Origin of the sequence: Mesorhizobium sp. M0174 (genome assembly GCF_040322275.1) — a bacterium.
GTDB lineage: Bacteria > Pseudomonadota > Alphaproteobacteria > Rhizobiales > Rhizobiaceae > Mesorhizobium.
This window is the reverse complement of sequence record NZ_JAMYTB010000017.1, coordinates 1-57671: the sequence shown is the minus strand read 5'-3', so window position 1 is coordinate 57671 and position 57671 is coordinate 1. Positions and strand designations below refer to the sequence as shown.

Here is a 57671-nt window from a genome sequence, read left to right as displayed (position 1 = left end):
ATTGCCGCCCGCTTGGCCTCGTCCGTTTCGGCGCGCGCCTGGACAAGCAATTCGTTGAAGCGGGGATTCTTCCAGAACGACTCGTTCCAGCTGGAGTCTGCGGCAAAGGCTTGCGTGAACATCCAGTCGGCTGTCGCGCGACCGCTCCAATACGAAGCGCACCAAGGTTTCTTGAGCCAGACATTGTCCCAGTAGGCGTCCTCGGCCTCACGCACGACGTTTACGTCGATGCCGCACTGGGCTGCCGTCTCGCGGATGAGCGCAGCCGCATCCACCGCGCCTGCAAAAGCGGCATCGGCGACCGAGAGGTCCACCTTCAGTTTTTCCATTCCTGCCTTTTTCAGGTAATGCTTGGCTTTTTCCGGATCGAAACTGTGCTGCGGCTGCGGATTGGTGGCGAATTTGATCGCCGGCGCGATCGGGTTGTCGTTGGCCACGGTGGCGTGACCGAGAAAGATTTTGTCGACGATCTCCTGACGGTTGATCGCCCATTTCAAAGCCATTCGGACGTCCGGATTGTCGAACGGCGCCATCGTGACATTCATCGGTAAGGTATAGTGGCCATAGCCGGTGACCTCGACGATCTCCACCTTGGGGTTGCGTTTCAGCATGCCGAGTGTCTTGAGGTCGGCACGGCCAATATAGTCCACCTCCCCTGTCGATAGCGCGGCCATGCGGGCGGCGAGATCGGTGATGGCGATGAACTCCACCTCATCGAGGTAGGGTTTGCCGTTCTTGAAATAGTTCGGATTGCGCTTGAGTTTGGCCGAAACGCCGGGCTGGAAATTCTCGAGCACGAAAGCTCCGGTGCGAACGCCCGATCCCCAATCCGCCTTGCCGTCCTTGGACGGCATGATGACCAGATGGTAGTCACTCATGATGTAGGGGAAATCGGCGTTGCCGCTCTTCAACGTGAAGACAACCGTCTCCGGGCCATCCGCCTTGATGCTCGCCACAGGCTCAAGCAGTGGCTTCGCCGCCGACTTGGTTTCGTCGCCCATATGATAGCGCAGCGAAGCCACGACGTCGTCCGCCGTGACATTCTTGCCATTGTGGAAGGTTGCGCCCTTGCGTAGCTTGAAGACCCAGGTTTTGGCCCCGTCCGACGATTCAAAGCTCTCGGCAAGGTCCGGTTGGACGTTGCCTTTCGCGTCGACCTCGGTGAGGCTGTTGGACATCGAGCCCGAGAACGCGGTCTGTGTGAACGTATCCAGGTAGCCGGCTGGATCGATCGAATCTGTCGTTGCGCCATGTGCCATGCCCAGCTTGGCGAAGCCGCCCTGAAGCGGTTCGGCCCGCGCCGTGCTGACGAAGAGCTTGTCCGCAGCGGTGAGCGTCAGCCCAGCGGCCAGCCCAAGATGAATGAAGTCGCGACGGGAAATCTTGCCGCGACCAATCAGGCTTTGAGCGATACCAAGCTTATATTCAGATTCTGACATTTGACTCTCCCATTGCGGATTTTCCGCGTTATTGTTCGTCACGCACCTGTGTAGAAATCTGCTTGTTAGCTGCGATCACCCTTTCTTCTGACTGCTCAAATCCGCACCTCAATCAGGCCGTCACATAGATGCTTCCCGCCTCGACAGTGACTGGAAACGTGCGCGCGCGAACGGACGGATCGACTAGGGCCGCGCCTGATTTGATGTCGAATTCCCAGCCATGCCAGGCGCAGCGCACGATCTCGTTTTCGCGGTGATAGATGAATTGCGCCTCTTCGACCGGTGCAGTTGTTCCGCATTGCGGCCCCTCGCAAAGCGGAGCTCCACGGTGCGGACAAACATTCAGCAGCGCGTGGAATGAATCTCCGATGCGAAAAACGCCGACCGAAAGGCTGCGGATCTTGGCGATGAAGGGAGATCCGGTTTCGATCTCGTCGACTCTGCAGATGTATGTCTTCTCAGGCATCGTGTGCTTCCTCAGGCGGCATTCGCCGCTTGCGCGCGGGGGATGCGCTTGTAGACCTCCAGCGCGTTCAGCCCCATGATCTTGTTCTTCCAGGCAGGAGGGATTTGTAGCGTGTTGGCATCGTCGTAGTCCCAATGCGGATAATCAGAGGCAAACATCAGCGTGTTTTCACCGTCCATCGCCTCGAGAGTGGACCAGAGATGCTGAATATTTGCGGGCTGCTCCAGCGGCTGTGTGGAAAAGCGGATGTTGCGCCGGCAATATTCGGAAGGCAGCATCTTCAGCCATGGCGTCTCTTTGCGTAGGGCTTTGTAATCTGCGTCCAGGCGCCACAATACCGACGGCACCCAGGCCACGCCGCATTCGATGATGACGAAGTAGAGGTCCGGCCATTTTTCGAAGACGCCATGCGCAATCATGCTTGCGACGTGCGAAATTGCCGACATGTGCAGGATAGCATGGGTCTCCCAGAAGAATGTCGTCGGCGCAGGAGCAATCGCAGTCGAATTCACGCCGCCATGGCCGCCCAGATGTATGGCAAAGGGCAGCCCCACCTCGGCGCATGCTTCATAGATCGGATGGTAAAACGGATCGCCATAGGGCTTGACGGAGCCTTGCGAGGCAAGAACCTGAACCATGCGCGGATGATTGCCCAGGCGGCGTATCTCGGCGGCCGCGAGCTTCGGATCCTGTGGCGCGATGACGATCGAGCCCATGAAGCGGTCGTCCTTCGGCAGCCATTGGTCGATCTGGTAGTCATTATAGGCGCTGACGAGGGCGCTGGCATAATAGGGATTGGCGAGAGTGGAAGCCTCGATCGGCTCATCGCCAGTCAGGATCGCCACATCGACCTTGTACTTGTCGAGGTGCTTCTCCTTCATGATGAGATAGTTGTCGGCTTCCGTCTTCGGACGGACGTCCTTGCGGGAGAAGTCCTGCGGATGAAACCAGGGACGATGGCCATGCGGGAAGGCGCCAACGGGACCTGTCTTCTCGCCTTCAACGAACATGTCCTTCCATAGGCCGGAAAGGTAAGGCTCCAACACGGTCGCGCTTGACCAGTAATTGTGACAATCGCAGTCGACTATGAACACGTTGCTCAGCTCCGTAGCTTCAGCCTGGTCGATCTGCCGGCCGATTTCACCGAGTGCAGCTTCGGCCTTGAGTATTGTTTGATCAAGCTTATGATCCTGCGCAATATGATCGACTTTTTCGATCGGAGGTCGCGTGCAGCTAGATCACATCGAAACCTTTCTCGACATCATCGAGTCGCGAAACTTCAACCGCACCGCTGATCGGTTGGGATTGACCCAGTCGACGATCAGCACCCGCATCAAGAATCTGGAGAGTGCGATCGGGTCGGAGCTCTTTCAGCGCGGGCGCGCCGGTGCTGAGCCGACAGCCGCAGGGCGGCGGTTCGAGGTCTACGCCAGGTCCTTGCTGTCGACCTGGTCGCAAGCTCGACACGACGTACGAGCGTTCAACCGTTTCGAGGGCACCTTGCGCATCGCCGCACAGGTGGGCATGACCCGCTCGGTCCTGCCCGGATGGGTCGAGACATTGTGCCAGGCGCTTCCAAAATCCTCGATCCATGTCGAGTCGGATTATTCGAACCAGATGGTCAGCGACCTAAGCATGGGAAATCTGGATATCGCCGTCCTTTATGCGCCTCGCTACCTGCCTGAGATCGCCTACGAACATTTGATGGTGGAGGAATATGTGATGGTTTCGACGGCTGCCAGAACGCTGTCCGACGTCGACCCTGAAACCTACATTCGCCCGGGCTACACCGCCGTGCTGGAAAAGACGCACGCAGAACTCCTGGCCCAACTGGCGATCTGCCGGCTTTCGACGGGATCGGAAACTCTTGCTGAGATCATGCTGCGGCGAACGGGCGGCACCTGCTACATGCGCAGCGATGATGCGCGCAGGTTCACAGCTGAACTTCCATCGTTCCTCGTCGAGGGAGCGCCGACGCTGCACCAGCCAGTCCATACGGCGATACTTGCGCGCCGCAAACACGAACCCATTATTCGCAAAGGCATCCGAGCTCTCCAGGTGGCTGTCATGTCACTGGAAGTTTAATCGAAATTGCCGATCATAAAGGTAGGATTGCGCGGCTGTTCAGCGGGTTTTGAAATGGCATCTTGGCTCGACTTCAAACCCGAGTTGAACGATGAACGCACACGCCGCCTTTGGGCCTTCCGGCTTCGTCCCGACGAAGCGTCATCGGCAGTGGGCCCAGAGCACGCCGCAACTTGTGCTCTGCCGGCGCGTGATCGACGAAACGCACGATGTGAAAACATTCGTTCTCACACCCGCTTCAGATCGAATGTTCTGCTTCAGCGCCGGCCAGTATGTTCTGGTGCACCTGAGGATCAACGGTGCCGCCGTGACGCGCTCCTACTCTGTTTCGTCACCACCGACGCGACCGCTCGACCTTCAGATTACCGTGAAACGGACGCCGGGCGGGCTGGTTTCGAATTGGCTCCATGACAATTTGCTGCCGGGCGATGGGATCGAGATCGAAGGGCCGCTCGGCTCGTTCAATCTCGATGATCTGCCGCATGGAAAGTCCCTCTTCCTTTCAGGTGGCAGCGGGATAACTCCCGTCATGTCGATGCTGCGCGCATTTACCGACCGCGCAGCCGACCAGGATATCCGCTTCATTCATAGTGCGAGAACGCCGGACGACATCATCTTTCGGCTCGAACTGGACGCACTTGCCGCTCGCTTTCCCAATGTTCAAGTGACTTGCATTTGCGGTCAGGAAGACCCGGCATGGACGGGTCCAACGGGGCGAATTAATAGTGAGATACTTCTGACCTTGGTTCCCGATCTCCACAGCCGGACGGTTTTTGCCTGTGGGCCGGAATCCTACATGAAGGCGGCGCGCGACTGCGTCGGCGCAATCGGCCTCGCCCCTTCACAGTATCATGAGGAGAGCTTCGGAGGCGGGAACGTTTCGCGTTCGGTATCGGATTCAAAAGTTTCGTCTTCAGTCCGCTTCGCCCGCTCCGGCATTGCGCATCACTGCGCGCCCGGAGAGACCCTGCTGGAAGCGGCGCGCCAATGTGGCGTCTACGTCCCCACCGCCTGCCAGCAGGGAGTTTGCGGTACGTGCCGGATCGCCAAGCTGTCGGGCGAAGTCGTCATGGATGACCTAGGTGGGCTGACCTTGGAGGACAAATCGGCAGGCTACATCCTGGCGTGCTGCAGCCGCCCACAAGGCGACGTTTTGCTTGATCTCTAACTGTACCGCATCGCGGGACGAAATCGGATCACGCCTTTGCGTTCCACGACCAAGCCATCCTAATGCGACCGCAAGTGGTTAGCGTTTCGGAACCTGTTTTCCGCCTACCACTTTCACTAGCGAGATCGTCTCGTGCACAATCGCTAGGGAATGAGTGCCCAACGGGCTGTCTTTGCAACCAAGACAAAGGGCAAGTGGTGGTCAGCCCAGCCGGCTTCGCAGCTACTCGGATGCGGTGGCGAACTCGGTGACTTACAGCATCAAACGATGTCTGCCCGACTCGTAAAGTTGTCCGAGCCGAAAGGTGACGTCCCGCCAAACTAATAGGAAGCCGATCTGACAACAGAAGGCAAGAGCTCCTGGATCATCCTTTGCCGGCGCGGTCCGCCTGCGGCCACCCGATGCTTCGCAATTGAATAGTCGCTTCCCTCAACTCGCAGGGGACTCCCGGCGTCGGATTGAGGCAGGCCTAAGTGTTGGTAGCGGCCTTAGTATAGAGGCAATGACTACGCTCTCAACTTGGAGCGCCCAAACAGAGCCACGGAAAAGCCGTTCATTAGAACCCGGATCTCATGAGATCCGGAGCGTCCACTCTCCGCCACCGCAATTGAAATCCGCTGTTTGTGAATATCCAAACCAACAAATCAGGTACCTCCATGAGGCACGTCTCCTATGCAAGAGCCCTGTGCCGGCCAGCCGGCTTAACTACTTGCCTTTTTTAAGGGTTCGGCGCCTCGATGTTCCGGCATAGGCGGGGCGCTCGGCTCCCAGGTCTTTTGCTGACTTGTCGTCGCGCAAACCTTTGAACGCAGCCTGCCTAACATTGCCACCGCGTGTCCAGCCCGCCATTTCGATTTCTGCAACAAGTTCCGGTCTGGTCCAAAATATGGCCGGATCTTCTTTTGGGGCTCCATTGCCGGCGAAGGGCGACGTCTTAGCCTCGGCAGCCTTTAGACGTGGGAGAAGCTGCTTGACCTTCGCCTTACTGTAGCCCGTCCCTACCCGGCCAATGTAGGCGAAATGGTCACCGCGATTGACGCCAACCAACAACGACCGAAACTTGCCGTTGGTGGATGACCACCCCCCGATAATCACTTCATGGCCAGACCGACATTTTGATTTCGCCCAGCCATCGCTTCTGCCCGACACGTACACCGCATCGATCTTCTTCGAGATGATGCCCGCAACTCGCAGGGCCGCATGACCGCTATTTGCGAAGTGTTCCACATAACGGACGAGCTCACTGCCCTCCCCATGATGAACATTGCTTAGCATCTGTTTCAGGCGCTCCTTCCGGGCGCAGAGCGGCATTTGCCGCAACTCGCCAGCGTCATCGAACAATATGTCAAAGGCAAAGAAGACAAGGTCATTGGTTCTCCTCAGCGACAAAGCGGCCTGTAGGGCGGAAAAATCCGGCGCTCCGTTTTCGCCATGCGCCACGATCTCGCCATCGATGATGACATCGGGAAGGCTTGACGCCTCTTTTGCAATTGCCGCAAACTTGTAGGTCCAATCCAGGCCTTTGCGCGTCTTCAGCGTGACGGCGCCGGCTTGAACACGCAGCTGGATTCGATAGCCGTCGAGCTTAATCTCGTGGACCCACTCGCGCCCACCAGGGGGTCGGGACAGGGTCTCGCACATTTGAGGGGCGATGAACTCCGGCATTCTTGCCTCGGCAGTGCGCGAGGCAGCTTTCCGGTGGGGCTGGGACGGCTTTGCTTTTTTGGTAGCACGCTTGTCCCTGGGGGCGCCCGGGTTACTGTCCCACACGACGCCGCCATTGCCTGCTGCGAAGCCGCTCATCGCAAAAGGTTTTGTGCCTGCACGCTTTCCGGCGCCCATCGTCGCCACAGTTCGGCCGGAGGCCTCCGCCAAGACCGCTTCGCCATCACCGTCGCGAGCTTGTTGATCGCTATGCTTGATCAGTAGCCAGTTTGATCGTTTTACTGCCATGGTGCGCCGAGCATGCGTCCTCGTGGCGGCAACGACGGCAAATGCGGTGAAGAAGAGAATGCCTGGATCGGCGCCGCCACCTGACACTGAGCCGGCAACTATGCTGGCGAGGGAAGCGTTTCTGACGCTCGTCACGACTGCATCGGTCTCCGGGTCCACCCATTTGCGTACCCGGCCCATTCCGCGGACGACGACACCGAGCATGATGGTCATCAGGAGCGATCCGAAGACGCCAAGCTGGGACAGAACTGCGATCGGCCAGCTCGATGCCCTCGAACTGCCGAAACCGACGCCAAGGCCACTGGTGTCCAGGAAGGATTGCAGGCTCTTGATGTTCCAGTAGGTGCGCTCCTCGCCGGAGGCAGAATCCGCCTTGTTGATAATGGTGGCGTTTATTAGCTTGACGAACGGTTCTAGGACCTCGGCATTGTAGAGGCTGATGCCTATTATGGCCACCACGCCTGTGGCCATTAGCGCGGTTATCAGTATCTCCTCGCGCTGAACCTTCCCCCTGAGGACCGAAAGCAACGTCGAGAAGGCGACCGGAATGCACAGGAGAATCAGACCAGCGTAGGCGGTCGATGATGTCGACAGAATGGTCAGGAAGAGCAGGACGCCTGCCAGCCACTGGGCAAGGCGTGATTTAGTCTTTCTCCAGTACGTGTAGCAGAATGCCAAGCAGGCGAGGGAAACGCCAGCGAAGGAAGAGGCCTCCGAAAAAGGTCCCGTGATCCGAACGAATCCTGCCTCGACCGCCTCCGTTATAAGGGCGTAGTTCGCGGTTCTGATCGGGGAGAGCAAATCTCCCGCCCCAGCGTTCTTGCCAATGAAATCGACCAGCCCCATGCCTGTGTGCAGACCGCACCACAGAAAGAAGCCGCGGCGGACCTGATCGATCCTGTTGGAGTGCAGCAGCAGCGCACAAAGCGCGATGGCGGTGAGCCCGCCAAGAATGAAGTAGCCCGTCTGGGAAACGTTGCCCGAAACCGGCGCGAGAGAAGCTTCGACGACGGCGCCGCGGGTTTTCGACTGTACGAAGACGGCGGTCTGTCCTGCGAAGAATCTTGGAAACAGCCATGCTCCGATGATTGCGTACGCTATGAGGCTCGTGAGAACCCAAACAGGGCGGATGCTTCCGAATACGCTGCCAAGGTCGAACCAGATGCGACGCCTTGCAGTAACCGCCATGACGAGCAGGGCCGCAAACATGGTGTAGATCAGTGGAGATGATCCACCTAAAAAGGTCAGGGTCATGAGGGCCGTCGCGCCGAACGCCTGGGAAGCTATCAGGCCTATGATCAGCATTCCCCTGGAATAGTAGGCAACGACCAAAATAGCCGCGCACACCAGCAAGCCCGGTAAAGAGACCTGCATTGTTGATCGGCCCTCCCGCTTGGTTTGGCCCTGGTGTGCGCACGCAGGACGCTGTCCGACGGCTCATCTTTCGGCAGGTGGGTATTCCGGGCAAGAGAGCCAAAGGGCGTAGCCTAAGATCCCGCAACTGCAGGACGCGGCAGGCACTCCTCCTTACGGTGGATACTCGGAGGCTTAACCGCCCTTGCAGCACCCCTAGCTAGACGCAGTTTACCTCATTCAAACAGACGAGGACAGTGGGCCAGCCTGCCCCTAGGGTAAGAGGTCGTTCTGTCGAAATTATCCGGGAGATAATGGAGATTACATTGAAGGTGATGGGAAATAGAAGCAACCTCGTGATACTCCATGCAAACATTATTGCAGTTCATAAGCTCTCATCCCATAGGGGGGACATTGTCAAAGAACGAGTGGGGGAACGACGATTTTCTCGGTGTTACCGCAAAAATCTACAAACCCCATTCGGTGATATGCCGCCAGGATGACGACAACAGCGAGATATTCATCGTAAAATCGGGTTGGGCCATCCTTTACCAGGGATTACTGGACGGAGAACGGCAGATCATCGACACTCCTCTTAGGGGGGACATTGTCGGTTTCCGTGGTGCGGACGGACCCCGTCTAGCGTCACTGGCGGCCATAACCGAACTAGCCGTTTATGAAATTTCCAGTAAGGAACTGGTAGAGGCGATCTTGTCGGACGGCCGCCTCGGCAAGAAGATCGCCTACTCCCTGGCCCGCCTGAACGCCATCCTTGCCGAACATCTTATGAATACCGGGCGGCGGAACGCGATGAGGCGCACGGCCCATTTCCTGCTCGAGTTGGAGGAGAGGCTCTCCATGGTTGGGCTGTCGGCCCATGGAAGATATGATTGTCCCCTTACCCAAAATGAACTGGCCGACATTCTTGGAATGACCACCGTTCACGTCAACCGAACATTAAGGGAACTTCGCAAGGCCGATCTCGTCTCTTTCAAGTCAGGCCATGTAGAGGTGATCAACCGCAAGAAGCTGGTTGAAACAGCCGGATTCGATAAAGAGTATCTCAGGTAACGGGTATCTCTGTTCGAGCGGCAGCGCATCGGCCATCAGTAAATTTTCCGCTGGGAGACACGACGTTTGCGGACAACTGGTCGTGCGCCGCATACCTGGCAGGGCCGCGTATGTCTCGACGGCGGCAGCCGCGACGGCAACACGGTCTGTCGCGAGGACCGGCGCACTGCCGAAATATCTGCAAGTGCCCACATAGTACGGGTAGACCAAGCGTTCTCGAGCTAAAGCGTTGGGCCGCTTGGCCATCGCCAGCAGGCAGTCGAACGTCGATCGCTAGTGCCTGCGGCGGTCCATGCCTGCGTCTTCAGCCAGATTGCAGTCCAGCTCGGCATGGGATTGTCTGAAAATTATGAAAAGACAACCTATGTTAGAGACTGCTTAATAATAAACCTTACACTTCCCAAGCTGGTCTCGCTGAGGGCGGAGAACTGCAAAAGGGTTTAGTGGGGTAATCGAGCCTCGACCTTTCACAAGGCGTGGTATCAAACCTTCAATGCTAGGGAATGAGGATACTATATCGGCCGCCGCAAGGCGGCTTGTTCGGGAAAGAGTGGGTATTGATATGGATTCCACAGCAGAACTGCATAACTACACTTCGGCCAATCGGTCAGGAGTTCCGTCCGACGGAACGGAAAGCGTCCGCGGGCAAGCAGGCAGGGAATGTCTCCTCATCCTAGACGGAAGAGCCTTAGACCGCGAGTGTCTCGCATCGGCTCTCGTGGACCACGATCTCGGCATGCAGGTCGTCGCCATGGGTTCGATCGGCGAATGGCGCGTGAAGAAGGGTTCGGCCCTTCCCCTTGCAGCCATACTCTTCAACCTTGGCGGCCGGAAGGTCACCGATCATGGCATCGCAGACGAGATCAGTCATATTTCGTCCGAGTTCAAATCAGTTCCTGTGGTCATCCTGGCCGACACCGAAGAGCTTGCACAGATACTGACCGCTCTCGAATGCGGCGCACGCGGCTACATTCCGACCTCAGTCGGTATCGACGTCTGTGTCGAGGCTATCAACCTTGCGGCAGCGGGCGGCATCTTCGTGCCAGCGAGCAGTGTCCTTTCCATGCGGCACCTGATAGATTCGGGCAGTCGCGACACGCAGCCTTTGACAGGCATGTTCACGCTCAGGCAGGCCGAGGTTGCCCAAGCGCTTCGGCGCGGCAAGGCGAACAAGATCATCGCCTACGAACTGAATCTGCGCGAAAGCACCGTGAAGGTCCACATCCGAAATATCATGAAGAAGCTGAAGGCGACCAACCGCACGGAAGTCGCCTACAAGGTCAACGATCTCCTCGCGGAAGGAACTCTGGCTCAAGAGTGACCCAGGCATAATGCTGCCTGCCTTGGGTCCCGGAAGTCGAAGGGCCTCCGTCATGGGTCTTCGGCACGATCGTCAGTTTGCCCAGTTGAGCGTAAGTCGGGTTAATTGCTGCCGCGGAATCGGCCGCTCAATCTGCAGTCTAAGCAGGCTCGGGATAGGTGTGTCTGCCAACCCATCGTATGGCCTCCTCGATCGTGTCGAAATTCTTGTGCTGCCCACTCAGCAGCCCGAATCCCGTCTCGAGAAACCATTTGCCTTTCGTGGAGTAGACTTCCTCGTCGATCTGGGTAAGGACCGCCACCAGTTGGTCGCGTTTCCACACCAGAACTCCGGCTTCTCCGCCCTCGACCGTTCCGATCCGGACTTCGCTGAACGACAATCCAGAAGCTATTTTTGCTTTGCCCATTTTGATGTGAACCCCTCAAATTCAAAATGGTAGTAAAAATTCGTTATATTTAATGTATGTATTCTTTTTCTTATCAACTCAGGCGGTGAATACAAGCTGTTTCACTCGATCAATTCGTGGATCCACCCTTATTCACAGGAGAATATGGGCCAACTGCTAAAGAATTTTGATCTTCCGGAGCGTGAAGGCCTCGGCGAAATGCTCTGGTGCTCGGCATTCCATTCCGCGCAACCTCGCAAGCCCGGCGAATGTCTCGCGGTCGAACCAGTCCTTGGAGCGCTGCGTCCCGAAATGTTCGTAGAGGAGCTCGATCTTGCGCTTCAGCACGTCGGCCGTGAGCGGCACGTAGGCATTGGGCTGGCAAAGGTCGCCATCCCATTTCGGGATCTCGTACTCGAGCACTAGATGATCGCGGAAGACGTTCCAGGTCAGTTGGTTAACCTCCCGGTGGTCCTGATGGGCGTCGAACCTGGCGTGGGTTAACACTACGTCGGGATCAACCCGTGATCTTACATCCGTCAGCCACTGCTTGATCGATCGGCTATGGGCAGGGAAGTAGCTGTCTTCGAAATCCGCAACGTCGACAGTGGACGAGCTCGATCCTTCGAGGAACGCTTCGGCCGAAGCCCTGGCTTCCGCGACCCGTCGACCGCCTGCGCTCAGCACGCACCAGCGGACGTCCAGTTTGACGCCCGACGCGATCAGGCCGAGTATCGTGCCTCCCGCACCGATTTCGATGTCGTCGGAATGGGCACCAAGGCAGAGGATCGAGAGTTCCTCCCCGCGACGTGCGAGGCCAAGCCCCCTCATGATACGGCCAGCAGCACATTGCGCCTGTTTTTCTCGGCGGTGACCTTCATATTCCAGGGCATGTCGCCCTTTTCGACCATGTCTTCGAGTGATTGCCAATCGCGCAGCGTGTCCATCGAACGCCAGAACCCTTCGTGCTTGTACGCCATCAGCTTGTTGTCAGCGATGAGTCGTCCGAAGGGTTCGAGAACGAGTTCCTCGCCGTCGCGTATGTAGTCGAAGATTTCGGGGCGGAATACGAAGTAGCCGCCATTGATCCAGATCTCCGACGTTTCCGTCGTGCGGAACTCGCGCACGCGGCCGTCTTCCGCGATGTCGGCCAAGTGGTATGTCAGCGGCGCGTGCACGGCAAGGAAGCAGCCGATCTTGCCGCTGGCCTCGAACTTCGCGATCATATCGTCGAGGTCGACATCGGTCAGGCCGTCGGAGTAGTTGGCCAGGAACATCCTCTCGTTCCTGACGTGATCCCGCGCGGCCCAGAGGCGCTCTCCGATGTTGCGCCAGATGCCTGTGTCGAGCAGGGTAATGCTCCAGTCCTTGACGATGTCGCCAAGCAGCTTCACGTCTTGGCCACCATGGGTGACCACGCAATCGGAAAAGGTCTGTGGCCGGGTGTTCAGAAAGAAATCCTTAATGACGGTTGCCTTGTAGCCCAGGCACAAGACGAATTCGTCGTGTCCGTAATCGCTGTACCACTGCATGACGTGGCGCAGGATCGGCTGCTGGCCGAGCGGAATCATCGGCTTCGGTATGCTTTCGGAATAGTCCCGGATCCGGGTCCCGCGGCCTCCGCAGAAAAGGATGACTTTCATCTTGGTAACTCCGATGAATCGATCACTGTCACGAAAGGAATTGGCACCACGAATTTCGCGCCCCAAGCGGCGACATGGTGCATCTGCTGGACGATCTCGTCCTTCAGGTTCCACGGAAGGATTAGGATGTAATCTGGCTTGGCCTGGTCGATCGCGTCGATGGGCTTGATTGGGATGTGCATGCCCGGCGTGAAGCGGCCGTGCTTATATGGATTGCGGTCCACCGTGAAATCGAGGAAGTCGGTGCCGATAGCGCAGTAGTTGAGCAGCGTGTTGCCCTTGCCAGGCGCGCCGTACCCGCAGATCTTCTTGCCTTCGTTTTTAGCCGAAATCAGGAACGCTAGGAGATCTCGCTTCGCGCGCTGCGCCTTGTAGCCGAAGGAGGTGTAGGTCGTCATTACAGTCAGCCCGTGCCTCTTTTCACGGTCGAGGAGTTCGCCGACATTGTGATCCACGGCCCAGCTGCTGCCCTCGTTGGCGAGATAAACACGCAGCGAGCCGCCATGGGTGGGCAGTTCCTCGACATCAATGAGCCGCAACCGGTGGCGGGCCGCCATCAGATCGATCGTCAGCAGCGAGAAATATGAAAAATGCTCGTGGTAGATGGTATCGAACTGGTTCTCGGCCATCAGCCGCTCGATGTGCGGGAACTCGAGAGTGATTACGCCCTCTGGTTTGAGAAGGATTTTCATTCCCGCGACGAAGTCGTTGAGGTTCGGCACCTGCGCCAGGACGTTGTTGCCAATGATGAGATCGGCGTGAAGCCCTTCGGCCGCCATTTCATTTGCCAGCCGCGCTCCAAAAAAGTCGACTCGGGTAGGCACGCCCTTCTCGACCGCAGCGCGCGCAACGTTGGCCGCCGGCTCGACGCCAAGCACGGGAACGCCGAGCGGCAGGAAGTGCTGCAGCAGGTAACCGTCGTTGCTTGCCAGTTCCACCGCAAAGCTGTGAGTTCCAAGCCCAAGCCGCTTCGTGATCGCCTCGCAATAGGCTTTCGAGTGGGCTACCCAACTTGTCGAGAAAGAAGAGAAGTAGGCATATTCGCTGAAGATGGTCTCGGGGCTCATGTACTCCTTGAGTTGCACCAGGTAGCAGCTGTCGCAGACCAGTACTTTGAGCGGGTAATAGAGTTCCATCTGGTCGAGCTGGTCCGGCCGCAGGAAGCCCTCGCAAGGAGGCGACATGCCTAGATCAACTAGTGTGTGGCACAGGCGCGATCCGCAAAGTCTGCAGCTGGCAGTCCGGCGTGCCCCGTTATGGTCGCGAACGATTTCGACAGCCTGAATGTTCATTCCGTGCTCCTGTCCCGCCGGTTTGAAAAGACGGAGACGCATTGGCCTGACCAAGAACCTTTGCCGCCGCACTCCGCAGGAGGTGCTTCTTTTATGGCAGCGGCAGCTTAGGACGGTGCGCGCGCGGGTTCGATTTGCCAATCCGTTGGGTTGCCTTAATCCTAATAGGCAAACCGTAGGGGCAGTGAAGCCGCCAAGACCCTCGATCGGGTAAGCGACCGGCCCGGCATACCGCTATCGGAGAAGCCACCTAAGACTTAGGTAGCTCTTCCAGCCCGAGCGGGCGATGCCAACAATTGGACTGCCGGCCCTTACCCGGCAACTGGGGCTAAGGTTGACATGCAGTTTACCGAAACGGAGCTGAAGGGTGTCTGGCTGATCGAGCCGACGCCGGTGATTGACGACCGCGGTTCCTTCACCCGCCTGTTCTGCGAAAAAGAAATGGCTGATTGCGGGCTGGTGACGCGCTTTGTCCAGCACAGCCGCGCTCATTCGGTCGAAAAGGGAACCCTCCGGGGGCTGCATTATCAAGAGGATCCGTATGCCGAGGTAAAGCTTGTCTCCTGTGTCCGCGGCGCGATTTTTGATGTCGTCGTGGACTTGCGCCTGAACTCGCCGACGCGGCACAGCTGGCTGAGCTTCGAGTTGACGCCCGAAAACATGAAACAGGTCTACATCCCTGCCGGGTTCGCCCACGGGCTCCAGACCCTGACGAAGGACGCCGAGGTCTCGTATCTCATATCGCAGTTCTATACACCCCACGCATCGAAAGGCGTCCGCTACAGCGACCCCGCCATTTCGATAAACTGGCCTTTGATGCCGACCGCGATGTCGGAGAAGGACAGGACGTGGCCGCTGGTCAAGAAGCCGGTCCCCTAATGAACCGAAAGACTGGAAGCGAAAGGTTCAACAGCGCTCATGCGGGCCCCTCGGCCAGGAGACCGTGATCTGACAGTAATCTCGCGGCGGCGGCCAATTCCCTGAATGGCAGACCCGAGCACTCCGCCATCGAAAGAAGCGAATGCTGTCCGTCGGCGAGATTGAGCACCCAAAGCAGGGACATCGAGGTTGCTCCCGAAGACTTCTGCCCTCCCAGGGCTGCGTAGAGGCCGCGTCTGCCGAGCTGTGGTTCGCCCTTGGGAAAAAGGTTCGAAGGCGTCCAGTCCCCTTCGACGATGTCGATCACATCCGTCAGAATCCGGAAGGAGTCTTCCAGGTGCTCCGGGCCGATGAAGTCGAGATTGTCGGCCGACGTGTGGTATTCGGGGAAGGTGCCGTGGACGCTTCGCTGAAACATGCCGACTGGAAGATTGAAGCCCGGCGAACAATATTGCCTCTCGTCATAGCCGTAAGGGGAGAAATCCATCAACTTTGCCCCTGCTTCCTGCCCGAGCACATGGGCCATGGCACGGTCGATGAAGGCGTCGCCTTGACGACTGCGCTTGTATGCCGGGCTAGCGGCATCGCCAACGCATGACAGCACCAAACCGTGGTCGATCAGATGTGTCCGGTCCTCGTTGAGCGACAGCCATGCAATGGAGCCGATCGTACCCGGAGCGAACAGGAAGCGGTAGCTGTATCTTGTTTTCCTTGCCTTCAGGCTTCTAGCAAGGGTTGCCAGCAGGGCCAGGCCTGAACAGTTGTCGTTGGCCAGTGACGGGTGGCAGATGTGTGCCGAAAGAAAGAATTCCCGCTCCGTCTGCCCGCAGTGCAGGTATTCGCCGTAAGTGAGACTGCCGTCCTTGAGTTCAGCATCGATCTCCACCCGATAGAGGCCGTCGGGCATCTTGGCGACACATTCGTAGGCCACGCAGAAGCCCCATGCCGGGGCGTAATAGCAGGTGCGGTATGGGATCACCTCTGGCTGTTCAGGCAGCGTATGGATGTGCGGCCGCAGTTCGTCGAGCGGCAGGACTCCCTTGAAGGGTACGCTGTAGTTGACGACGTGCAAGTTGGAGTCGGCGAAATCCACGACCGTTTTCCCGTCCGGGCCTGTGATGCTCGCCGAGCGGATGTTCCACTCCCTCGGAACAGTCCAGTCGAGCACCTGCGTCCCGGTGGGCACTTCGTGCCTTTCCAAATCAACGTGTCCCGATAGGATATCCAGCGTTTGTCGCACCCCATCTCCGGTGATGCTCCTGCAGATCGGAAAGAGACGTTCGACCAAGGCATAGATTTCCTGGCCGACGCCGAAAGAAGACGGCGGCGGCCCGAGTCCGTAGGGGTTCAGGTGTTCCATTCCCATTACTCGGCTGCGACATCCAGCGTTGTCGAACGTTCAGCGACCCGCATGCGCCCGACTAAAAGTCCGTTGGCCAAAAGGTACCGGATATGGCCGATGCGCTGGAAGCGGGGCCCCTCGAATTCCTCGAGAGTAACATTCGACTTGCGGTAAGCTTGGTAAAGCTGCTCGGCACCCTTACGCGCATCCCATTGCGGTTTGAAGGCAGGCAGGGTACGCGCAATTTTGTCGAAGCTGACGCGATAGGATCGTTTGTCGGGTCCAGCATCGGACGCGAATTCGAGTCGGCAGCCCGGCACGACCTCGGCGACGATCTTGGCTATATCGCGGATCCTGTAATTGTGATCCGTCCGACCCACATTGAAGGCTTCATTGTGAATGATCTCGCGCGGTGCTTCCAGTCCGGCAATAAACGCCCTGGAAAAGTCCTCGATGTGGACGATCGGCCGCCACGGTGTCCCGTCGGATTTCAGGAGGATCACCCCTCTGGTAACGGCCCAGGCGACAAGATTGTTCAGCACAATGTCGAAGCGGAGCCGGGGCGACAGCCCGTAGGCCGTGGCGGGCCGGAAATAGGTCGGAGAGAAGCTGCTGTCGGCCAGTTCGGAAATATCCCGTTCGGAAAGCACCTTGGACCAGCCGTAGGGCGTAACCGGCTTGAGCTCGCCCGTTTCGTCGACCATTCCGTCGCCCGCCTGTCCGTAATTGCTGCACGATGACGCGAAGAGGAAGCGCGACACGCCCGCCTCCTTGGCCGCCTTCGCGAAGCGGACGCTACCCTTGTGATTGATCTCGTAGGTGATGTCTGGATCGAAGTCGGACAGCGGGTCGTTGGAAAGAGCCGCCAGGTGAATGACGGCGTCGAATCCTTCGAGGTCGCGCGCTTGCACGTCCCTGACGTCCTTTTGGATGGACGGGACGGAAGCCTGCTCTCCTCCCCAAGCAAAGGTGCAGCGCCGGTACAGGTCGCTATCGTAGCCTGTTACCGAATGCCCAGCACGGAGCAGCATCGTCACCATCACCGAGCCGATATAGCCTTGATGACCGGTTACTATGACTTTCATCGCACACCTCTTCTCGGGCGGATATGATCACGCAGAGGCTACGTGGGCTGAGAGGAGTGGGGGAGAACGCCAATGGGCGATCAGGATGCCCCGTTGGACGAAGCCTTACCGTCGGCTACCTCTTTCGGGCGGTGAGCCCCTAGTCCTTTCGACGGCTTTTCCGTCAAAGGATGGTCGAGAGCAGGAATTCGTGCTGGACTTCGAGGCTCTCCCTGAATTTTTCGACGCTGTTACGGACCCTGCGCGCATGTTCTTTCCCGATGCGCCACAAGCCACTGCCTGATCAAGATTTCGACATCGAAGCTTTCGACGCGCTGGCAAGATTCTGACGGAACCGCTCTGACCGGGCAATTGGTCGTTCTTCAGCGCATAGCCCAGTGATATCAGGGGCTTTCCCGCCATCAGGGCGGCCACAATACTGGAAGCGGATCGCCACCACGAGATCGGTCAGGGCGAGTTGGCCGAAGACGTCGCGAAGGGAATGGACGGGTGGGCACGAAAGCCCTTGGGTATCAGTTTCGCCCAGGGCCGCCAGGACCGCCTCGACCGCGGGAGTATCACCTTCGTCGCCTGTGCGAGGGCGGACATTGTAGCCGCTGGCCAGGAGGTAGGTGACGAATATCGCTACTTTGGCAAATAAGATTCAGAGATGCCCAGCCCGCGCTCCTCGAAACCGCACCAGCCGCGGTAGTTCATTACGCCGACACCGACCGTGAGCGGGTGTGAAGGGTCGGCATTGGCAGATTGCGGAACGGGCAGCGTGAAAGCGAGATCGGGATCCATCGACTCCCGGCTGGTGTCGACGCCGACGCTTGCCATGAATTCCCTCGAGGCAGTGTCCCTGTAGCTCCGGTAGTCCGGCATGCGGGCCGCGCTTGTTATCAGCCATCGGCTGACGCGATGTCCCACCGGCCCGGCACCTACACTGACAAAAGCAATGCGCGTTCCGCGAGATGCGCTGCAAGGCACCATTTGAAGACGTCGAAGGGCATGCCCAACGGGCGGTCGCCGAAATAGTCAAGGATTCCCGTTCCAGGCACGACTATGACTTTCGCCTTGCGGATGTGCCGGACTGCACGGAGGAAATCCATCACCTTGCGGGGGATTTTCAGGAAAATGCAGTCGAGAAGGCCGGCGATCCCCTCTCCTCTCGCGATCCGCGCGTTGGGTCGCTTCTCCTTGAGGAACAGAGCATGGATTCGGGCGAGCCGTCATTGCCAAGGTTGCCGCAGCCGAACAGGCCCAAGATGGCGATGCCCGGTTCCCTGCCGCCGGCGGTTGCCGCTGCCTCGCCTTGCGGTCGTGGCAAGGCCGCGACCTCCCGTGGCTCACGTATGGCGCCCATTGGCTCTGCTCACTCAGGGTTCGGCACCGTGGAGGTTTCGCGGATGGCGGCGTGCCTGGATTTGAACTCCGCCGAAGTGATGATTCCGAAGGCCACGGCCTCACGCGTCATGGAACCCGCACGCAACTGGCGGGTGTAGCTTTCCAGTCCGTAACCGTCCGCGGGATGGTTCAGAAGCAGCAAATACAAAAAACCGACATAGTCGCGGTCCGTTAGGCCGATCGTGGCATATCTGGTTTCGTATTCGTCCGAGCGCATCATTTCCATGATCATGTCGGCGAGTTTGGTGTCTCCGCTTTCAAGTGCCGCCGACCATTGATTCACGCTGGCCGTGTCGCCCTTGTGGCCAAGGATGAGGCAGTAGACGAAACTTGCCTGCCGCACCTGCGTGGACTGGTCTGCAGCCATGGTCTCGGTGTCGCAGTCCCGATGCGGCTTGGTCAGCGGCAAAGGACCGCGGGTGAAGTCCCGTACCGTCTTGTAGGCAGGCTTCGGTTCACCGGTCACCCATTTGCCATCGGAGGGACCCACGAGCCTCACCAACCCCATATTGGCTTCGAAGCTCGGGGCCCAGTAGGTCTCATCGAGCAGTTCGTAGATGTGTGCGGCCTCGACCTTGTACTTCTCCTTGAGTTCGCGAAGCCGCGTCATTGCCTGCTTGATACCGTCGGCCTGCTGCCGCTCGCTGCGCTGACTTCCGGAAGGATTGTTGAATTCGGTGACCCAGATCGGCTTGCCATAACCAGAAATTTCGCGGAAAGCCCATTCTGGATCTTCGCCGTACATGTGCCAGACCGAGATATCCCAGGCGATCCCGTCGTGCTTCATCCGCGCGAACGCGCCGGTGTGGCCCCATCCGGCGGTGCCCAAAGCCTTCCTGATCCCCGGGTCGACCTCTGTCATGCCGTCGGACAGGCCTTTGAGGACGGCGCTCACCTTCACCCAGCGCGGGCCGAAGTAGTCGAGCGTTCCCATTCCTCCTGCCGGCCCCCATCCACATGGATATTGCGAGCCGTCGTCGCGTTTCTCACAGGGCTTGATGATGGCATAGTTCTCCATCTCGTTACCGAGTTCCCAAACCCGAATGTCGTTCTTGAACCTGGTGCCGAGGGTGACCGCCAGTCTCCGGGCATTCCCGTAGAGCTCGTCCGGGTTGTCCTTGTCCAGGTCGACTCCGGGCGTGATGAGGGGCAGGATCTCGATCCCTCTCGTCTTTCCCGCTTCGACAAGGTGGGCAAGGCTATCTACCTGGTCCTCTGCCGTGACGTTGACCCGGTACGATTTGAGGCCGAGATCCTTGATGAAATCGAGTTGCCTTTCGACCGGGATGCCCGGATAGGAAACTATTGGATGGCCATTGATGCCCCAGAGGAAATCGGCGGATGCAGGCGCAGCTGTTGCGAGCAGGCAGGCCGCAGCGATTGCAAGACGAAACGACACGGCACACGGGCCTCCCTACCCCACTTCGAAATTCGGGATAGTGGGGATTGCGTACGCTGGGCGCAATTTGCTCATACGGTTGAGTGGAAGCTCTCGTTACCGCTTTAGACGGTGTTCATTCTCTAGCCTATTTGGACGGCATGACCTTTAGACGGTGTTCATTCCCTAGCCTATTGGACGGCATGACCTTCACCCGGTTTGTCAGACTATCCGAGCGGGACGCAGAGGAAGTGAAAGATTCTCCGATTTCTGTCTGCCGGATCTCTTTAAAAGCGCGTTGCGCCTGGCAAGATTCACGCGGGGTACTTCAAGTCTCTGTTTTTGTGCAATGCTTGCGGTTGGCACTCTGGTCCGCTGCACTAATACTTGGTCCATACGAGGCGGCACGACCTCTCTTATCAGCCCGTTCAAATACCTCGGAGAATACCACTCGGATCCGAGAGAGAACATCCTTTCTCCTGAAAAGATGAGCAACGGGAGGGAGGACTGCCAAATGCGGCGACAGGCTGAAGGCGAACTTGAACAGACCAAAGGCCTCACGATACCTACCCCGGATCAGATGTGATACGGCCGACCAGTAGGCATCACAGGCCAAACTCACTCGCGCGAGCATAAGCAACTTGCCTGATTGGTTTTTGACCATGCTGTAGGACGATAAGAAGGTCTCGATGGCCATATACACGGAATCCAGTCTAAGCTTGAAGTCCTGCCAGTAAGCGCTCGAAATATTGCTCCTGTGCTCCCTTCGGATTCCCTGAATAGTATTTGTCTCAGCAACATCCCCGATACTGGCCAGCCGCATCAGCATCTCAAGGTCATTGGTGAACGGCAATTCCCTGATGTAATAGCCTGCACGTTTCTGCGCGACCGTTCGTACCAATATGAACCCGACCGGCCGTTGCAAGGGGCGGCGGCAGACATCCTCTATATATTCTGATCCAGAAATAATTGTCCAAGCCGGCGGCTCTGCAGCGGTCAACTCGGTCGGCAGAGCACCCTCGACATTAAGGATTTGTGCCCCCCCTTGCGCGACGGTTAGTGTAGGATGTTTCTCCATTATAGAGATGGCACGTGACAGACTGTCGGGCACAAGAATATCGTCGGAACAAAGTATCATAAAGTAATCCGCTCTCGCCTGGTCGATGCCTTCGTTCATGGAGGCCATAAGCCCGACATTGACCGGATGGGCGATAACTTGGATCCGCGGATCGGCGGCCGCTAAAGCACGGGCTACCTCGAGGCTGTTATCAGTCGACGCGTTGTCTATGACGAGCACGCGCAAATTCTCTACATCCTGCGACAGCACACTTTTGATACAGCCGGGCAGGAAGCGCCCGAACTGATAGTTCGGAATGACTACGTCGACGCTGGGCATGAGCACACTCCAGAAGATTATTGCACAGCGTCGGGAAACCGCTCCGCACTAGCGATCCGACATCTTCGCACCGAGCCGCTTTCGGTGGTCAGGAAACTTCTGCGTGGGCCCACGTTTGCATCGTAACAATAGGATAGCTACTGGTCCACTCAATCAAAAGTGGAGGGTAGCTACCGCTAATTCGGGGCCGGCTGTCAGAGTCTAGAGATGGTATGGTTTTGACACTAGGCAAATGACATTGTTCCGGAGCGCGCTGTGAACGGGGGTGCTGCATGTCACTGAGGGTCGGAGACTGGGTCGAGGTGCGGTCTAAGGAAGAAATCCTTCGTACACTCGACAAAAATGGTCGGCTTGAGAAGCTCCCTTTTATGCCACAAATGTTTCGATATTGTGGCCTCCGCTTTCGTGTTTACAAGCGCGCGCACAAGACGTGTGACACGATCAACTTTGCTGGCGGACGTAAGTTATCCGGCGTCATCCATCTTGAAAAACTGAGGTGCGACGGCAACGCGTTTGGAGGCTGTCAGGCGGCGTGCCTGGTTTTCTGGAAGGAGGCATGGCTTAAGCCTGTGGACTCGCCGTCCTCGAATGGGGCTGTCTCGCTTCCGACTAAGATGGCGGACGGAACGGGTTGCACAGAAAGCGATGTGCTGGCTGGTGCGCGCGCCAAGAATCAGCCTTTGTCGGGTGGTCCGAGATACTCATGCCAAGCCACAGAACTTCTGGAGGCGACTACCCCTCTTCCTTGGTGGGATGTTCGGCAATATGCGGAAGACTATGCATCGGGAAATGCCGGCGCATGGCGCCTCTTCGCCGGGTTCGTCTATGCAACGATATTCAGTTGCTATCATTACACGCGCCGTTTAGGCCTCACCAGGTTGTCCTTGGGTGTCAGCTGGGTTTATGACAAGGTGCAGCACCTCTATGGTGGCGTTCCTTTCCCGCGATATCGGGGATCAATCCCTACCGGCCAGCCGGTTCCGACTGTCAAGCTTGATCTCCAACCCGGCGAGTTGATCAGGGTTAGATCCTATGAAGAAATCCTCGCGACCTTGGATGCCGACAACAAGAGCCAGGGTCTTACTTTCGATGCGGAGATGGTTCCCTATTGCGGTCATATCTTCAAAGTCAGATCACGCGTGACAACGTTCGTTAATGAAAAGACCGGACTTCTTACCAATCTCAGAGGGCCGGCCGTTATCTTGGAGAAAGTCTGGTGCAACTCGCGGTATAGCGATTGCCGGATGCAGTGCCCAAGAGCCATCTATCCTTGGTGGCGAGAGATATGGCTCGAGAGGGCCTCTGGCGACATGACTGATCAGAGAAGGCACGCGCAGACCGCTCAAACGGAGCCAAGCGCACATGCAGCCAGTGATACATGACCGACAAGACCCCGACCGCGAAAGGCGAGCGCCGTAACCTTAAGAGCGAAGCCATTCAAAGTGGCGTTGCCAGGATGGTGAGCCAGGGCGCGAACCTGATGCTCAGGGTGGGCTACATTGCCACATTGGCACGCCTGCTCAGCCCTAACGATTTTGGTCTGGTCGCGATGGTGGTGGCACTCACAGGCATTTTGGATGTCTTCACCACCGCCGGGCTTTCCTCCGCGACAATCCAAAGGCATGAGATTTCGTTCGAGCAGGTCTCGGCCCTGTTCTGGATCAATGTACTGGTAGGGATCCTCCTCACACTGGTCTGCGCCGCAAGTGCCTACCTCATCTCCACCTTCTACCATGAGCCGCGCCTGCTCTGGATCACCATCGCGATCGCTCCAGGTTTCCTGCTTAACGCGGCCGGTGTGCAGCATGCCGCTCTGCTGGAGCGCAATCTGCGTTATGTCACCCTGAGCGGAATCGATACAGGCGCCCTGTGCCTGGGCATCATGGCCGGTGTGCTGCTGGCGTTCCGTGGCGATGGGTACTGGGCACTGATCGCCCCGACCCTTATCTCACCGGCGGTCAGCAGCCTGGGCTACTGGATCGCCACTGGGTGGATTCCTGGACTCCCTCGGCGCGGCGCCAATATCGGCTCGCTCTTGCATTTCGGTGGAATTGTCACGCTGAACGGCCTTGTCGTCTATATTGGCTACAATGCCGAGAAAGTCCTTCTCGGGCGGTTCTGGGGCGCCGGATCACTTGGATTATATGCCCGGGCCTTCCAGTTGATCGGCATTCCCACGGCGACCATCAACAGCGCCGTCGGTGCGGTACTGTTCTCGGCGTTATCGCGGATGCAGCATGATCCCGCGCGGTTACGGAACTTCTACCTCAAGGGATACTCGATCGTCATCGCGGTAACGGTTCCCATCACAATGTTCTCGTTCCTGTTCGCACACGAAATCATCACCGTGGTGCTAGGCTCGCAGTGGACGGAGGCGGCGACTATCTTCCGGCTGCTCACCCCTACCATCTTGGTGTTCGGGATCATCAACCCCACATATTGGCTGCTCATCTCGACCGGCAGGCAGAAGCGCAGCCTGTATCTGGCCTTTGCCATCGCCCCTCTCGTCATCGTTTCCTACTGCGTCGGGATTTCCTTCGGCCCCGAGGGAGTGGCTCTGAGCTACTCGACGGCGCTGCTGCTCTGGCTCTATCCCCACCTGGCGTGGAGCCTGCATCGTACGCCGGTTTCAGTCGGGGATCTGTTGCGGACGATCATGAGGCCGTGGATGTCCGGCATCGTGGCCTCGGCGGGTGCGCTGGCAGTCCAGCGCTATCTCGGCCCCGAGGTTCCTTCGCTTCTGCGGCTCGTGGCGGGAGGGGTGGTCCTGACCAGTATCTACGGATTCGTCTTGCTGTTCGTGTTGGGGCAGATCAAGCTGTTCCAGGATGTGCTGCTGAGCTTCCGAGGCGAGGCGCGGGCCGGCGCTTGAGGCAGTTGGCAATGGCGAGGCCTGGCGCGCAGGATGAATGTCTTGGCTGTGGAAACACGCCTTCGGATCGCCTGACGTTTTGGATAGATTGGCGCCGGGCGGCGAAACTCTTACTGCCCGAGAGAAGCCCCTAGGGGTAGGACATGGCTGCTATAGCAATCGTCCATAGCTATCCGTACGACGCTTTCTTCGGCGGGGACGGTGCCTATATTCAGGCCTTCGGCCAATATCTTTTGAAGTCCGGGCACGAGGTACACGGGTATGTATCCGACATAGCGCGCGGACGAAGGAGCCCAATCTGCAGGAGTGCATATGAAATAGAAGAATATTTTTCGTGGCAGGTTCGTAAAAGCATCAGGTTGGGCCGGAGGACATTTCTATCCACAGAACTGCTTGGCCTCAGAAATCTGGCCGGATCGTTCCTCGGACGGAGAGCCGCACCGGTTCCCCCAGGGACGGAATGTCCCGAGGGAGAAATTCAGTGGGTGCTGGAACGTATCGATGCACTGAGACCGGACGCAGTCATACTGTTCCATGAGGCGGTACATTTCGCTCCCTCTCTCTCTCGCAACGGTCACAGGATTTTCTCGCTCGTTGGCCATCTTCAGCACCGCAGTGGGGCGTCGCACTGGGAGGCTGGAGGAAACCATGGCGCGGGCAAAATCTTGGCTGAGGAGCAGAGACTGTCCCACTCGCTGAACGCGGCGGAGTGCGTCGGTTTCAACAGCAATGATGACGCTTCCTACGCCCGCGACCGACTCGGGGTAAGACACGTGATCCCTCTCGGCATGGGCTTCAGCAATCACGAAAAGCCGCCGGAAAGCAATGAGCCCGTCGTCCTCTTTGTTGGGAATGCCACAGACCCGAATCGTGCCGCGCTCTCGTGGTTCCTGTCGGAGATCTGGCCAGCGGTTCGAATCTTCTGCCCCACGGCAAGGTTTCGGATCGTCGGAACTATTGCCTCCACGCGTGAGGCTACGCCGGAGGCGGACGGCCTCGAGCGTGTGGGGCCGCTCCCGGACCTTGGTCCCGAATATCGACGCGCCCAGCTTGTCGTGGCTCCGCTCGTATCCGGTACTGCCGGCGTCAAGATCAAGGTGGCCGAAGCCATGTCTTACGGCCGCCCCCTCGTGACGACCTCAATAGGGGTGGACGCCGGTGACGCCCATCAACTCGATGAGGGAGCGATCGTCGCTAACGGCGCTGCAGACTTCGCGCAGGCGGTCATCGCGCTGTTGAGCAATACGGAACTCCGGCGTCAGAAATCCGAAGGTACTGCCCGTGTCTTCGCCAATCTCTTTTCTTACGATGCGTGCTATGGCCCGTTCCTGTCCTGGCTCGGCAAGGTAGGCCAGGTGGCTGAAAACAAGCCGCCTTCATAGATGGCGTAGGGAGGCAGGGCCTTCTCGAGCCTTAGTTGGATTGACGGAGCGATGTGACTCGGAGCGGGCAGGCAAAGAACACACGACTGATAGGGTGGCCGGCAGGCCCGCGGCGTCTGGTCCGTGCGGGTCGGTCCATTCGTTCATCGTGCTCTCCTGGAGATCAATCCGCGGACTGGCAGCCGCTTAACTGTCGAACTCCCCGAAATCGCCTTGGAGTGAAGAAGCGCAAGCATGCTTTCCGAGGCATGGCTTTTCGACAGCGTCTGCCTTGGCCAGCTCTCAAGCACGCAACCGCTATGTTGCCGGAGGGTGGCGGGCTGGTGCAAAACTCAATCATAATGTTGGTCCGCTACTCGGCTTCCCTGCCTTTCCTCACTCAATCCCCTTTCTGGCCATCTCGCGATCGGTGTCGTCGGCTACGCACTTGTCGTCGGATCGGGAAAAGCAGGTCCGCGTGTTGGGGGCATCGCGGCCTCCGGGGGAAATCGGCCGTCCACTCGACGACTGCAGATAGGGGGCTGCGTTTTGCACCGCTACTCCTTTAGACGGGGGCCTTCCCTAGCCTTTTAGACGGCATGACCTTCCAACCGGTGTGTCGGACTATCCGTGCCGCATCCAGGCGGCCGCGCCCGGCCTGTTGGGGAAGAAGGGCACGCATGCTTTCTGTAAAACGCGACTCCTTATGAGCACAGGTGAACGCTACGTCCTGCTCGTTACGAATTTTGTCACTGCAGCCGTAGTCTCGCGAATATTGACGCCCGAGGAGATCAGGTCTCGGTGATCGGCATGGCCATCCTGGCGATTGTCATGTCCATTTAGGGAGTTCTCCAGTTCGAACTTCCTCATCCAGCGCGACGAACTGAGCCGCGAGGATATCGGGGGCCTTCATGGTGATATTCATCCTTACGGGAATCATCGCCGCCGTTCTTGTCGCCGTTCCCCTGGCGTGGCGTCGCTTTACGGGGAGCCGAATCTTGTTTCCTACTTACGGGTCATCTCGATCTGCCTTTTCCTCGACGCCTCATTCATCCTGATCAACGCTCTCCTGCGGCGGGAAATCCTTCGGCAAGGTAGCGGCCATCAACATAACAGGGACCACGACGGGTTCCGCGGCAACAATCGCGCTGGCGTTGGCGGGCTTCACCTACATGAGCTTCGCCTGGGGCTGGTTGATCGGCAGCGGTCTTGCCGCAGGCGTCGCCCTCGCCTTGCGACCCCATTTCTGGATGTTCAAGCCGTCCCTGGTCAACTGGCGCGGAATGACCTCGTTCGGTGGATACAACGGCGTTGTCGCCATACTTTACGGCATCTTTGACGCCCTGCCCCTACTCCTGTTGGGGCGCCTCGTGTCACCGCATACGGCAGCCTTGTTCAGCAGAACCCTCTTGATCGGCCACATACCCGACAAACTGGTCCTCGGAGGTGCCATGACGGTCGTGCTGCCCGCCTTCTCCGCCGAGGTTAGGCAAGGCAGGGATTTGAAGGGCCCGTATCTCGCCGCCCTTTCTCTTGTCACCGCACTCCGCTGGCCCGCTCTCCTCGTGCTTTCGGTTCTGGCTTACCCCGTCGTGGTCGTGCTCAGTCATCAATGGATCGAGGTCGCTCCGCTCGTGCAAGTCGTCGCAGTCGCGCTCCTCTTCTCCTTCAGTTTCGAACTCAATTACCCGGTGATGGTTGCGGTGGATGCGACTTGTTTATCGCGCACTGATCGTCTTCCCGCTTTCCGGCATTCTCCTGTCCATAGCCGTGATCTTCGGCGGACTGCAGGCGGCCGCCTGGTGCATGCTGGTGACCTTCCTTTCCAGGCATACGTTGCCTTGAGCTTCGTTCGGCGCAGGCTGGGACTGAGACGCAGGGACATCGCTGCAGCGCTATGGAGAAGCGCTGTCGTGGCCATGGCGAGCGCGGCTGCTCCGCTGTCCGTGATCGCTTTGTCAGGCTCCGGCTTCGCCCTTTTGTTCGGGCAGGCATTCGGGGCGGGATTGTTTGCGTTGAGCGGATGGGCAACAGCATTGATTCTTACCCGACATCCGCTCTTTGACGAGATAATGAAGACCATCCCGGTATTCCGGCGAGCCAAGCTCCGCCCGGGTGAATGAGGCTTGCGCATAGGAGAATGTTCTGTCAGCAACTCCTTCGGAAACAAAAGGCTCTGCGATAGTCCTTATTTGTAACGAGAACTATTTGCTGCCGACCTTCTCGGCGGCTCTTTCGGCTGATCACCACACAGCGGCTGATGTGCCGGTCTATATATTCGTGGTCAATTCCGATCCCGGATGGGCCAGCCAGTTCGACCATGCGGTGGCGGGCACCAAGATCAGGATAGAGGCGGCTCATCTATCTCAGCTCGAGGAAGCAACCCGGTTCCACCGCGACAGATATCTGCCCGCGATCGCACTGGCTCGGCTCTGGTTCGACGGGTTGCTCGACCAGGAAATAGACAGATTCTTCTACATCGACGGAGACACGATGGTCGACGGAGAGTTGGACAGCCTCTTGGCTGTGCGGCCTTCCCCCGGAAGGATCATGGCGGCCCCGGATGTAATGCGCATGTTCATGGACGAGAAAAGCCGGGGCAAGAAGCACGAGCTCGCCTACCTGAACGGCTTGGACTGCGATGCAGACAGCTACTTCAATTCGGGTGTGATCTACACGTCGCGCGAGGCTTGGAACAGCATCGTTCCGGAGGCGCTGGAATTCCTATTCGAGCACCCTGAAGGCTGCCGCTCGTCAGATCAGAGCGCGCTGAATCACGCCGCCTACGGCCGCGTTGATATGCTGCCGCTCACATACAACCACCAGAGCGAGCACATGATGGTCCTCGACCCGCGTAGGAACGGGTTCGCGCCGGCAATTTGGCACTTCACCGGCGGGCCAAACCCTTGGGATAGGCCGGGATGGCCTTGGGACGAGTATTTTAACAGATTCCACCGGATGGCAGAGCTGCTGCTCGTAGACTGCGATGTGAAAACGCCGAAGCCGCCTGAGGCTCAGATGCGCGCGGGAATTTCGCATAGGCGGCGGACAAAAAACAGGCTCAACTGGATCTACCCATGGCGCAAGATCACGAGGAAGGCAAAAATCCTGCGACTCTTATCTGCCGGATCCCTTTAATTCCGACTTTTTCCGGAAGGGCCGCTGTTGCGCGTTTGAGCGCCTTCGCTCCGTGGCCGAGCGTGTCTGCTGCGAGAATGTCGTCGGCGCAAAGGTTCATGAAGTAGTCGGCCTCGGCCCTGTCGATGGGTTCGTTGAAGGAGACGTTGCGCCCAAGGTTTTTCTCGTGGCAAACGACTTCAACCCTCGGGTCCTGTGCCGCAAGACCTTGCCACCCCGATGCTATCGTCCGTCGAAGCGTTGTCGATGATGATCTCCCTGAGGCGTTCGACATCCTGGGACAGCACGCTGCCGACACACTCGGACAGAAAATGCTCGTAGTTGTAGCACGGTATAACGACGTCGAGGCTTGCCAATTGGCTCTCCCGCTAGCCCTTCACTGTTTTCGGCTTCCTGGCTCTGCTTGCCGCAGATTGCCAGCCGGTCAATTGCGGAACTCCCCAAAATCAGCGTCGACCTGTATCATGAGTTCGAGGTATTTCCACGCAATCCATCGCCAGGAATAACTGCTCGCCCTGGCGTATCCCTTGGTGATGAACCGCTCCCGCAACGCTGGGTCGAGCATCAGCAGGCGGACGGTTTCGGCCCACAAATGGACGTCGTCGGGATCGGCATAGAGAGCCGAATCCTCACAGATTTCGGGAAGACACGGCGAGGTCGAGGCCACGACCGGGCAGCCCGACGCCATCGCTTCGACGGCGGGTAGCCCGAAACCCTCGATCCGTGACGGGAACAGGAAGCACAGGGCGCCTTCGAGCGCCTTCTTAAAGTCGTCGTCCCCTATGCGGCCAAGGAGGACGATGTTCCCGGGCATTTCCGGGACGTACCGCAGGACCGTGTTCTCATTGACATCGCCGGGCATCCAGAGATCGAGACCCATCCCATCGAGGAGCGGGGCCAGCTTGGCGAGAAGCCCCATGTTCTTGTATTCTTGGTCCCGCCTTCCAAGACAGAGGACGTACGGCCTGCCGCGGTCCACGGTCAGTGACGATCTTGCTGCATTCCATCTCTTGGCATGGTCGCTGCCGTTGTAAGTGACGACGATGTTTTCCGCTGGCGCGATCCCGAATTTGACAAGATGGCTGCGCGAGAGTTGCGAGACCGTCGTAATGCGGGCGGCTCGCCTGCCAAGTGCCGGCAAGATCAGTCGGTGCGCCCACCTGAAACCCCGCCCGTAGCTCGACGGCATGAGCCTAGTGTGCATATCATGGATGCACGCGATCTGGCGCTTCAGCACGATGGGAGCGAGGTTGCAAAAGCTTAGCAATCCTCCGGGCACGTGCCAGGGCAACTGCGCCTGCACCCACAATTGGGGAAGTCGCGGCAAGTTGAATTCGGGAACGACTCGGGTGGAGATGGCGTTGAGGCGGAAAGGTTCGGAAAGCGGACGCGGCACCACGAGATCGATCTCCAGATCGCGACCAAGCGGGTGCCCTTCCGAAATGAGGGCGTCGAGAGCCATGGTCACCTCGCTGGCGTAGCGAGCTATTCCGGTCGGCCTGAGCGTGGTGAAGTCGCCGTTTATCGTCCAACGCCGCCTCGCAGTTTCGCTGTCCGCCCACGTCCTGCCGGGATGCGCGACCAGATATTCGGAATGTTCGGCAAGCGATCTCGCCAGCACTGTGTCGGCGCTGTTTCTGTTCACCTGTTTGGGCCGTCTTGGTGGCCACTTTGTCGTATCGGTTTCGAGATTGCCCATGTCGCTCCCCCGCCCTTTCGGCGTCGCGAGCCAGACTAGCATTCTCGGGGGTGCAAGGGTCCTCAGACGTTTGAGGTAGGCACACTATCCCCCTCGCCTATCTGGATGATTCCCGGTCAGCCCCGATGACCCAATGGCCGTGATGACCGCCCGTCTTCGCGGCTGCACACTGAGGGTTAAAAAGGGGAACGCATGGCACGGCGTTGGACGATAAATGGGCGTTTTCTTTCCCAACCGACGACAGGCGTCCAGCGCTATGCGCGCGAGGTCGTCCGTTCGCTCGACGCTTTGATCGCGGAACAGGAGCCTCTCGCGCGCGGTCTCGAAGTCGGACTACATTGTCCACCGGGGTCGGGCGACATCCCCCTCGTTTCCATCGAACGCCGCGAGATCGGCAGCAGGAGGGGGCATGTCTGGGAGCAGGTGCAGCTCCCGTCATCGCTAGACGGCAGCGGACTGCTCAGCCTCTGTAACACCGGACCGCTGCTTTCCCACAAGCACATCGTCTGCATTCATGACGCAAACGTCTGGAACGCTCCGCAGAGCTATTCCATCGCCTTTAGAATAGTGTACAGGAATCTGTTGCCATGCCTCGGCAAGACGGCGTGGGGTATTTCGACGGTTTCCGATTACTCGTTGGGCGAACTGGTCCGCCGCCGCATCATCCGGGAGCAACAGGCTTTCGTGGCGCCAAACGGCCACGAGCATGCTTTGCGGTGGAAGCCTGAACACTCGGCAGAGACACGCCTGGCGGCCTCGCGGGAAACCATCGTTATGATCGGCAGTGCCGCACCCCACAAGAATGTGGAGCTCATCCTGAACATGGCTGACCATCTTGGCGAGGCCGGACTCAGGATCGCGATTGTCGGGATGTCGGATTCCCGTGTTTTTAGATCACCATCAGCCCGGGCCGAAGCCCGAAACATTCACTGGCTAGGGCGCATTTCCGATGGCGAGTTGGCGGCCCTCCTTAGGGACTCACTGTGTCTAGCTTTCCCCTCCCTTTCAGAGGGCTTCGGCCTCCCGGTCCTCGAGGCGATGGCGGTCGGCTGCCCTGTGGTGGTTTCCGACCGCGCCAGCCTGCCGGAAGTCTGCGGGAGCGCAGCCCTGTTTGCACCTCCCGACGACCCGGAAGCATGGTTCGAAAGCTTCGTGCAGCTTCACGGTTCTCAGGCCTTGCGACTCCAGTTGATAGGCAAGGGCAGGGCGAGAGCCTCGGCATACAGTTGGAGGGCTACGGCCTTACGCTATCTCGGGGTAATGGCTGCCGCCGACGGTATCGATACGGAAACGAAGGTCGTCAGAGCGCGCGAACTTACGTGATCTCGTGAAGTGCCTGGACAGCTCCGAGCGATTCCAGGATCGCGCGGTCGAAGTTCTCTTCGGAGAAGCGTCCTGCATTCCTGGCGCAGGCGCGGGGCGTGATCGCATAGCTGTTCTCTTCGAACCATTCGACTGCCTCCTTGAGGTGATCGACAGTTTGAGCCTTGAACAGCACTCCTGTCGGTTCGAGGGATGATCCAAGGCGCTGCACGATGTCTGCCGCCCCACCGCGGCCGAAGGCAATCAGTGGCGTTCCGCAGGCCTGCGCCTCGGCCAGCGCTATGCCGAAATCCTCGCAGCCCGCAAAGACCATGGCCTTTGCCCGCGCCAAGGTGTCCACATAGTCTTTCCGAGGCAGATAACCCGAGAAGGTGACGTTCGAGCCGGCAAGCGCTCGCAGACTGGATGATTGCTGCCCTTCGCCAACGATGATTAGCCGCCGCGACGGCATTTCGTTGAAGGCCCGGATGACGAGGTCGGTGCGCTTGTAAGGGGCGAGGAAGGACGCCGAAACGTAGTAGTCGTCCTTGTCCTCCACGCAGGGCAGTTCTCCCAGAGAGACCGGCGGGAAAACGACGCGTGCCTGGCGCCCATAAATGTGCTGGATTCGGGAGCGGACGTAGTTCGAATTCGCGAGCATCATATCCGGGCCGTGCGCGGTTCTCGTGTCCCATGTCCTCAGCCGATGGAGCATGTACCGATAGAGCATTCCCTTGGGACCGAAACCAAGCCGCGCTTGCTGAAGATAAGAAAACTGTTCGTCCCAGGCGTAGCGGACGGGGCTGTGCACATAACAAAGGTGCGGTTGGTCCGGCCTGGTGATCACGCCGCGCGAAAATGCGGCTGACGACGAGATCACCGCGTCGTAACCTGTCACATCGAACTGTTCGATCAGGAAGGGGCAAAAGAAGAAGAGAGATCTATAGAATTTGTGCACCATTGGTATGCGGTTGGCTGCGGACGTATGGAATTCTACGTCGCGGAAATATTTCTCCTTTACATCGGCTGGCAAGAAATCGAAAAGCGTGAAGACTTCGGCATTAGGAAACTGCTTGCAAATTTGCGCCAGAACCCGTTCACCTCCCCGGAAATTCGGGCACCAGTCATGAACGACCGCGATCTTCGCGTACCTGTCGACGCCGGGCCCCGGCGCGGCGGGCAACTCCTCGATCGGCACGTTGACCTTGGCCGCGATGGCCAAATCGGAAGAGCGTTCGTGGAGCATGGTTCGCCTAGCCTCAGCAGGCCAGCAGTTTCCATTCCGTGTTATGGCTCCGGCAAGTTGTCCGATCGGTTACAGGTTGATCCGGGTGCATGCCTGCCTAGTACATATGGCTGTGGGGCATTCACCGGCTGTACTCCGAAAGCCTGTGTCCCGAGGTAGGCCAAGCTCCTGCCGTCCCCTTTTATGCAGGCTGTCTCGGTCCTCTCGTCGGCTTACGGTCCGCGGGAACCGAAACGGGATCCAGCATGAGACTCGCCGTAATCATCCCGACTCTTGGCCGCAGCGGACAGGTCGCGCGCCTGCTCAGATATTTGGGTGGCCAGACGAGACTTCCCGACGAGGTCATAGTGTCGGCGCCCGACGCCGCGCATGTCGAGCTGCCGGAAAGCTGTCCTTTCCTTTTGTCGCTCGTTTTCGGGCCGATAGGATCGTCTGCCCAGCGGAACACGGCTCTTGTACCCTCCCTGGAGCGCTTCGATATCATCACATTCTTCGACGACGATTTCGTTCCGTCCGCCGAATACCTGGAGCAGGTCGAGAAGGCTTTCGTTGAAAATAGCGGCTGGGCGGTGGTGACGGGCGCGGTCGTCAGGGACGGGGCCAACAACGCGGGGCTCACCTGGGAAGACGCCGAAGCCGCCCTGCGGGAGGCCGAGGGTAAAAAACAAGACGGACCATCGGTGGTCGACCATCTCGGCGCATACGGATGTAACATGTCCTTCCGTTCCTCGTTTGTGGACGACTTGCGCTTCGACGAACGGCTCGTCCTCTATGGTTGGCAGGAAGACATCGACTTCACCAGCCAGATGAGGTCCCGGGGCCGAGTGGTCTGCGTGACTTCAATCACGGGCGTGCATCTCGGCATCAAGACAGGGCGTGTCAGCGGAGAGCGGTTCGGATACTCCCAGGTTGCGAATGCGATCTACCTGATCAAGAAGGGCACTGTTCCGGCCTCTTTCGCGCTTCCCCTGATGTTCAGGAACATAGCGGCCAACCTCGCAAAGAGCCTGTGGCCCGAGCCGTTTGTCGATCGGAGGGGCAGGCTCAGGGGCAACATGCTTGCGATCCTGCACGTGGCTACAGGACGGATCGAACCCGAATACATCCTGAAAATCTGATGTGAGGAAGACAATGCGAAAATGGCTGGTCAGGGTGGTGGCGGCTTCACACGTGGCCGCGGCCTGCCCCTTGCCGACGGTGGCTGCCGAGTATCTCCTGGGACCGCAGGATAAGGTCAGGCTCAAAATTTACGAGTGGCGCGCATCACGCGATGTGATCTTCGAATGGACGGCTCTCAACGACGATTTCGTTGTCGGCGCCGACGGCACGCTCTTCCTTCCATTTGCGGGCCAGATACGCGCGCAAGGCACCGCCCCCGGCGACCTCGCCCGCGCGATCAGCGACCGCCTGACGCAGCATATGGGCCTCGGCCGCCAGCCGGATGTCGCCGTCGAAATCGTCCAGTACAGACCGTTCTACATAGTCGGCCACGTCGCGCAGCCCGGCGAGTTTCCCTATAGGCCCGGACTGACGGTGCTGCAGGCGGTGGGGATCGCGGGCGGCCTGCGGACACGCGAGGAAGACGTCTTGAGACTCGAGCGTGAAGTGATCGCGGGCCAAGGTGACGTGGGATTGCTGGCGCTGACCAACGTCAGCTTGCTTGCCCGCAAGGCGCGACTGGAATCCGAACTGGCTGGCAGCAACGACATCTCTTTCCCTGCAGAACTGAAGAACAGGGCTTCGAATGGAACGGTCGGGTTGACGATGGAGCAGGAGCGCAAGATCTTCGCTGTTCGCAAAGACGCGCTGACGACGCAACTCCGTGCACTTCACGAACTCAGGGAGTTCCTGGAAAACGAACTGGTCTCGCTCGAGAAGCAGCTGACCTTCCACGACAAACGGGTCGAACTCGTCCAGAAGGAGCTTGCGGGCGTTTCGACCCTTGTCGAGAAAGGGCTTGCGGTTGCTCCGCGGGAATTCTCTCTGGCGGGAATGGTCGCCCAGATGCAAAGCGACAGGTTGGCTGCCGAGACCTCGCTCTTGCGGGTCAGGCAGGAGATAAGCAAGACTGACATCGAGATCCTCGACCTCAGCAATCGCCATACCAGCGAGGTCGCCGAGACGTTGAGGGAGACGCAGCTACAGCTCAATGAAGTCGGCAGTAAAGTCGACACCGCAGTACAGTTGCTGCACGAAACCGAGGTCACGGCCCCTGCTCTGCTCGCCCTCAGGGAACGCTCCGAAAGGGCCAAGCCGATCTTCAAGATCGTGAGGACGTCCGACAGCGGCACGGAAGAACTCACGGTTGAGGAAACGACGCCGGTCGAGCCCGGCGATACCGTGAAGATCGAGATCCCACTGCCGCAGTCAGGCTTGGCTGCGCTGCCTGCAGGCGGCAGCTCTCAGGCGGAGCCGATACCCGTTCTGGACGCCAACTGATCAAGTTGTATGGTCCAGCGCGGCCTTCGCCTCGTTCGCTCGTTGACCGGTCACCCACAGAATTGACGCGTTGGCGTGAACCGGGGCAGTTGCCATGTACTTTGAGGCACCCTATCAGGGAGCCGCCAAACGTGACAGAAATCACCACCCTGACTGAACCTTCCCTGGCGCAAAGAGCCAATTGGTCCGCGGATACCAGTGGAGACATCGGTGCTCATAAGTGTAGTGGCCGTATCGGCGGTCGGCGTTATGTTGGGAGTGCGGTTCAAGGCTCCCGCCCTTATCGCGGCCACCGGCCTGCTACTGATCGGGAGTTTTGTCTGGAATTCCCTAGGGCTGCCGGGCTACGTGACCGTCGCCAAATTCCTGATCCTGGCATTCGCATTGGCCTGCGCTTATATCGTAGGTCTGTTCCTTTCCGTGCACCGGAGGCGGAACGAACGGTGATCCTTGCGGACTTCAGCAAGCTCTGTCGATGCGAATGACCGCGAACACGGTCCTGAACAGGATCACGACGTCGACCCAGACCGACCAGTTCCGCACGTACTCGCTGTCCAGCGCCACGCGGTTGGCGTAGTCCATGCTGCTTCTTCCGCTCACCTGCCACAGGCCAGTGAGTCCCGGCCGCGTCCGAAGGTATTCCCCCAGGTGGTCGCCGTACCGTTTGAGTTCGTCATTCACGATGGGCCTTGGACCCACACAGCTCATGTCGCCGCGGATGATGTTGAAGAGCTGGGGGAGTTCGTCCAGGCTTGACTTGCGAAGCATCCACCCAAGGAATGTGACGCGAGGATCGTCCCGGATCTTGTGGGTTTCCTCCCATTCCAAGACGACTCCCGGATTGGCTTTGAGATATGCTTTTAGAACTTCTTCCGAATTGGCAACCATCGAGCGGAACTTGTAACAATTGAACGGTTTCCCGCCGAAGCCAACTCGGCTGTGCGAAAACACTGCTGGGCCTCCCGCCGTCACCCTGATCAACAGGGCGACGACGATCATCACTGGCGCCGCGATCACAAGTGCCATGATCGCTACGACCAGATCCATGATCCGCTTCAGGAGACCTCCCAAGGGAGGCTCCGTCGCTCGTGTACTGGTGGCGGGCGACAGGTCTGTCAACACTGTCCCGGCACTGTCCTGGTCGGTCGCGGGAATAACGGGCAGTGCTATCGTTCTGCTGTCGGTCGCCGACAGTCGAGGTGACTGAACCCAGATCGGGGTTCCCTGATGCGACGGCTTCTCGACGGCATTCGTTGTCATGGGAGGGTCGCTGTTTCGAATTGTTCTCCACACTTTTCCAAGGTCGGAGCTCGTCGGCAAGAAAGGCAAAGGAGGTAGCGTGGCGGTCCTGAACTATCCCCCTAATCCCACGCTAATCCCAAGGAATGATCCCCCACACGCTTTTTGCGACTTTCGAAGGAGAATACCTCGCCATCCGTTCATGCTTTGCGGTGCTTGGCGCGCGCCTTCGTCAGAAGCACGCCAAGGACGGGCGTCCTGCTGGCCTGCAGCGTTCTGACTAGTCCCCGCAACGTTTCGACGTGTACCTTACCCCACTCGGCGAGGATGACCACGCCGTCCAGGACGGATCCGACCATCAGCATGTCGGCTCCCGAGGCAAGTGTCGGCAAGTCGAAGATGACAATGTCGTAGGGGGTAATGTCGCAGGCGGCAAGGTCCGAGAGAAACGCCTCCATATTACGTGGTGCCAGCAGGTTCTTGGCCTGGACGACCGAACTTGGAAGCAGGTCGAACGACCGCCCCGGAGCGCAGACGATGTTGAGCCGGACAGGATCTTGGAACGGTTTGTCCAGGGCGCCCGATGGGCCGAGTAGCCGCTTGGTCATAGCCGGCCGCCAGACGTCGGCGTCGATCACCAATGTCTTCAGGCCGGACATCGCGTAAAGGGTGGCAAGATTGCAGGCAACGGAACTCTTCGAACTGTCATTGGATACAGCGGTTAACCCAAGGAATTTGATCGGGTGGTTGGTTTCCGCAAGGCTGATTTCGGTCCTCGCTTTCCTGAGGCTCTGGCTGTATCGGGAGTGCGGATATCTTGCCACTTCGTCGACGTGGCCTGATGCCCTCCTCCTGCTGATGGCCGGTAGTTCTCCGACGCATTCCACACCTAGATTCTCCCGGATGCGTCGGGGCGACCTTACGGTCCAGTCGAGCGTATGCCTTGCTAACGAAACGCCGATACCGAGAATGAACCCGGAAACCGCCGCGAAAGCCAGCATCAGCTTCGGCCTTGGAGCGCTCGGCTGGAGCGGCGCCGTCGCAGCTGTAATCACCCTTGCGTCTGCAACCGGGTATGACTGCTGGCTCACCGAGTTGGTGTATGCCTGCAGGAAGCTTTCATACATCTTCTGGTAGGTTTCGGCAGTTACCTCAAGCTCCTCAAGCGTCGGGACGGTGTTTGCCCCGTCCTCCGGTTCGCCTTCTTCGCCGACGCTGTAATCGTGCCGTGAACGGAACTCCTGCGCTTTCGCCATGGCCCTGTTCATCTGGGTGCGCAATTGGCGAAGGCGCTTCTCCAGCCATGCGCCGCCTTCCCTTGCTGCCTCGGCCTTTGTTTCGATCTGCTCACGCACGAAAGCATCGGCAGTGGCGTTCGCAATCCTGGCTGCGCCTTCGGGATCAAGTGAGGTGAAGGATATGTTGATGGCGTAGGAAACGCCGACTCTGCGGATGTCGAGGCCTTGGCGGAAAATCAACATGGTGCGCCGGGACTTCTGGTAATCGGTCAGCATCACAGGCGTCTCAGGCACGTCCAAGCCAGAAAACTCCCAAAGCGAGGTGAGCCAAGCGCTTTTCTGGAGCTCGAAAGCTTCAACCAGGATCGCTTTTATTTTCCTGATTCTCTCCACCAAAATCGGAACCTGTGGACGGTTGAACTTGGGATCGTCAACGAGTTTCAACCGATCGAGGACCATGACCGCAATCTTTTCCGACTGCATGACTGCGATCTGGCTTTCCACTTGGGCAGTGTCCAATGACAGATTGACTTCGCCCCCCTCCTGCAGGTGTTGCGGCAGTTTCGGCTCGATCAGGATTTGTGTGCTGGCAGTGAAAGCTGGGTCGGTGGTCAAATTGTGAAACCAGGCCACCAAGACAGCTGCGGCCACACAGGCAATGATCGTTCCGAAATAGCGCCTCAGAAATCCGGCTATATCGGCGAGGCTGATAAACTCCTGACTAGCGGAAGGCTGCAAGTCAGTTGTCGAGGCCCATTGGTGGGGGGATATGCGATCCAATCACGTTCTCCAGCACGCGTGCGGAAAAATCCTGCGCGCACGCCGTCTCGACGCAAGCGGTCCATGGCATTCGGCCGATGTTTTCATGAAAGCGAAGGCCCGGCGTTCCCAGAGTGCCGCAAAAGGCTACCCCTGCGCCAGGAAAGGTAAACGCCGCCAATGGGCGTATAGCCTACGCCCTATGGGAGGGGAGAATGCGCGGCAGGCCTCGTTCTCGATCTGTCGACAAATGATATTGCGGTTCCAACGAGACCCGCCGTCCGCGGTTGATCGCTACATTCCGCGTGAGGTATCGATCTTCGCGCACATACGTTCGGGGTCTCGCCGTTTTCGATCGCCTCCAGTGCGAACGGCGCACAGTCCGTCATCCTTCTTCGCACGGGGGGCGGAGTTCCGCGGATGCCGTTGGATTTCCTTGAATGCCTTCGAGAAGGCGAGCCAAGCGTCAGAAACACCTTTCGCCGACATTCTCGCGGACAAGGAACCCGCGGGCCGCGGCATCTTGCAACGCATCCTTGTCGTCGGCGCCCGAGCAGAGTGCAGCTTCAGGAATACACTACCACGCCTGGACGCGTCATCATTTCGGCCATCGGCATGGATGCTCCCATTGGATGAGGGGGCGCGAACCAGCGTGTTAGGACTACTCGAATTCATGAGGGGGCCTGCGCCCGGCAGCGTGCTAGGGCTGTTCCGCGCCAGGGCGGAGCAAGATGGTGCTGGTCTCCGGCGCGACGTCGCGAGATGTTCGGGGCTCTCGATGCCGAGCGGCGCCGCAATCCAGAGGTCGGAGCCTACAACCAGACATTCTGAGAGGGACTGGACCATGCCGGAGCGGATCGTAAGTTTTGTCATGAGCGGGGGCGTCGGCTCACGGCTGTGGCCGCTCTCGCGCGAAGATAATCCCAAGCAATTCCACAACCTTTCGGGCGACGGCTCCATGCTTGCGAAGACTGTCCGGCGCCTCAAGGCGCGGAGGGACGGCGAGACGCCGATCTACCTGATAGCTTCCGAGCGGCATGCCGACCGTGTTATCTCGGACATCGGTCCGCTTGGCCTAAATGGCGGCAGACCGATTTTCGAACCCGTCGGCCGCAATACCGCCGCGGCGGTGGCCATAGCCACTTTGCACACGATCTCCGGATATGGCGGTGACGCGCTTGTGCTCGTGGTCCCCTCCGACCATCAGATATCGACCGAAACGCAATTCTGGGAAACCGTCGAGGCGGGCATACCCGCCGCCGATTCAGGAAGCATTGTCATTTTCGGCATCAGGCCGACGCATCCCGAAACCGGGTACGGCTACATCGAGGTTACGGCAAATAGTGACGGCGGGGCCGCCGTTTCCGTTTTGCACTTTGTCGAAAAGCCCAATGCCGAGACGGCCCGCAAATATGTGTCTTCGGGAAGATTCTACTGGAACGCCGGCATCTTCCTGTTTCGTGCCGACACGATGCGGAAGGCATTTCTCGACTTCCGGCCGGACATCTGGGACACCGCGGAACGGGCCTATAAAACTGCACGGACCGACGTCTCGGGCATCTACCTGCCCCAGGGCTTCTATTCGGCTGTCCCATCGACGTCGATCGACTACGCAGTCATGGAGCATGCACGCGGTATTGCGATGGTCACGGCTTCCTTCCGCTGGAACGACCTTGGATCGTGGCAATCGCTGCTGGAAGCCAGCCCGACGGACCGCGACGGCAATGTCGTAATCGGCGACGTTGTCGCCCTGGATTGCGGCAACTCCTATCTCCGGAGCCAGGGCAGACTGCTGACAGTCATCGGAATGAAAAATGTGGCGGTGGTGACAACACCGGACGCGGTTTTCGTCGCTCCTGTCAGCCACAGCCAGAATGTCAAGAAAGTCGTCGAACAACTCGAGAAGAGCGGACGACTCGAGACGAAGTTCACGGCGTCGGAAGACCGGGTCATCATCAGCGGGTCATGGCGCAAGCGCGTCGAGCACTGGCTCTTCAACGAAACCCTGCCGCTGTGGTCCACTGCAGGTGTCGACGATGTGTATGGCGGCTTCCACGAGGCTCTCGGTTTCGATGCAAGGCCGCTGGGGAAACGCAAGCGCATGCGCACGATGGCTCGCCAGATTTACGCGTTCGCGGTGGCCAAAGAACGCGGCTGGGTCGGTCCGGCCGACAAGCTCATCGACCACGGCATCGACTTCATCGCGAGACACGGCCGCACCGATCGCGGTGGCTGGGTGCGCACCCTTAATTCCGACGGTAGCGTGGCTGACCCGGCGGAGGACGCCTACGATCATTCCTGCGTTCTCCTGGCGCTTGCCCATGCTCATCGATGCGGCCATCAGGACGCCCTACGGCTGGCACAAGAGACGTTCCATTTCATCGACACCCATCTCGAGGACGATAACCTCAACGGCTTTCTCGAACCCTCCGGCCGGGACGGGGTGCGGTTCTCGAACCCGCATATGCACATGCTGGAATCCTTCCTTGCTTGGCATGGGGTCACCGGCGACCGTGCATATCTCCGTCGGGCGGCACGCATCGTCGATCTCTTTCGGTGCCATTTCTTCGACCAGGAGAGCTGGACGCTTGGGGAACATTTCGATGTCGAGTGGCTACCGTTGCCGGGAGACGAGGGACAGTGGACCGAACCAGGGCACCATTTCGAATGGGCCTCGCTCCTCGTCGATTTCGCGCGGGCGAGCGGGCAGAGAGACTTGGCAGCGTACGCAAGGAAGCTCTATTCGTCGGCGATCGCCAGCGGATTGAACCGGGCCACGGGGCTGGCTTATGCAGCCGTGTCGCGGCAGGGAATGCCCTTCGACCGGCTCTCCCGCAGCTGGCCGCAATGCGAAGCCATCAAGGCGTCCATCGCCCTGGACGGAATTGGCGGGCCCGATCTGAAACCAGAGATCGAAGCTCGTGTCGCCCGCCTCTTCAAATGGCATATCGATCCCGCACCGCTTGGCTTGTGGGTCGACAGGATTGACGAGCGCGGAAGGTCACTGGCGACTGAGGTCCCCGCGAGCATTTTCTACCATCTCGTGACGGCCTTGATGCAGTATCTGGACAAGACCGGAGGACAAGTCGAACCATTCCCGCTACCAGCTTTGGATATGAGCAAGGCCGTTCCGAAGCAGGTTTACGGCTGACCCAACTGTCCGCCATGTGCGAAAACTAGATACCGCGCATGGCGGCGCGACTGGGGTCAGGGAAAACCGCGCCCGACTTCGGCCCAAGGACTGTTAGCCGTCGATTCGGCATGCCGCGGCAAGCGTATACCGGCTTCGTACCGACCGCTCGGACAACCGTCGATGAACGTTTGGAAACAGCCCGTCACGGACTCAGACATGCCTAACAAACGGTTAACCGTCCTCATCGCTGAGCCGGTTGGTAGAGACGAAACCCGCTAGCCGCCCTGAGGTCCCTTCATGGCCCCCCACTGGTTCAACCCTCCGGTCCCCGTCAAGACCGAGCGTCCCGGGATCATCCGCAACGTCAACAATGCCGAGGCAGCCGGCGAGGAGCTGATGAAGTGGACCATCCGTGGCCCTTGGTGGGACCTCGCGGTGCGCGTTTGCATCGCAGTGATTTTCGACGAGATGGAACCTGAGGAGGCCCGCAAGGCATTCCTGGCTGCTGCAAAAGAGGAGGGGACGTTACTCCCCCCAAGGACAACTAGCTAAATTGGATTGCGGTATGAGGTTCTATGTGTCTCTGACCAACACCGCCTTCGCGAAAGGAGCCCGCCGCGGTGAGGGAGAGGCGACGGACCCCCCACAGCGGCTGCACATCCACGAAGAATCGACCGCTGCGAGCTCTAAACCCGCGAGGGCCTACATCGTTCCCTCATCCGCGCCTACGCGAGTTGCGGCTGACTGGGAAGGGACGCCCCGAACATGACAAAGAGAAACAAAGAAGATTATCAGTCCGTCTCCAAAGCAGTTCGGAAACTGATCCGTTCTGAAGACAATCGTCGTCACATGCACAAGCTGTTAAGGCTAGAAGTCGAACCAGAACTGCCGCCGACCCTAGCGTCATTACTCGCGGCTATTGATCGGGCCAAACAGGGGCCGACCGAAGAAGGTAGCGGGCTGGCTAAGCGTTAAACAGAGGCTCGCTCCGTGCTGGTTTCTCTGATCCCCTCTTAGAAAATTCCTACAAACATTCCCCTTGATTTTTCCCGACAGAGGATCATCAATGTTCCCTTGGGTATCGCTGAGGTGGAGGCCTTGGATGAACGTTCGGACGAACTGCCGACCCAACAAAGTGACTGCCAATGAGCTTGTTGAAGAGCTGATTTTAGAAGACCGGCGCGGCCAAATCATTTCCGTCAAAGAGACTATCGCAGCGGTGCGTCGAGACGGGCCACATCTGGCGGAAACTGACTGCGATCTGGTGGGGCTTATTGTCGATTTTGCCCCAGCCTTTGGCCTGTTCGTCGCGTTCGACCTTCGCGAATAGCGGCATGGCGCTCTCCATTGGTTCAACCCTCCGGTGTACGTCGGGACGACCGACCCAGGTTGTGGGACGAAAGGCGGATCGAGGAGCGCTCTATAGGGTCGAGAGGGGCATGGGAGGTCCTCGCGCGAGCCAATATATCCGATCACCGGCTCAGAAACTCTAGCCAAACATTCCTGACAGTTGCGGCCCAGCACCGTACCAATGTACGATTCATACATGGCATTGATGTCGGTCAGGGAGGGAGTAGAGTCCCCTTCGGCGTGTCCCTGGGGAGGGTTGGCCCATCCGCGCAGCATCCGGTTCAGCCGCTTCCGGCCGGTAAGTCTCCTGCCTGAGTGCAAGCGCCAGTTCACCGAGCCACCGTTCGACCCCATAGGCTTCGATGTCCGCAAAGTCCCGACCATCTGCGCCCGGCGCGCCCTTGTTGGAGCGGCACTGGGCATAGGCGTACGCCAGAATATCCTCGCGGCTGATCTTGTTGTACAGGGCATAGAAACGATAACCGGCTTCTGCCTTCGCTTTCGCATGTAACGCCGTCTGAAAGTTCCTGAACACTTTTCGGAGTTGATAGGTTGCCCAATCGCCAGGTCCCTCTCCGCTTATTGCGTTCGTCTTGAACTGAGGTGCCTTCCCTCCACCGGCGTTACCCGGCTTCAGCGGTACTACGAACCTCTCCGCCACCCCAGGGCGCCCGGCCTGTCCCTCGCGGGCATCCGGTTGGTCATCCCTGACCACGTCCTGGGGCTTCCCGTGTTGCGTGCACTTTCCTTGTGTACATGCTGCCGCCACTACCCCGGTGCAGCAGATGGGCTCAAACGTCGCTCAAATTCACCCATCCGTATCAGCCTTCCCCGAAAGGGCTGTCGGGTCGGCCTGCACATCGACCTTTTCGAGGCTTGCTCAGCGTTCACTCACGTTGCGGCCTGCACACTCGCGCGGTCACCAATTCGTGACCCGCTAATCGACGGCTTCAGCCATTTCGTCACCTCCATGACTGCTCCGATTGCTTCCGGCTGGAGCGGTTGCCGGGTGGGGCTTGCACCCACTGGAAAGTGCCGCCTTGTCACGGCGCACACCCCTAATGGTCATTCCGGAGGCGAGATTGCAGGTCCGAATCGGATTGAGAAAACGGACGTTCGGCCATCCATCTGCGCCGACCGTCGCGCCACCCCGCTGGCGAGACGCCCGTGAGCCTCTTGAAACTCCGACTGAAGGCCGCCTCCGCCGGCCTACAAGCCTACGGTGAAGGCCGCCTTGTCGCCTTGGGACGAACATTGCAAGTCCGGGGAATAATCCTGGGAGGAGTCCTATGACGATTCCGCGCGTGGAAGTGATCACCTTGGTGCAGCGCCGGCGGCGCTGGTCGCGGGCGGTGAAGGAGCGGCTGGTTGCGGCGCGTTCGAGCCAGGCGTCACGGTATCGGAGGATACGCAGTATCGTGTGCCGGCTACGTCAACCGATTTGCGACATCTCCCAAATTTCTCATGAAATGTTGGGGATAACCGTACTGGCCGCATTGCGACGGAATGGGTGTCCACTACACGATTAGGCCTTGGTGGGGTTAACCGCAAGAATGTTGAGAGAACGAGGTGCCCATCAATGGCTGCGACGGATCTTCCTGGCGATTGGACCGGACAGTACAAGGGATCGAAACTGAACCTCTCGGGGTTCAAGCTCTCCTTTTCTGACGAGTTCAACACGCTTGATGTCGTGCCGAACAACGGCACCGGCAAGTGGTTCGCGCCGGTACACTCCCCCTACGGGGCCGCCACGTTCATGTCGCCGGTGGGGGCAACGAATCCGTTCTCTGTCTCTGACGGGAAGCTGACCATTACCATGAAGCAGGCGGGCGGCGTCTGGCAGTCGGGAACGATGCAAACGGTTAACAGCGCCGGCCAGGGTTTCGCGCAAGTGAACGGGTATTTCGAGATGCGCGCCGCCTTTCACGGCGGGGCGGGAGCCTGGCCGGCCTTCTGGATGCTGCCGCAGGATACCTCCGTACCGCGTCCTGAGGTCGATATCGTTGAAGCGTATGGCGGCGATCCTGATGGTCATCACCGGGCGGTGCACTTGCGCACTTCGGAAAGTTACGCTCGGGGCGACTATACGCGCCTGGCCGATTCGATGTTCGACGGGGCGTTTCACACCTATGGCGCGAGGATCACGACGGACTGGATCACCGTCTACTATGACGGCCAAGAGTTGAGCCGCTTTCCAATGAGCGAGTTCTTCCGCACGCCACTTTATATGGTGGTCTCGCTGGCCATGAATCCCAAAGAGGTCGAGCAGGCGTCCGGCACGTACAAGATGGTGGTCGACTACGTCCGCGCCTATGCCGCGCCGAACGTGATGGAGCAGCACCTGACCGGGACGGGTGCGGCGGATATCCTGAAGGGCGGCAATTTTGATGACGTTCTGGACGGCAGAGGTGGTGCTGACAGAATGTCCGGCGGTCTGGGCAACGATACCTACCGCGTCGATAACGCATTCGACGTAGTCATTGAGGCTGAGGGCGCCGGAATCGATCTGGTCTCCAGCCTGATATCGTATTCGCTGTCCGGCCGGCAAATAGAGCAGCTCACGCTCACCGGCGTTGCCGACATCGACGCGATGGGTAACGAACTCGACAACACGCTGGTCGGCAACGCCGGCAGGAACCTGCTATCCGGCGGGGTCGGAATCGACAAGATGGAGGGCGGCGCAGGCAACGATACCTACTATGTTGACAATGCGCTCGACCGCGTGGTCGAGGGCGACGCGGCGGGCAACGACCGGGTATTCAGCTCGATCACCTATTCACTGCCCAGCCATGTCGAAAATATGACTCTCACGGGCGTCGCCAACATCAACGCCCAAGGCAATTCTTCCGACAACGAGCTGACCGGGAACAATGGGAACAACCGGTTATCTAGCTATGATGGCGCGGACCGGCTCGATGGCGGGACCGGGGCCGACCTGTTGAATGGCGGTGCCGGCAACGATACCTATTATGTGGACAATGTACTGGACAACGTCATCGACGAAGCGGGCCTCGACCAGATTTTCAGCTTGGTCACGTACTCACTGGCGGTCGATCGCCGGCTGGTAGAAAATCTGCATCTGACCGGAAACGCCAACGTCGGAGCCACGGGAAATTCCCTCGACAACGTGCTCGACGGCAACGACAGCGACAACAACCTGGACGGCGGCCGAGGCAATGATTCCGTGCTTGGGCGGGGTGGCAACGATGCACTAACGGGCGGTCTGGGCATTGACCAGCTTACTGGTGGCGGCGGCAACGATTCCTTCGTTTTCAGCGCGCCGCTCTCAGTGGCAAACCGCGACATCATCACTGATTTCAACCATACGGCCGATACATTCAGGCTCCAGAATGCGGTAATGCAGGAGCTGGGAGCCACCGGAGCCCTCGAGCCAAGGTATTTCTTCGCTGGAACTAGCGCGCACGACGCCGACGACCACATCGTCTATGACAAGGCTACGGGTGCGTTGTTTTACGATTCCAACGGAAACGTCGCAGGCGGCGTGACACAGCTCGCGACGCTGACGAACAGGCCGACGCTGCTGGCCGACGATTTTTTCGTGATCTGATCCGGCGCCTACAGCGGTGCGCGTGAAAACGAGATCTCACGGTACACGACAGTCAGGGTGAGAACGGGATGATGTGTTTGGATTGAAGATTCCTCAGCAAAAGGATCTTCGCCCATGCCACTGATTCATTCCGCTCTCATCGAGACGTTAGGTTGGCACTTTGCATTGAGCAAGAGCCGGCTTGTGACGCTTGCAGTGCTGATCGCCGGGCTTGCCCAGTCGCGCAGCGTCAACCTTTCGCATCTGGCCGTGCATCTGTGCGGCCCGGTGTGCCATGCCTCGAAATATCGGCGGCTACAGCGGTTCTTCCAGTTCGTCCGGCTCGACCAAGCCGTGGCGGCGCGGCTCGTAGTGTACATGCTCAACCTGGAGCGACGAAAGTATCTGGCGCTCGATCGCAACCAACTGGAAGCTCGGATCGCGCGACATCAACATCCTGATGCTGGCGATCGTCACAAGGCGCTTCCGGGTGCCGCTGCTGTTTGCCTTACTACCGCATCAGGGCAACTCCGACACGGGTCACCGCATCGCACTGATGCGCCGTTATCTTAGCCTGTTTCCTGCTGCCTCCATCCGCTGCCTGCTCGCCGATCGTGAGTTCATCGGCGCCGAATGGATGGATTTCCCCAACGAAAACAATATCCCCTTTGCCATCCGGGTGAAGGTCGACATGACCGTCACCCTCGAGGACGGTCGCTCATGGTCGCTCGCCACGCTCTTGCGGCGCAGGCGGGCCTGATGCGCAACCCTCGTCGGGTACATCAACGGCACAGTAGGCGCCACGCGCGAGCCTCTTCGTCTTGCCGCCAAACGCCTTGGCAACGGCGAATGGCTGATCGTGGCCACCAATCGCCCGATCCGAAGCAGGCCCTCAACGACTACCGAAAGCGGTGGGGTATCGAATGCCTGTTCGGTGATACCAAGACACGAGGCCTCAATCTCGAGGACACCCACATCACCAATCCCGAGAAGTTCGCAAGCCTCATCGTCGTCGTCGTCGTCATGCTCGCCATCACATGGGCCTATCGATGCGCCACCCAGACCCATGGGCATAAAGGCCATACCGCGCAAAAGCCACGGTAGACGGGAGAAGTCGTGGTTCCGTATCGGTCTCGACGCGCTGAGGAACTGGATACTCAACAGCCCCAAAGCAGCTGCCCATGCATGGCTCGCAAAAGCACCCCGACGATCGATTACGGTCTCAAAACACGCCTGAGTCGTGTACCGTGACCGAGATCACCGCGCACCGCTGTAGCTTCTTGTTTGCGCATCGCTTTGTTCGAAAAACCGGTGACCACTTTTTCGAGCGCTGCTCTAGTTCTACTGCGTCATAAACTGTGTTGGATGTCTTTGGCAGCAGGGATATCGTGTGATGTTATTCCTACAACGTCGCTCCGACTGATCCAGTGCCCGTTCGTGACAGCTAGCGAGAACAGCGCCCATAAGCTCCGGCAAGGCCGCTGGTGGCTTTTCCCGTGGTGGGCGAAGGAGATGCCGAACGCCTGATTTCAGGCGTTCGCGATCGACTTCCAGCGCGCCAGCCGCTCTGCGATCAACTCCGCGCGCTGGCGATCGTCGTTTCCGTCCAGGATGGCCAATCCGCCGGATCGGCGCCCAGGTAGACACCGGATGTCCGCGCGTTCACGCCCTCGGGGCCGTCCGAACGGGTCGTAAAATACCCGGCGGCGCGATCGACGCACTCCAGCAGGATCTCTCCCCTACCGCACAATTGCGGTGCGCTAGGGTCGCGGGGCCGTTCTCGGTTCCAGTAGTAGAATACGCCGGCAGGCTCCTTCCTCTCCTTCAGGGCTTCGCTCCAGTATCTGGCGGACAGAGTGCCGTCCTCCAGCCATGAGCGGCCACGCAGCTCCAGCGTACTGTCGAGGGCTCGCGAGATGCGCAGGAGGCCTACGGCGGAAGGCTCCCGCGGGCCCGCGCGCCGAGAGGGAGAATTGCCACCACAGGCCCTCAATGCGTGCGACGCGGCCCTCGCTCTCGATCGCCTTTCGAAGCTTCTGGTTGATGGTCCTCATCTCGGCAGCCTTTGTCGCTTCGCCGTATCGTACGCACGTCAATCCGAGGAGATCGGTCGGAAGCTTCGAACCCCTCGCATGCAGTATGAAGGTTCGGCGCGAGCCGAGGACGCTGCTGAAAGACCGGCTTCGAAGACGACATGGTCGCGCGGAGAAGCCTGGCCGGAACCAGCGGAAGGGGAAGCGTGCAGGCTGGCCGTCGTCCAGTCGTCGCGGGCGAACACGAACGCCGCGAAGTCCACTTCACGCGTAAGCTCGAGGAGACGGGTCAGCGTGGTCGTGCCTGGATTGAAGGATGTCGTCCAGGGATCGACATGCGCGACGTCTTCGAGGCCGCGCGTAAGCGCCTGCACCAGCTTCATCTGCGCTCCCGACGAGCCAAGGAAAATGCGGGGCTTGTTCATCTATTCCCTCACTACAGCAGGTCGTACCACCGCCGTCCCCGCTGCCACGGTGTCTTAACCACGCTGAATGCGCAAGACACGCACGGAAACGATCCCCGCCCGCGGCCGAATCTGTAGGGTACTTGTGGAGAGCAGCCACCGAGAGAACTGCACTTGCGTGCGCGTTCAGCGTTAGGCTGTCGCGACCTGAAATGACCTGCCGAGGTGGAAGGAGCCCCGCTAGTTGGCGACGGCTCGCAAGGGCTAGTCCCGATTTGAACCGCTGAGGACCTTTGCCACCTATGCGCCACCGATCTTCGTCGAGGGCGCATTCATCGCCGCCTCTGGCGGCTTCATCTCCATCGCCGTGGCGATCGGCATCTCGGTCTGGCGGGCGCGCGAGGCGAAGAACGTCGAGACATACGGATCGGCGCGCTGGGCGAAACCGAATGAGGTCAAGTCCGCCGGTCTGCTCGGGCTGACGGCGTGGTACTCGGCATGTTCGATCGCGATTATCTCCGTCACGACGGGCCGGAACATGTTCTGTGCTTCGCGCCGACGAGAAGCGGCAAAGGCGTCGGCCTCGTCGTGCCATCGCTTCTCACCAGGTCGGGCTCGGCCATCGTGCACGATATCAAGGGTGAGAACTGGCAGCTCGCTGCAGGCTTTCGCGCCAGGCACGCCAGGCACGGGCGGGTGCTGCTGTTCGATCCCACGAACAGGAAGTCCTCCGCCTACAACCCGCTTCTCGAAGTGCGCCGCGGCGAGTGGGAGGTGCGTGACGTCCAGAATGTCGCCGACGTGCTGGTCGATCCCGAAGGCTCGCTCGAAAAGCGCAATCACTGGGAGAAGACCAGCCACTCACTGCTCGTCGGGGCGATCCTGCACGTACTCTACTCCGAGCCCGACAAGACGCTGGCCGGCGTCGCGGGATTCCTGTCAGACCCAAAGCGGCCGATCGAGACCACTCTGGCAGCGATGATGACGACGCCGCATCTCGGAGAGATCGCCTCGCATCCCGTCGTCGCCTCAACGGCGCGCGAGCTCTTGAACAAATCCGACAACGAGCGGTCTGGCATTCTCTCCACCGCGATGTCGCTCACGCCGTGCTGCTGCTGGACCGAGCCGGATGGCACACCACCGGCAATCTCGTCTGGCCAAAAAACATCACGCCGATCCTGCTGCCATCGCGCTCTCCGGAGCTCAATCTGGTCGAGCAGGTCTGGCAACATCTGCGCGCCAACTTCCTCTCCAACCGCGTCTTCGACACATATGGCGACATCATCGACGCTGCCTGCGACGCATGGAAAAGGCTTGCCGCAAAGCCCGACGCAATCACCTCAATCGGAATGCGGAAGTGGGCACATTCAGGTCATTTATGAGGGCCGTTGGTATAAGTTAGCGTAGCGCCCTGCCCTCCCCTAGGCCTGCAAAGCCCTCACCCTAGATTCGGCGGCGGCATCTTGAAAAGACATGCACACGGCGGGATTACGCCTGTACGAACATTGGCCCTGCACCGGAAAGCAGACACGCGCAATGCGATTGCGAGCAGACGGGTTCGCGAATGTCGCGATCAACCGTGAGGCTGGTGCACATTCATCTCGACCTATCTTGATCACGCAGGATTACCCCTGCGTACCCGTCTGGCGGCCCCACTTGGAACTACATGCCGGAAAACGGTAGCCATCCATGAAGAAGGGGAACGCTTTCGTCGTAAAGCTGAGCAAGAGGACCATCAAACGTGCTGCCTGATAGTTATCGGCTCTTGGCCGGCGCAGGTTCAAATCAGGGACGCGCAACCACCGATACCGACATTCACTGATCGTAGTGATCTGAAAAAACTGAGCCGCATCTTGTTACCGGTAGTCTTAAGGCCCGCTCCCCTCATCACGACGCTGGAAGCAGACGACGCACGCCCAAGACTGGCTCGCGCGCAGCGCCGACGGCCGATGGTCGCCAGCCACGTCTCGCCGAACGGCCCCATGTTCACGGCCGTTGGCCGCGTCGAAACCTCGTGATCGAGCGGCAAAAGCGGCAGCACCAGTTCGCCGAAGCGATAGGCTTCCTCCAGATGCGGATAGTCGGGCAGGATGAAGGTATCGATCCCAATGCGCGGTATTCGTCGATCCGCTCCGCCATTGTCGCCGCGTCGCCGACCAGGGCGGTGCCGGCGCCACCGCGCTAGGCCGACGGCCGGCCCTCAGGGTTCGGGCTGATTTCGAGTTTGTCGCGACGGCCCCCGTGCAGCCGGCCCATGCGCGACTGGCCGACGGAATCCATGCGCGAAAACCTTCTGCGCCTTTGAAAGGCTCCGATGACTCAGAAACCCTGCGCTCTCAATTAACCCAATTCTGTCTCATTGGCGCTGACGCCGGTGAGAAGGCGCATATGTCCGGTGCGGCGACTTACGACGCCGACGAGAAGGACTTTACCGAGGGATGCGAGGACGACCGGCACCACTTCCGGTTTCATTGTCTCCCCGGAGCATGCCACAGAGATGCTCGAGCACGTGGGATATGCATCATTGAACGATCAAAGGCGATCTCGCCAAGAGCAACAGACTCTAACGCGGCGCGATTGAGGATCGTCAGCGAGCCGTGGTCGTATCGGGTCATATACCGCCGTTCCCATTCTCTCAGGCAACGATTCACTTTCGCTCGAGAAGCCGGGACCATTGCCGCGAGGTCGGTCTGCGAAATGTGGATACTCAGAGCTCTATCCACGGTAGTCGTGCTGTGCGGCCTCTCTGTCAATCGCAAGAGCGTGCTCGCCAATCGAGTGGATAGGGCACTGGCCGCACTTTGGATCACTCGCTCCTGCGCGTCGTGGGTTGCTTCGCACAAGTACGGGATCACCTTTAATGCGAGATCGGGGTGTTTGTCGAAGACCCTAACCATGAAAGCTACTTCGATTTGCAGCAAGTCGCTGTCCGCAACTGACTCAGCATTCATGTTACTTCTTCGCGTGATGAACAACCTAGTCAGGTCGAAAGTGTCACCGGGACCAAGATCTGCAAAGATGAATTCACGTCCATCCGAGATGGGAGCACTAAGCCGAATTTTTCCTTGAATTATGTAGTAAATATAAATTGGCACGTCGCCAAGGCGAGTTAAGACTTTATTCTTCGGAACCCTTCGTAGAATGGCCACTTTCGCCAGTTCACTAAGAATACTTGGGTCAAATTGCTGAAATAAGCGTATTTTATCGAGCTGTTTGACCCGGACCTCAGCGCCGCAATCTGCCATGGCTCCTGCCCCCCTGATAGGGTAAAGCGCCCCGGTCCCCAAAAGCGTTGCCTTGACTACCTCTTAGAACGAGCCCGATTTCGGGCCGTTCTCGCGCAAGAGCGCTCAGACAGAAGTGTTACCATATTAGGATAGCATAAAATAGGCACTCCTATGTGCCCGGGGTAACAGCGACCCTGTCTCTGAGAGAGTTTAAATCAAATGTGATCGACTGAAAGCCGTTGGGATAACCCCCTTCTATGGGACGGCGTGTGCCATGCCCCAAGAAGGAGAAGGGATACAACAGGATTCGGGGGCTTGTCTCCATGCGGCATGCACCAACCCAGGCGTCGCGTGCGTTCTTGAAGCGGAGCGTAGAACCGCTACGGCTTCCTGTGGGAGCAGTTTGCGTGTTTCTTGCAACTGCTGATTTCCTCCTTGGAGAGACGATACTTCTTGCGTCAAATGACGTCTATCATAGGTACGTCGGCGTGAGCCCGCCAGATATTTGGGAGACGATTTATCTAAGTGTTACCGCCGGCCTATTGCTTGTCGCATTCATGGGGGCCAGAGGCGCCTACACGATCAGTGGCATCCTGGACGATCACCGCGTGATCAAAACACTCTTCACCGGGTGGTTATTCGTTTTCTTTTCAATTCTCTGGCTCGCCTTTCTCACGAAGACGACGTCGACGTTCTCCCGCGGTTCCTTGACGCTGGCGTTTGCGGTCGGATTCCCAACCCTGCTGCCTGGCCACGTGGTTCTAGCGCGTGTGCTGAAACGGCTTCTGGCCGCCGAGAAGCTCGTCCTGCGCACAGTTTATCTGTTTTACGCTGGCGGTCCTGGAATGGAAAAGGGGATAATCGGCAAGCTCGGGCAACAGGGCATCGCGGTTTGCGGTGTTTCGAACATCGAGAACCATGATGGCACGATCGCAGCACGACCGGTGCAAGCCGCCGTCGCAGCTGCGCAGGCTGCGTTCCGTAGTGACCCGTATGGGGCAGTTTATCTCTTTTGCTCTTGGGATCAGCGGAAGTTGATCGCAGGCATCCTGGACGAAATGTCCCGCCTCCCGCTGCCGATCTATCTTTTCGCCGATGCCTACATAGACAAGATTCTGGCCGGATGCCCGCTGCACACCGGCTGGCAGCGAGCCTTCGAAGTCCAGCGCGCGCCTTTGAGGCCTGCCGAACGCCTGCTGAAGCGGTTATTCGACATTGCCTTTGCATCACTGCTACTGCTCTTCCTGTTTCCGTTGATGGCCGTAGTCGCGTGTGCCATCGCGCTCGAGAGCGGTCGCCCAGTGCTGTTTCGGCAGACGCGGCGGGGTTTTTGTGGTAAGCCATTCAATATTTACAAGTTCCGATCAATGACCGTGCAGGAGAACGGTGCGGAAATTCGCCAGGCTCAGCGTAATGATGCGCGGGTTACCCGACTTGGCCGAATATTGCGCCAGTCAAATATCGACGAGCTGCCGCAGTTATTTAATGTGCTTCGGGGGGAAATGTCCCTCGTGGGGCCGCGACCCCACGCCGTCGCTCATGACGATACCTATAGTGCGATTATTGCGAGCTATGCTTATCGCCATCGTGTAAAACCCGGTTTGACAGGCTGGGCTCAGATCAATGGCTTTCGAGGGGAAACGAAGGAGCTGTGGAGGATGGAAAAACGCGTAGAGCATGACCTCTGGTACATACAGTCCTGGAGCGTGCAGCTCGATCTCAAGATAATTTGGACAACCGCTGTACTGGTGCTTTCGGATCGTAATGTCTATTGATGTATAGCAGCTTCTCAGAGACCGTTTTGAAAATCGGCTGACTATGGGTTCCGTCTGGGGCTGGGTTATGATTCAAGCTTTGGATGCGGACAGAGCCGTGGCCGGATGGCCCAGATCCGCCAAGAAGACCTTGCGCTACCCGTCTGATTTGACGGATGAGGAGTGGGAGCAGTTCGCGCCGCTGATGCCCAAGCCTGGGCGGCGTGGCCGTCCGCGCGAGGTTGATTTTCGCGAGGTGATCAATGCGGTGCGCTACCTGGTCCGTTCGGGTTGCGGCTGGCGGATGCTGCCGATCCACTTTGGACCCTGGCAGACGGTCTATGGCTGGTTTCGAGAGCTGGCGCGGCGGTTTCTGTTCCAGACCGTCCACGATGTGGCGCTGATCCTGGATCGTGAGCGGGCCGGACGCGAGGCGAGCCCGTCGGCGGTGATCGACAGCCAGTCTGTCAAGGCTCCGCAAGCTGGAACAAGGGGTTACGACGCCGGAAAGAAGATCGTCGGCCGCAAGCGACACATTGCCGTCGATACGGATGGGCGGCTCTTGATGGTCAATCTCACCACCGCCGATATCTCCGACAGCGCCGGCGCTCAGGCGATCTTGGATGGTATCCACCAGCGCTGGCCCTGGGTGAAGCATCTGTTCGTCGACGGCGCTTATGATCGGCTAAAGCTCATGGACAAGGCCGCCTATCTCGACTTCGTGGTCGAGATCATCCGTCGATCCGATGACCAGAAGGGCTTCGAAGTCTTGCCCCGACGCTGGGTCGTCGAGCGGGCCTTCGGCTGGATGACAAGATGGCGCCGCCTCGTGCGCGACTACGAGCAGCGCATCGATGTCTCGCAAGCCATGATCCTTGGCGCAATGGACGGCAATCTCATCCGCCGAAACGCTCATCCGTGAATTTCAAAACGGACTCTTAACTCTGTGTCCATGGAACCGGTAGCAGGCCGTAGAGCGGCCTCTCACATTAACTGCGCATTCTAAGGGACAGTTCACGGTGAATGGATGGGGGCACACCTCGCTCCAGACAACCAAAGGCTACGCCCACACGCCGAAGCACCTTCAGGACAATCTGAGCGTCTCTGAGGACGCGGAACAGGTCGATGCCGCGCTGCACCTTGGCATGACGCGCGAGACCGACCGCACCGGCACGGCTGTCTTGTAGCATCGCCGGGAAGACTTGACAGGTCCTACCGAGCGCTCGCACCTTTGGGCATTGGAATACCTCTCCTGCCTGACTGGCTGCGGGACAGCTGCTTGAGAGAGCGGGTGAGCGGTGCCTCTACCCACAAATGCAGGCCAACGCTGAAGAGGCAGACAGCGGCAAATGCGGCGAACAAATAAAAAGTGGCTGAGAAAATGGAACCAGCCGGAAGCACTTTTGCCGAAAGAAAGTACACGCCGTGCAGAATCAGCGGATGGATTAGGTAGGTCGCGTAGCTCGCAGACCCCAGCAGGAGAGCGCCTCGATGCGACGCCCGATGGTTTGAACGCTCAAGCATCAACGCTCCGGCGACGATGACCGTCGCTGGTAGGCCAAGCCGCATGAGCCTGATTTCCCCGGTGCGCGTAACCTCGACCCCCAAGTACCAGTCCTGGGCAATCAGCACAGCAATGGCTACCCCAATCGCGAGGACACTCAGTGTTGCTCCGTGGGGCAGGTCGAGTGCCCGTGACTTCAGATATAAGAGCCCCAGCAAACAGCCGAGCGCGAACTCAAGTAGGATGGCATTCGTATAGTACTCGATCACAAAAGATTGTGGCTTGAATACTACGCCCATGAACCAAAACGACAGAAAGGCCACCGACAAAATGGTAGTTGCCCGACTAATTCGCCCCGAAAGCAGGAAAAGGCCGAAGAAGAAATAGAAAAAGGCCTCGTAGATCAGTGTCCATGCCGGAACGAGTATGGGCTCCGAAACGCCGTCGAGCCGTATATTCGGCAGTAAGAACAGGGATGTCAGCAGGTCGGAGCCGTCCCAATTGTGCAGTCCTGACGGACTGAAGCCGACAGAGCTGACGGCTATTATCGCGAAAGTGGTGATCCAGTATAGCGGCAATATCCGGATGAGTCGGTCACGCCAGAACGCGGCGGGGCCACAGTGGCTTCTGTCGCTCGCATAAACCATGATGAAGCCAGATATGACGAAGAATATATCGACACCCGCAGCCCCCAGATGTGAATGAACGGGAAGCGGGTGCAGGCGCTCGATGAACGATTGGGCATGGTACAAAACCACCGCATAGGCGGCGACAGCCCGAAGCACCTGGAGATTGTTCAGCATCAGAGCCTGGCTCTCGCGCTCGCGACAATCATTTAGTCTGACCGGAGGTGATTTCGGAGGCAATTACCTCTTTCGACGCCTCGCATGCGACGTCATACCTCCTATTGGGGAGACGGCGCTGCGCCTAGGCTCGCCCTTTCTGTCAATCGGCCCGGAATTATTCCACGCCGAAATACACAAGGCCTCGCATTGGACTGGCCACGGTATTCGAATGGGACATTCGCCGCCGAGCAAGGCAATGCCAAGGCGGCTCACCGCGGCATTTGGCAGGGCCGGTTCGATCAACCTTGGGATTGCCGTGCGGCGAACGCCGACAAGGTCGAGACAGTCAGCGAGCGATCCACCGGGTTCGGGCTTCTCAGAGACCGTTTTGAAAATCGGCTGACTATGGGTTCCGTCTGGGGCTGGGTTATGATTCAAGCTTTGGATGCGGACAGAGCAGAGCCGTGGCCGGATGGCCCAGATCCGCCAAGAAGACCTTGCGCTACCGTACGCCTCCGGCGAAGGCCGCCTTGCGCGAGCATGGCACGGTAGCGAAGCTGCGCTCTTAAGGTCGTCCTTACGAGCGTAGTTAGCAGCACGGCATGAGCCAGATGACGATATTGACCGGGCCGGAGCGCCGTCGTCGTTGGAGTGAAGAGGATCAGTGCCGGATACTGGCCGCGGCATTCGCGCCCGGGGCCACAGTGGCGGCGGTGGCGCGTCAGTACGATGTCGCGACCAGCCTGATCTATAAGTGGCGCCGCACGGTGAGAGCCCGCGAGACGGGCTTTGCCGAAGTTGTCGTGGTTCCCGATGAACCTGTCGCCGCTTCGGTGCCGGGGGCGCCACCAGCGGTGATCGAGCTGGAGATCGCCGGCAAGGCGCGGCTGCGGATACCGCTGACCACGCCGCCGACACTGGCGGCGGCGATGGTGAAGGCGCTGGGCGTTTCATGATCCCGGTTCCGAGCCAGGTGCGGATCTGGTTGGCGGTCGGCCG

Annotated in this window: 45 protein-coding genes and 6 pseudogenes (1 of these 51 running past the window's edge); 28 read left to right on the top strand and 23 right to left on the bottom strand. The window is 58.9% G+C overall.

Annotation, left to right across the window (positions count from 1 at the left end; translation table 11 throughout):
- The 3 genes from NKJ13_RS24645 to NKJ13_RS24635 form a co-directional block, all read right to left on the bottom strand.
- A protein-coding gene (locus NKJ13_RS24645; RefSeq protein WP_352479459.1) for an ABC transporter substrate-binding protein crosses the window boundary here: on the bottom strand, positions 1–1439 show its 5' portion. Its footprint begins 169 nt before the window's first position; only the first 1439 of its 1608 coding nucleotides appear in the window; its start codon is at positions 1437–1439; its stop codon lies off the left edge, out of view.
- 112 nt (positions 1440–1551) lie between these two features.
- Positions 1552–1905 (bottom strand): Rieske (2Fe-2S) protein, encoded by a 354-nt coding sequence (locus NKJ13_RS24640; protein ID WP_292653661.1) that lies wholly within the window; start codon positions 1903–1905, stop codon positions 1552–1554.
- A gap of 11 nt (positions 1906–1916) precedes the next feature.
- Positions 1917–2999, bottom strand: a complete 1083-nt coding sequence (locus NKJ13_RS24635; RefSeq protein WP_352507560.1) for an amidohydrolase family protein — start codon at positions 2997–2999, stop codon at positions 1917–1919.
- Between the two features lie 133 nt (positions 3000–3132).
- On the opposite strand from NKJ13_RS24635, the gene NKJ13_RS24630 reads away from it, so the two are divergent.
- On the top strand, positions 3133–3990 hold the full coding sequence (locus NKJ13_RS24630) for a LysR family transcriptional regulator (protein WP_352738793.1): 858 nt from the start codon (positions 3133–3135) through the stop codon (positions 3988–3990).
- A 91-nt stretch (positions 3991–4081) separates the two neighbouring features.
- Positions 4082–5158: an FAD-binding oxidoreductase gene (locus tag NKJ13_RS24625; RefSeq protein WP_352778703.1), complete on the top strand. Its 1077-nt coding sequence runs from the start codon at positions 4082–4084 to the stop codon at positions 5156–5158.
- A 705-nt stretch (positions 5159–5863) separates the two neighbouring features.
- On the opposite strand, the gene ligD is transcribed toward NKJ13_RS24625, so the two are convergent.
- Positions 5864–8485 carry a non-homologous end-joining DNA ligase gene (ligD, locus tag NKJ13_RS24620; protein WP_352778702.1) on the bottom strand — a complete coding sequence of 874 codons (2622 nt, stop codon included), beginning with the start codon at positions 8483–8485 and terminating at the stop codon, positions 5864–5866.
- A 393-nt stretch (positions 8486–8878) separates the two neighbouring features.
- Here ligD and NKJ13_RS24615 point away from each other — a divergent pair, with 393 nt between their 5' ends.
- Positions 8879–9535 carry a Crp/Fnr family transcriptional regulator gene (locus NKJ13_RS24615; protein WP_352507556.1) on the top strand — a complete coding sequence of 219 codons (657 nt, stop codon included), beginning with the start codon at positions 8879–8881 and terminating at the stop codon, positions 9533–9535.
- Positions 9536–10097: 562 nt separating this feature from the next.
- Entirely contained in the window at positions 10098–10856 is a 759-nt protein-coding gene (locus tag NKJ13_RS24610; protein ID WP_352507591.1) for a LuxR C-terminal-related transcriptional regulator, read from the top strand.
- Between the two features lie 139 nt (positions 10857–10995).
- On the opposite strand, the gene NKJ13_RS24605 is transcribed toward NKJ13_RS24610, so the two are convergent.
- From NKJ13_RS24605 to NKJ13_RS24590, 4 genes are all read right to left on the bottom strand, one after another.
- Positions 10996–11262 (bottom strand): hypothetical protein, encoded by a 267-nt coding sequence (locus NKJ13_RS24605; protein ID WP_352507555.1) that lies wholly within the window; start codon positions 11260–11262, stop codon positions 10996–10998.
- A gap of 156 nt (positions 11263–11418) precedes the next feature.
- Positions 11419–12072 carry a PIG-L deacetylase family protein gene (locus NKJ13_RS24600; RefSeq protein WP_352507554.1) on the bottom strand — a complete coding sequence of 218 codons (654 nt, stop codon included), beginning with the start codon at positions 12070–12072 and terminating at the stop codon, positions 11419–11421.
- A complete protein-coding gene (locus tag NKJ13_RS24595) occupies positions 12069–12884 on the bottom strand; it encodes a sugar phosphate nucleotidyltransferase (protein ID WP_352507553.1) in 816 nt (271 codons plus the stop codon). The genes NKJ13_RS24600 and NKJ13_RS24595 overlap by 4 nt, the downstream gene beginning before the upstream one ends.
- Complete coding sequence (locus tag NKJ13_RS24590; protein ID WP_352738787.1) at positions 12881–14176, bottom strand: methyltransferase domain-containing protein; 1296 nt, start codon at positions 14174–14176, stop codon at positions 12881–12883. Before NKJ13_RS24590 ends, NKJ13_RS24595 begins: the two co-directional genes overlap by 4 nt.
- 339 nt (positions 14177–14515) lie before the next feature.
- Here NKJ13_RS24590 and rfbC point away from each other — a divergent pair, with 339 nt between their 5' ends.
- Positions 14516–15055 (top strand): dTDP-4-dehydrorhamnose 3,5-epimerase, encoded by a 540-nt coding sequence (rfbC, locus tag NKJ13_RS24585; protein WP_352507552.1) that lies wholly within the window; start codon positions 14516–14518, stop codon positions 15053–15055.
- 37 nt (positions 15056–15092) lie between these two features.
- Here the strand turns inward: rfbC and NKJ13_RS24580 are convergent, their stop codons facing one another.
- The 5 genes from NKJ13_RS24580 to NKJ13_RS24560 form a co-directional block, all read right to left on the bottom strand.
- Positions 15093–16415: a DUF4910 domain-containing protein gene (locus NKJ13_RS24580; protein ID WP_352507551.1), complete on the bottom strand. Its 1323-nt coding sequence runs from the start codon at positions 16413–16415 to the stop codon at positions 15093–15095.
- 5 nt (positions 16416–16420) lie between these two features.
- Positions 16421–17482, bottom strand: a complete 1062-nt coding sequence (locus tag NKJ13_RS24575) for an NAD-dependent epimerase/dehydratase family protein (RefSeq protein WP_352705765.1) — start codon at positions 17480–17482, stop codon at positions 16421–16423.
- 624 nt (positions 17483–18106) lie between these two features.
- Positions 18107–18454: a polysaccharide pyruvyl transferase family protein gene (locus NKJ13_RS24570; protein ID WP_352507548.1), complete on the bottom strand. Its 348-nt coding sequence runs from the start codon at positions 18452–18454 to the stop codon at positions 18107–18109.
- Between the two features lie 382 nt (positions 18455–18836).
- A complete protein-coding gene (locus tag NKJ13_RS24565; RefSeq protein ID WP_352507547.1) occupies positions 18837–20267 on the bottom strand; it encodes a DUF4214 domain-containing protein in 1431 nt (476 codons plus the stop codon).
- Between the two features lie 307 nt (positions 20268–20574).
- Positions 20575–21642 (bottom strand): glycosyltransferase family 2 protein, encoded by a 1068-nt coding sequence (locus NKJ13_RS24560; protein ID WP_352507546.1) that lies wholly within the window; start codon positions 21640–21642, stop codon positions 20575–20577.
- Between the two features lie 272 nt (positions 21643–21914).
- Here NKJ13_RS24560 and NKJ13_RS24555 point away from each other — a divergent pair, with 272 nt between their 5' ends.
- The 5 genes from NKJ13_RS24555 (at position 21915) to NKJ13_RS24535 (ending at position 29013) form a co-directional block, all read left to right on the top strand.
- A complete protein-coding gene (locus NKJ13_RS24555; RefSeq protein ID WP_352507545.1) occupies positions 21915–23024 on the top strand; it encodes a hypothetical protein in 1110 nt (369 codons plus the stop codon).
- The gene (locus NKJ13_RS24550) at positions 23021–24514 is read left to right on the top strand and encodes a lipopolysaccharide biosynthesis protein (RefSeq protein WP_352507544.1); all 1494 of its coding nucleotides are present in this window, start codon (positions 23021–23023) and stop codon (positions 24512–24514) included. The genes NKJ13_RS24555 and NKJ13_RS24550 overlap by 4 nt, the downstream gene beginning before the upstream one ends.
- A gap of 485 nt (positions 24515–24999) precedes the next feature.
- A complete protein-coding gene (locus NKJ13_RS24545) occupies positions 25000–25896 on the top strand; it encodes a glycosyltransferase (RefSeq protein ID WP_352507543.1) in 897 nt (298 codons plus the stop codon).
- 1082 nt (positions 25897–26978) lie between these two features.
- Complete coding sequence (locus NKJ13_RS24540) at positions 26979–27998, top strand: oligosaccharide flippase family protein (RefSeq protein ID WP_502899871.1); 1020 nt, start codon at positions 26979–26981, stop codon at positions 27996–27998.
- Between the two features lie 22 nt (positions 27999–28020).
- Complete coding sequence (locus tag NKJ13_RS24535) at positions 28021–29013, top strand: glycosyltransferase family 8 protein (protein WP_352778709.1); 993 nt, start codon at positions 28021–28023, stop codon at positions 29011–29013.
- Here the strand turns inward: NKJ13_RS24535 and NKJ13_RS24530 are convergent.
- Together NKJ13_RS24530 and NKJ13_RS24525 are read right to left on the bottom strand one after the other, a co-directional pair.
- A pseudogene (locus tag NKJ13_RS24530) lies at positions 28964–29300 on the bottom strand (glycosyltransferase family 2 protein). The gene NKJ13_RS24535 and the pseudogene NKJ13_RS24530 sit on opposite strands and share 50 nt — an antisense overlap.
- A gap of 137 nt (positions 29301–29437) precedes the next feature.
- Positions 29438–30475: a glycosyltransferase family 4 protein gene (locus tag NKJ13_RS24525; protein WP_352507542.1), complete on the bottom strand. Its 1038-nt coding sequence runs from the start codon at positions 30473–30475 to the stop codon at positions 29438–29440.
- A gap of 429 nt (positions 30476–30904) precedes the next feature.
- Here NKJ13_RS24525 and NKJ13_RS24520 point away from each other — a divergent pair, with 429 nt between their 5' ends.
- On the top strand, positions 30905–32035 hold the full coding sequence (locus tag NKJ13_RS24520; RefSeq protein ID WP_352507541.1) for a glycosyltransferase family 4 protein: 1131 nt from the start codon (positions 30905–30907) through the stop codon (positions 32033–32035).
- On the opposite strand, the gene NKJ13_RS24515 is transcribed toward NKJ13_RS24520, so the two are convergent.
- Positions 32028–33260 (bottom strand): glycosyltransferase, encoded by a 1233-nt coding sequence (locus NKJ13_RS24515; RefSeq protein ID WP_352884847.1) that lies wholly within the window; start codon positions 33258–33260, stop codon positions 32028–32030. The two genes, NKJ13_RS24520 and NKJ13_RS24515, sit on opposite strands and share 8 nt — an antisense overlap.
- Positions 33261–33505: 245 nt before the next feature.
- On the opposite strand from NKJ13_RS24515, the gene NKJ13_RS24510 reads away from it, so the two are divergent.
- From NKJ13_RS24510 to NKJ13_RS24500, 3 genes and pseudogenes are all read left to right on the top strand, one after another.
- Positions 33506–34378 (top strand): glycosyltransferase family 2 protein, encoded by an 873-nt coding sequence (locus NKJ13_RS24510; RefSeq protein WP_352705783.1) that lies wholly within the window; start codon positions 33506–33508, stop codon positions 34376–34378.
- Between the two features lie 13 nt (positions 34379–34391).
- Positions 34392–34790 (top strand): annotated as a pseudogene (locus NKJ13_RS24505) (polysaccharide biosynthesis/export family protein); the annotation flags it as partial.
- A gap of 3 nt (positions 34791–34793) precedes the next feature.
- Positions 34794–35699, top strand: coding sequence for an HlyD family secretion protein (locus NKJ13_RS24500; protein WP_352507592.1), 906 nt, complete (start codon positions 34794–34796; stop codon positions 35697–35699).
- 459 nt (positions 35700–36158) lie between these two features.
- Here the strand turns inward: NKJ13_RS24500 and NKJ13_RS24495 are convergent, their stop codons facing one another.
- Complete coding sequence (locus tag NKJ13_RS24495) at positions 36159–36821, bottom strand: sugar transferase (RefSeq protein WP_502899870.1); 663 nt, start codon at positions 36819–36821, stop codon at positions 36159–36161.
- 317 nt (positions 36822–37138) lie between these two features.
- The gene (locus NKJ13_RS24490; protein WP_352507537.1) at positions 37139–38956 is read right to left on the bottom strand and encodes a GumC family protein; all 1818 of its coding nucleotides are present in this window, start codon (positions 38954–38956) and stop codon (positions 37139–37141) included.
- An 823-nt stretch (positions 38957–39779) separates the two neighbouring features.
- Here NKJ13_RS24490 and NKJ13_RS24485 point away from each other — a divergent pair.
- The 4 genes from NKJ13_RS24485 (at position 39780) to NKJ13_RS24470 (ending at position 43398) form a co-directional block, all read left to right on the top strand.
- A complete protein-coding gene (locus NKJ13_RS24485) occupies positions 39780–42086 on the top strand; it encodes an AGE family epimerase/isomerase (RefSeq protein ID WP_352705822.1) in 2307 nt (768 codons plus the stop codon).
- Positions 42087–42365: 279 nt separating this feature from the next.
- Positions 42366–42620 carry a DUF982 domain-containing protein gene (locus NKJ13_RS24480; protein ID WP_352705790.1) on the top strand — a complete coding sequence of 85 codons (255 nt, stop codon included), beginning with the start codon at positions 42366–42368 and terminating at the stop codon, positions 42618–42620.
- 213 nt (positions 42621–42833) lie between these two features.
- Positions 42834–43043 carry a hypothetical protein gene (locus NKJ13_RS24475; protein ID WP_352738777.1) on the top strand — a complete coding sequence of 70 codons (210 nt, stop codon included), beginning with the start codon at positions 42834–42836 and terminating at the stop codon, positions 43041–43043.
- 127 nt (positions 43044–43170) lie between these two features.
- Positions 43171–43398 (top strand): hypothetical protein, encoded by a 228-nt coding sequence (locus NKJ13_RS24470; protein ID WP_352705795.1) that lies wholly within the window; start codon positions 43171–43173, stop codon positions 43396–43398.
- A 210-nt stretch (positions 43399–43608) separates the two neighbouring features.
- Here NKJ13_RS24470 and NKJ13_RS24465 read toward each other — a convergent pair whose 3' ends face one another.
- Positions 43609–44133, bottom strand: coding sequence for a hypothetical protein (locus NKJ13_RS24465; RefSeq protein WP_352778700.1), 525 nt, complete (start codon positions 44131–44133; stop codon positions 43609–43611).
- An 864-nt stretch (positions 44134–44997) separates the two neighbouring features.
- Between NKJ13_RS24465 and NKJ13_RS24460 the strand changes: the two genes are divergently transcribed.
- The 4 genes from NKJ13_RS24460 (at position 44998) to NKJ13_RS24445 (ending at position 48069) form a co-directional block, all read left to right on the top strand.
- Positions 44998–46986 carry a family 16 glycosylhydrolase gene (locus tag NKJ13_RS24460; protein ID WP_352738771.1) on the top strand — a complete coding sequence of 663 codons (1989 nt, stop codon included), beginning with the start codon at positions 44998–45000 and terminating at the stop codon, positions 46984–46986.
- A 114-nt stretch (positions 46987–47100) separates the two neighbouring features.
- Positions 47101–47538, top strand: coding sequence for a hypothetical protein (locus NKJ13_RS24455; protein WP_352778711.1), 438 nt, complete (start codon positions 47101–47103; stop codon positions 47536–47538).
- The gene (locus NKJ13_RS24450) at positions 47426–47725 is read left to right on the top strand and encodes a hypothetical protein (protein WP_352738768.1); all 300 of its coding nucleotides are present in this window, start codon (positions 47426–47428) and stop codon (positions 47723–47725) included. The genes NKJ13_RS24455 and NKJ13_RS24450 overlap by 113 nt, the downstream gene beginning before the upstream one ends.
- Positions 47686–48069 carry a transposase gene (locus tag NKJ13_RS24445; protein WP_352738766.1) on the top strand — a complete coding sequence of 128 codons (384 nt, stop codon included), beginning with the start codon at positions 47686–47688 and terminating at the stop codon, positions 48067–48069. Before NKJ13_RS24450 ends, NKJ13_RS24445 begins: the two co-directional genes overlap by 40 nt.
- A 988-nt stretch (positions 48070–49057) precedes the next feature.
- Here NKJ13_RS24445 and NKJ13_RS24440 read toward each other — a convergent pair.
- Positions 49058–49423, bottom strand: coding sequence for a TIR domain-containing protein (locus NKJ13_RS24440; protein WP_352738763.1), 366 nt, complete (start codon positions 49421–49423; stop codon positions 49058–49060).
- A 271-nt stretch (positions 49424–49694) separates the two neighbouring features.
- On the opposite strand from NKJ13_RS24440, the pseudogene NKJ13_RS24435 reads away from it, so the two are divergent.
- Positions 49695–50500, top strand: a pseudogene (locus tag NKJ13_RS24435) (type IV secretory system conjugative DNA transfer family protein); the annotation flags it as partial.
- Positions 50500–50784: pseudogene (locus NKJ13_RS24430) on the top strand (transposase); the annotation flags it as partial. The pseudogenes NKJ13_RS24435 and NKJ13_RS24430, both read left to right, overlap by 1 nt.
- Before the next feature lie 486 nt (positions 50785–51270).
- Here the strand turns inward: NKJ13_RS24430 and NKJ13_RS24425 are convergent.
- Together NKJ13_RS24425 and NKJ13_RS24420 are read right to left on the bottom strand one after the other, a co-directional pair.
- Positions 51271–51691: pseudogene (locus NKJ13_RS24425) on the bottom strand (hypothetical protein); the annotation flags it as partial.
- A gap of 179 nt (positions 51692–51870) precedes the next feature.
- Complete coding sequence (locus NKJ13_RS24420; RefSeq protein ID WP_352738761.1) at positions 51871–52647, bottom strand: Crp/Fnr family transcriptional regulator; 777 nt, start codon at positions 52645–52647, stop codon at positions 51871–51873.
- A 389-nt stretch (positions 52648–53036) separates the two neighbouring features.
- Between NKJ13_RS24420 and NKJ13_RS24415 the strand changes: the two genes are divergently transcribed.
- The 3 genes and pseudogenes from NKJ13_RS24415 (at position 53037) to NKJ13_RS24405 (ending at position 55570) form a co-directional block, all read left to right on the top strand.
- On the top strand, positions 53037–54404 hold the full coding sequence (locus NKJ13_RS24415; protein WP_352738759.1) for an exopolysaccharide biosynthesis polyprenyl glycosylphosphotransferase: 1368 nt from the start codon (positions 53037–53039) through the stop codon (positions 54402–54404).
- 105 nt (positions 54405–54509) lie between these two features.
- Positions 54510–55305: pseudogene (locus NKJ13_RS24410) on the top strand (IS5 family transposase).
- A 97-nt stretch (positions 55306–55402) separates the two neighbouring features.
- Positions 55403–55570 carry a hypothetical protein gene (locus tag NKJ13_RS24405; protein WP_352507946.1) on the top strand — a complete coding sequence of 56 codons (168 nt, stop codon included), beginning with the start codon at positions 55403–55405 and terminating at the stop codon, positions 55568–55570.
- 25 nt (positions 55571–55595) lie between these two features.
- Here the strand turns inward: NKJ13_RS24405 and NKJ13_RS24400 are convergent, their stop codons facing one another.
- Positions 55596–56690 (bottom strand): acyltransferase family protein, encoded by a 1095-nt coding sequence (locus NKJ13_RS24400; RefSeq protein ID WP_352507945.1) that lies wholly within the window; start codon positions 56688–56690, stop codon positions 55596–55598.
- Positions 56691–57274: 584 nt separating this feature from the next.
- Between NKJ13_RS24400 and tnpA the strand changes: the two genes are divergently transcribed.
- Entirely contained in the window at positions 57275–57628 is a 354-nt protein-coding gene (tnpA, locus tag NKJ13_RS24395; protein WP_352778697.1) for an IS66-like element accessory protein TnpA, read from the top strand.
- The last annotated feature ends 43 nt before the right edge of the window (positions 57629–57671 follow it).

Excerpts from the sequence above, each read along its gene's own strand:
- NKJ13_RS24440 (WP_352738763.1), bottom strand. The coding sequence starts at position 49,423 with ATGAACAAGCCCCGCATTTTCCTTGGCTCGTCGGGAGCGCAGATGAAG.
- NKJ13_RS24575 (WP_352705765.1), bottom strand. The coding sequence starts at position 17,482 with ATGAAAGTCATAGTAACCGGTCATCAAGGCTATATCGGCTCGGTGATG.
- NKJ13_RS24510 (WP_352705783.1), top strand. The coding sequence starts at position 33,506 with ATGAGACTCGCCGTAATCATCCCGACTCTTGGCCGCAGCGGACAGGTC.
- NKJ13_RS24555 (WP_352507545.1), top strand. The coding sequence starts at position 21,915 with ATGTCACTGAGGGTCGGAGACTGGGTCGAGGTGCGGTCTAAGGAAGAA.
- ligD (WP_352778702.1), bottom strand. The coding sequence starts at position 8,485 with ATGCAGGTCTCTTTACCGGGCTTGCTGGTGTGCGCGGCTATTTTGGTC.
- NKJ13_RS24445 (WP_352738766.1), top strand. The coding sequence starts at position 47,686 with ATGGTCGCTCGCCACGCTCTTGCGGCGCAGGCGGGCCTGATGCGCAAC.
- NKJ13_RS24570 (WP_352507548.1), bottom strand. The coding sequence starts at position 18,454 with ATGGTGCCTTGCAGCGCATCTCGCGGAACGCGCATTGCTTTTGTCAGT.
- NKJ13_RS24580 (WP_352507551.1), bottom strand. The coding sequence starts at position 16,415 with ATGGAACACCTGAACCCCTACGGACTCGGGCCGCCGCCGTCTTCTTTC.
- NKJ13_RS24400 (WP_352507945.1), bottom strand. The coding sequence starts at position 56,690 with ATGCTGAACAATCTCCAGGTGCTTCGGGCTGTCGCCGCCTATGCGGTG.
- NKJ13_RS24455 (WP_352778711.1), top strand. The coding sequence starts at position 47,101 with ATGCCACTGATTCATTCCGCTCTCATCGAGACGTTAGGTTGGCACTTT.
- NKJ13_RS24480 (WP_352705790.1), top strand. The coding sequence starts at position 42,366 with ATGGCCCCCCACTGGTTCAACCCTCCGGTCCCCGTCAAGACCGAGCGT.
- NKJ13_RS24605 (WP_352507555.1), bottom strand. The coding sequence starts at position 11,262 with ATGGGCAAAGCAAAAATAGCTTCTGGATTGTCGTTCAGCGAAGTCCGG.
- NKJ13_RS24475 (WP_352738777.1), top strand. The coding sequence starts at position 42,834 with ATGACAAAGAGAAACAAAGAAGATTATCAGTCCGTCTCCAAAGCAGTT.
- NKJ13_RS24595 (WP_352507553.1), bottom strand. The coding sequence starts at position 12,884 with ATGAAAGTCATCCTTTTCTGCGGAGGCCGCGGGACCCGGATCCGGGAC.
- NKJ13_RS24450 (WP_352738768.1), top strand. The coding sequence starts at position 47,426 with ATGCTGGCGATCGTCACAAGGCGCTTCCGGGTGCCGCTGCTGTTTGCC.
- NKJ13_RS24470 (WP_352705795.1), top strand. The coding sequence starts at position 43,171 with ATGAACGTTCGGACGAACTGCCGACCCAACAAAGTGACTGCCAATGAG.
- NKJ13_RS24520 (WP_352507541.1), top strand. The coding sequence starts at position 30,905 with ATGGCACGGCGTTGGACGATAAATGGGCGTTTTCTTTCCCAACCGACG.
- tnpA (WP_352778697.1), top strand. The coding sequence starts at position 57,275 with ATGAGCCAGATGACGATATTGACCGGGCCGGAGCGCCGTCGTCGTTGG.
- NKJ13_RS24560 (WP_352507546.1), bottom strand. The coding sequence starts at position 21,642 with ATGCCCAGCGTCGACGTAGTCATTCCGAACTATCAGTTCGGGCGCTTC.
- NKJ13_RS24610 (WP_352507591.1), top strand. The coding sequence starts at position 10,098 with ATGGATTCCACAGCAGAACTGCATAACTACACTTCGGCCAATCGGTCA.
- NKJ13_RS24485 (WP_352705822.1), top strand. The coding sequence starts at position 39,780 with ATGCCGGAGCGGATCGTAAGTTTTGTCATGAGCGGGGGCGTCGGCTCA.
- NKJ13_RS24600 (WP_352507554.1), bottom strand. The coding sequence starts at position 12,072 with ATGAGGGGGCTTGGCCTCGCACGTCGCGGGGAGGAACTCTCGATCCTC.
- NKJ13_RS24420 (WP_352738761.1), bottom strand. The coding sequence starts at position 52,647 with ATGGCAGATTGCGGCGCTGAGGTCCGGGTCAAACAGCTCGATAAAATA.
- NKJ13_RS24625 (WP_352778703.1), top strand. The coding sequence starts at position 4,082 with ATGAACGCACACGCCGCCTTTGGGCCTTCCGGCTTCGTCCCGACGAAG.
- rfbC (WP_352507552.1), top strand. The coding sequence starts at position 14,516 with ATGCAGTTTACCGAAACGGAGCTGAAGGGTGTCTGGCTGATCGAGCCG.
- NKJ13_RS24640 (WP_292653661.1), bottom strand. The coding sequence starts at position 1,905 with ATGCCTGAGAAGACATACATCTGCAGAGTCGACGAGATCGAAACCGGA.
- NKJ13_RS24550 (WP_352507544.1), top strand. The coding sequence starts at position 23,021 with ATGACCGACAAGACCCCGACCGCGAAAGGCGAGCGCCGTAACCTTAAG.
- NKJ13_RS24460 (WP_352738771.1), top strand. The coding sequence starts at position 44,998 with ATGGCTGCGACGGATCTTCCTGGCGATTGGACCGGACAGTACAAGGGA.
- NKJ13_RS24525 (WP_352507542.1), bottom strand. The coding sequence starts at position 30,475 with ATGGCTCTCGACGCCCTCATTTCGGAAGGGCACCCGCTTGGTCGCGAT.
- NKJ13_RS24515 (WP_352884847.1), bottom strand. The coding sequence starts at position 33,260 with ATGCTCCACGAACGCTCTTCCGATTTGGCCATCGCGGCCAAGGTCAAC.
- NKJ13_RS24590 (WP_352738787.1), bottom strand. The coding sequence starts at position 14,176 with ATGAACATTCAGGCTGTCGAAATCGTTCGCGACCATAACGGGGCACGC.